A 57,671-nucleotide genomic window follows, 5' to 3' on the forward strand; every position below is an offset into this window, starting at 1 on the left:
GGCGATGGCCGCACCGCTGATCGCGTAGCTGCCGGCGTCCGAGGAGACGAGCCCCAGCCGCAGATCCAGTCCCAGAGGTCCCGGCCGAGGCTCCGGGGCCGGGCGCCCGCGCCTCGGTTCTTCCGCCGGCGGGCGTCCTGGCGGCCTGCTCCGCCTTGAGTTCCTCCCACTCCTCGGGCGTGGTGTGGTGGTCGTTCTGGTGCTCCGTGGCGCTCCCCTCTGTGGCCCTCCCGTTGCCCGACGACGGCCCGTCAGGCGGCGCTGGGGGCCTGCTCCTCTGCGGCCTCCAATGCCTCGGCCCAGCTGCCGAAGCGGGCCAGGACGGTGACCAGGTGCGGTGCCGACTTCCCCTGCTGCCACTCTGCGTAAGCGCTGGAGGAGGTGGAGCCGACCTCGGCGATGAACCGGCGGACCCAGTCCACGAGGTCCTGGTCCGAGTACCCGTTGTTGCGTCGGTGGTTCGCCTGGCCGCCGGCAGCCTCGACGAGGGCACCCCACCGCAGGCGCGTGCGGCGCATGAGGGTCAGCGCGCTGGGTGCGCGGTTCTCCTTGGCCCAGACCGTGTAGGCGTTGTTGGTGAGCTTCGGGCCGAGGTCGGCGATGGCGCCGCGAACCGGCTCCAGCGGGTCGTCGTCCCGGTGGGCGAGGGACTTCCAGTCACGCGACTCGAACACGTTGCCGGTGCAGACTCCGCGGTACACCTCGCCGGTGGCGAGCATGCGCACGGCGGCGTGGCGGAGCGTGGAGAAGGGCACCTGGAGGCGGTTGCGGATGAGGACGTCCGAGGGCATTCCCTCTCGCGCCTGCAGCCACTCGGAGAACTCACGGTAGGTGACCGGCGCCTCCGGAGACGCGAACGCGTCCATGGCCGCAGCCCAGAGATCGTCGTCCGTGAAGACGCTCTCCCGACGCACCGGCTCTGCACGTCGGATGCCGGCAGCGGTCAGCGCGTTGTTCCATCGGCCGAAGCGGGTCGCCACGGTCTGGTGGCCCGGCACGCCTTCCTGTTTCGCCCATGCGGTGTAGGCCGCTGCGGTGGTGGCGCCGGTCTCGGCATGGAACCGGCGCAGGTACTGCAGGAGCTGCTCGTCGCTGGCGCCGCTGCGGAAGGACTTCCGCATGGCGGAGGCCTCGTGGAAGCGGGCACGGCGGCCGAGGAGCTTCTTGAACTCGTCACGCTCCAGGCAGAACCGCCGGGCGCCCTCGTGCAGGTCGACACCGGGGTTCGCCTCCGACCAGGCCAGCACGCTGGCCTTCAGAAACTGCTTCTCCTCGGCGGCCTTGAGCCGACGGTGCTGGGCCAGCTCCGGGGCGGTGTACCCGGAGCCGGCATTGATGATCTGGCGCACGCGCTCGCGGGTCACTCCCCACCTGTCCCCGATCTGCTCCAGGGTGGCGCCATGGCCGTAAGCGTGGGCCATCTGCAGGGCCCGGTCGTCATGCTCGCCCACGGCACGCACGAGCATCGCCTCGATCTGACGACGGCGGGCCGGGGTCAGGGCGGTGGTCGAAGCGGACAGGGACGACGTCATGGCAACCTCACTGGTCTGGTTCCGGCGACCGGCGCCTTGTTGTCCGGTCACTGTGGAACCTACGACGCCGGGCGGACACGATAAGCGCACCGTTGCCTCCTCCCCCGCGGCGGCCTTCCAGTCTCCGGCAAGATGGTGCCCATGTCCTCCTTCACCTGGCTCGCCGTCGACCGCCGGCAGCACCGCCAGATGATGGAGCTCGTGGACCGCTTCCGGGACGAGTCCACCGTGGACGACCTGGGCTTCGGCCGGATAAGGGACGCCTGGGCGGACCGCCTCTTCCCGGGCACCTCCACCCTGCATACCCGCCTGCGCTATGCCCTCTTCGTCCCATGGCTGCTGCGCCGTGCGGAGCGGAAGCAGTCCGTGGAGGAGATCCTGGCGGACTTCCGCGAGGGCGAGTTCCAGCTCATGGGTGCGCTGCGCCGCGGCATGGGCGAGGGCGAGACCGGCATCATCGGCCGTGCCGCCGGTCGGGCCCTGCGTCGGGTGCCCTCGGTCGTCTACTGGGGCATGCTCAGCTCCTGGGGCATCGTCGCCGCCGGGCAGTCGGCACGGGACCACGCGCAGCTCATCCTCGTGGAGCGTGAGGCGGTCCGGAACATGCCGGTGGAAGAGCACGACGACGGCCCGCACCGCCGCCTGCCCGGTCACCTGGACCTGGGCCTTCCGGAGGCCCCGCACGACCTGCTACGGGAGACCACGTTCGACCTCACCGCCGAGGAGGCCGACTACCTGCGGACGATGATCAGTGCCCACGCGCCGTATTCGCTGCTCGGCCACCTCTGCCTGAACCGCCCCGAGGACTGGTCCGCGGACAACCCGCTCCCGGACACCTTCGAGGGCGTCCTCGCCCTGGACCTGCCCGCCGACCTGAAGGACGCCGTCCACGCGGCAGTCCGGTTCTCCCGCCTGGCCCACGTGGCGAACCTCCTCTACAACGTCCTGCTGGCCGAGGCCTCCGAGCGCACCACAGGTGACGGAGAGCCGCTCGCCGAGGTCCGCCGCAACGGCCTCGCAGAAGCCTGGGCGGCCTACCGGGTGGGTGAGCCGTTCACGGTCCAGGACCTGGAGCATCTGGCCGTGCCGGGGGCGCCGGCCCGTCCCATGCGTACGGCGGACCTCGAATTCCTGGAGCGCTGGGCCGGGCACGTCGCCGCCGCCGACTCTCCCGACTCCCTGGCCGACGATCCGGAAGCCCGCCGTCTGATCACCGACCGTGAGCACCGCAAGAAGCGGGGGCTCGCACGCCTGCAGAACCGTGCGCGCCTGGACCAGTGGAGCGGCGGCTCAGCACTGGGTCGTCTGCAGTTCCGCTGGCCTGAGGCCCGGGCAGACCTGGAGGACATCTACCGCGGACTGGAGGCCGGCTGATGCTCGATCCCGGAATCCAGACCGTGCTCGCCGACGCCCTGCGTCCGCCGGAGGGCACACGCGTGGACCAGGCGGTGGCGACCACCTACTCGCTGAACCTCACGGCCATGCTGCTGGCTCCGCTCACCTTCGCCCTGGCCGATCCGGACGGCGCCGAGGACCTGCACCGGGACCCGTTCGCCCTGCTGGACGCGGTGCAGCGGCACATCGGACACACCACGGTGTTCGTCCAGGCCGGCGGGATCGCGGTGCCCCGCAGCCACTCGCGGATCTTCACGTTCCTCGAGGACTCCGTGGTCCCCGTGGAGCCGCCGTCGGACCAGGGCGTGTTCCATCCCAAGGTCTGGGCGGTCCGGTTCGTCCACGACGACGGCACGCACCGTCACCGCCTCCTCATCGGTTCCCGGAACCTCACCTTGGACGACTCCTGGGACACCCTCCTCGTGCTGGACGAGGACCCTGACGGCCCGGTGGACGGAGGTCCGGCAGCCGACTTCGTCGCCGCCCTGCCCGGCATGGCGCTGGACGAGATGCCCGGCGAGCGTCGGAGCGCGGTGCTCGCTCTGGCCGATTCCCTGCGCCACGCACGGTTCGCCGTCCCGGCACCGTTCACGGACGGACGGCTCCTGCCTCTCGGCCTGGCCGGCGAGAACGGGCATGCCCTGGACGAGCTGCCTTCGGCACACCGGGTGAGACGCACCCTGGCGATCACACCGTTCGCCACCGCCGATGTGATCGTGCGCCTGCGCGGCGGCACCGAGCCGCTCCTCCTCTCCCGCCCGGAGCAGCTCGACCTGCTGGGGCCGGCCGGCTGCGAGGGCTGGGACACCCGGGTCCTGCATGACGACATGACGTCCGGCCTCGAGGACGCCCCGGCCGACGGGGTCCTCGAGGGCGAGACCGAGCAGTCTGAGGCCCCCGACAGCGAGTCCTCCCTGCGCAGCACCGGCCTGCATGCCAAGACGGTGGTGATGGACCTGCTCGGCCAGCGTGAGCGCTCGCTGGTGGTGACCGGCAGCGCCAACCTGTCCCGCCCGGCCTGGACCAGGAACGTGGAGTTCAACGCCGTCCTCCAGGGACCGACCCGCACCTGCGGCGTGGCCGCCGCCCTGGAGCCCCGCGACGGCGGCGTCGGCCTGGACCAGGTGATGACCCGCTACACCCCTGCCGAGGCGGACGCGGATCTGCGGGCACAGATCGCCGGCTCGCTGGAGCTCGAGCGTTTCCACCGGGCGGTGGCCGCCGCCAGCCCGACTCTGGTGGTCACAGCCCAGGGTGAGGACGAGGTGCGGGGCGAGCTGGCCGTCGTCGTGCCTCAGGCCCCGGAGGGGGCCGTGACCACGGCACGGCTGCTGACCCTGCCGGCAGATGCGGCCGTGCCGCTGGCGGACGGGACCGCGTGGACGGTGGCGCCGAAGAACGTGACGCCGTTCCTGGTGTTGGAGAGCCGGCTCGGGTCCGGTGAGGCGAAGGTGACCCGGCGCTGCCTGGTGACCCTGCGGCTGGAGGGCGACCTGACCGACCGTCGGCAGGCCTACCTGGAGGAGCTGCTGGACTCCGAAAGCGCTGTGCTGCGGTATCTCGCGCTCCTGTTGGGCATCGACGAGCACGCCCCGGGGGAGGACCTGGCGGCGGAAGCGGGGGCCCTCGAGCAGCTGGACGGGCTCGGTGAGGGCGGGCACGGCGGCGCGTGGACGGACGTGGTGCTGTTCGAGCCGCTGATGCGGGCGAGCGTCGGGGACGTGGACGCGTTGGCCGCGGTGGCCGGGCAGGTGGCGGCGCTGCGTCGGTCCGAGAAGGTGCGCGCCCTGATCCCTGCGGAGTTCGAGCAGATGTGGGACACGGTGCTGTCCGTGGTGGCACCGGACGTGCTGGCGCTGAGCCGGGAGGAGCGGCCATGAGCGCGCGACCGGACGTGGAGGCCATGCTCGGCACGCTCAAGCCGTTCCAGCGGGCCACCGTGGAGCACGCCTTCGGTCACCTCTGGGGCGAGGACGCGACCGACCGGTTCCTGGTGGCGGACGAAGTCGGGCTGGGCAAGACGCTGATCGCCAAGGGCGTGGCCGCGAAGACCATCGAGCGGCTGTGGGAACGGGACCCGGCCGAGGGGCCGATCACCCTGGTGTACATCTGCTCCAACGGGCAGATCGCCCGGCAGAACCTGGCACGGCTCAGAGATCTCACCGGCGGCGAGGTGCAGGACAACGCGGACCGTCTGACCCTGCTGCCGCTGGCCATGGGCCGGCAGGATGCCGCCGCGCGGGTGAAGATGCTGGCGTTCACGCCGGGAACCTCGCTACGACTCGGCGACACCACCGGCAAAGGCGAGGAGCGTCGGCTGGCACTGCTGATGCTCGAACAGGTGCTCGGCGAGCGCCTGGACACGGAAGGCTGGATCTCCTTCTTCCGCGCAGGCTCCTACGCGAAGAACTTCCGCGATGCCCTGGACTGGATGCGGACCGAGGCGCCGGAGCAGTTCCCGGACGAGGTGATGGCCCGGTTCCGTGAGGCGATCGAGAGACGTGACGGCGGCCGGGCGAGCCTCCTGGAGGACCTGCAGGAGGCGTACGGGAGATTCTGGCGGGACAGCGATCCGGAGGAGGACGTCTGGGGTGCCGAGCACTGGGTGCGGCGTGAGCTGATCGGCCGGCTGCGCATGGCGATGGCGGACGCGGCCGTGGACTCGCTGGCCCCGGACCTGGTGATCTTGGACGAGTTCCAGCGGTTCAAGGACCTGTTCGACGAGCAGGCCTCGGGACTGTCTGCGGAATCGCGACGACTGGCCCAGCGGGTGCTCTCCAGCCCACGGACGAAGTCCCTGGTGCTCAGCGCGACGCCGTACAAGATGTACACGCTCCCGGACGAGCCAGACGGCGAGGACCACTACCGGGACTTCACCTCCACCGTGCGGTTCCTGGCCGGTCCGGAGGAGGCAGAGAAGATCCAGGAGGACCTGGGCCGGGTGCGGCAGGGCATGCTGACGAGGACCCGTGAGGGGTTGGACGCGGCTGTGGCCGCAACGCAGGACGCCGGGGCACGGCTGCGGCGGGTCATGTGTCGCACGGAGCGGGTCAGCTTCACGGAGGGGCACGACGGCATGGTGGAGTCCCGGCCGCTCGGGGCCATGACGGTGGCGCCCGAGGACGTGGCGTCCTGGCGGCTGGCCGACGAGCTGAGCCGGGCCGTGGACGGCTACGACGTGTTCGAGCTGTGGCGGTCGGCGGCCTACCTGCCGAACCTCATGGACCGCACCGGGTACAAGGTGCAGAAGAACTTCCTGGAGTCCCTGGCCCCCGGCGCCGGGGGCGAGGGCGCGGTGGCGACGGAGGCCAGCGCCGCCAAGGCGGAGGCCGTGGTGCGCAGGGCCGGTGACGGCCTGCTGGACTGGGAGTCCGTGGAGCGGTTCGAGGAGCTCGGGCTGCCGAACGCGAAGCTGCGCGCCCTGGTGGAGGACCTGGACGCGCACCGTGCATGGGAGCTGGCCTGGATGCCGCCGGCGCTGCCGTACCTGCAGCCGCGTGGGGTGTTCGCGTCCGAGGGGGCGCAGGCGTTCACGAAGCGGCTGGTGTTCTCTTCCTGGTCGGTGGCGCCGAAGGCGCTGTCAGCGCTGGTGAGCTACGAGGCCGAGCGACGGATCGTGGCGGCGTCCCGGGCGCAGCGCGACGAGCGGCGCCGCTACTCGGACAAGCGCCGGCTCTCCACGCTGGCGTTCGGCATGGACCGCGCGAACGGGGTGCCGAGGAACCTGCCGAACCTGACGAACGTCTACCCCTCCCCCACGCTGGGGCGGCTCGGCGACCCCTTGGCGCTGGCCCGGGAGGCCGGTGGTGCTGTCGCCCCAGAGGAAGCCGTGCGGGTCGTGGCTGAGCGGGTGCGGTCGGCGCTGGCAGAGATCGGTGTTGTGCCCGCGGCTGCGGAGGCAGGTGACCGCCGCAGGCGCTGGTACGGCGTGGCACCGGTGCTGCTGGACCTGCGGAGCGGGGCCCTGCAGGTGAAGGACCTGCAGGGCATCGAGCGTGCCTTCGCGGAGCGCCGTGCCGAGCGTGGCGACGAGGAGGCGGACCTGTCCTCCGCGATGGCCGAGCACCTGCGCTGGGCGGTCGACGCCTCCGTGGAGGAGCTCGGCGACCCGCCGACGGATCTGCCGGAGGTGCTGGCGGAGATGGCCTTGGCCGGCGGTGGCGTCTGCGCGCTGCGTGCGCTGGCACGCTCGGCAGAGGCCGTGGAGCTCACGGACCGCCGGCTGCTGCGCCGTGCCGCGGAGACGGCGGTGCACGGGCTGCGCGCGCTGTTCCGAAGTCCGGAGGTCTCGGCGCTGGTGGGAGCGGCCGCCGGTGAGGCGACAGCAGGGGCCAGTGAGGACGCGTACTGGCGGCAGGTGCTGCACTACTCGATGGCCGGAAACCTGCAGTCCGTGCTGGACGAGTACGCGCACCTGCTGGTGGAATCCGAGGGTCTGAGGTCTGCCGCCCCGCCGGAGCGGTGGGAGGCGCTGGCGGCGAGGATCAGCGGCGTCGCCGGCCTGACCGCGGCCTCGGCCAGGGTGGAGGACATCCGTGCCGAGGACGACGGGGTGACGGTGGCGGAGCGGTCTCTGCGCACGCATGTGGCGGTGCGTTTCGGCGGCTCACGGTCCGGCACGGAGAAGGCGGAGCAGCGGGAGGGTTCGGCACGCGAGGCGTACACGTCCCCGTTCTGGCCGTTCGTGCTGGCGTCGACCTCCGTGGGGCAGGAGGGCCTGGACTTCCACACGTACTCGCATGCGGTGGTGCACTGGAACCTGCCGTCGAATCCGGTGGACCTGGAGCAGCGAGAGGGCCGCGTGCACCGGTACAAGGGCCACGCGGTGCGGAAGAACCTGGCGGCGCGTTTCGGCGCGGAGGCTCTGGCAGCTGCGGGATCCGATGTGTGGGCCGATCTGTTTGACGCCGCGGTGGCGGCGGAGCCGGAGGACTCCGTGGGGCTGTCCCCGTTCTGGATCTACCCGGGCGCGGCGAAGGTCTGGCGCTTCGTGCCGGCCATGCCACTGAGCCGCGAGAAGCGCCGGCTGGGCCGCTTGCAGCGCACGCTGGGCGCCTACCGCATGGTGCTGGGCCAGCCCCGCCAGGAGGAGCTCGTCAAGTACGCCGGCGAGGTGGACGTGGACCTGACGATTGACCTGCGGCCTGGCGGCCACTCCCATAGATAAGCTGTCCATCATGCCAGCGTCCTACGTGGAGCAATCAGAACTCGACAGGGTGGTTGAGGCCGTCCGCAGGGTGCCGGAAGAGCTCTTTCAACGCTACCGAGGTGCACGTCATGATCAGGTCGGTACGGCCTTGGTGGATGCGGTGTTCTCGATCCGTGCACGCTATGGCGGGGTGGCCGAGAGGCTCGAAGAGTTCGAAGCTCTGCATGCGGAGGCCGTGAACTCACTCGAGGCCCTCTCCCGACTGCCGGAGTCCACTCTGCGCGAGGTGATGGGCAATGGAGTCACAGCCGGCGTCACCAAGGCTTCGGCTGTGCTTGAGGCCGCCCAGGCATTCCGCTCCCTGGACATCGGCAGCTCGTCGCCCCTGGAGACCGCGAGCGATGTCAGGGATCTGGCCGGCCGCCAGACGAACGTCGATGGACGTCCCTGGGTCGACTGTCTGAAGGACGCCTACACCGGAGTCCGCGGGCTCGGGTGGGTCACCTTCAGATACTTCCTCATGCTGTTGGGTATCCAAGGTGTGAAAGCGGACACTATGATCCGCAGGTTCGTGGCCGAAGCACTGGGCGTCAAGACAGGACGAGTCTCTGCCGGGAAGGCACATGACCTTGTGGTCGCGGCCCACGGACAAGTTGCACCCGACCTGCACGGAGGCCCCGATCTGACGCAGTTCGACCACGGTCTCTGGCTCTACCAACGACGCCGCTGAACGCGCGTCACTCGAAGAAGTCCTCGTCGATCTGCAGTACGTGAAGGGTCTTCTTCACCTGCGCGCCGACCCGGTACTTGAGCATCAGTTGCGTGAGCTTCACGCCGTCGATCAGCACGATCCTGTTGGGGACGGCATCTGCGTACGCCTGGGCATGCTTGCTGAAGGAACTTGTCGTGATGAAGACGCCCTTCGTCGCGCCGTGCAGGTGCAGCGCACCGACGAACGCCTGGATCGGTTCCCGGCCGACTGTGTTCGCGTCGGCGTAGCGCTTTGCCTGGACGTAGACACGGTCGAGGCCGAGGGCATCGCCATCGATGACCCCATCGATGCCGCCATCGTGGGACTTGCCGGTCACGGCCGCCTTTCCCTGGGTCCCTCCGTAGCCCATGGCCATGAGCAACTGGACCACGGCTTCCTCGAAGAAGGCCGGCGTGGAGTTCTGCAGCCGCTCGAGCAGTTCCACACGGACGGTCTCATTGAGACTGGTGACGGCGTCCTGAGCCTGTTCTTCAGGGTCCACGATCGGGTCAGACGCAACAGCGGGCTGCACTTCAGTATGGACATAGTCCTGAACTGGCTTCTTGGCGGTGTCCTTGGACCAGAACGGATCGAAGAATGCGCTGGCGCCGGCGAAGTCGTTGAAGCCTTCCGGATTGTCCTTCAGCCAGGCCCGCCCAGCCTCCGTCAGCACGTAGATGCCCCGTGCGGGCCGCTCGATCAGTCCAGCCTTGGCGGAGTGCGCCAGCGCCCAGCCTCCGCGCCCTCGATACCGCGCTTCGCCGGACTCGACCGTCTCTGCCCTGGCCTCTTCACTGAGCCCAAGCTTGTCGGCTGCCGCCTCGATCACGTCGCGGCGCTTCATGCTCTCGTGCTCTGCGAGTACCTCAAGAGCAGGGCGGACGAAGCGAGGCCAGATGGGGACGGTATTCAGACCCCGAGGGCCTTCCATGTCTCTCACAGAGATTGCCCCTCAGTCCACGGATTCATCACGAAGTGCGCAGCGTGTTCCACAAGGTACTCCCGCAACTCCGGCGTGGAGAATGCCAGCCTGCCATTCGGCAGGACGTCGATCATGCCGGCTCGCTCGAGCCGCCCCTTGTAGACGGACACGTAATTGGTGTTCTTGCCGATGCGCTTGGCGATGTCGGTGCTGCGGCTCGGCCCGTCATCCTGCGCCATTGCAACGAGAATGGTCTTGTCCACGTCCGAGAGATCCTGGAGAGCCGGAGCGTGCACCAGCTGTCCGATCTTGCGCCGAGCGACTTCGATCCCCCGCTCAGCATGCTCGTGGGAGATCCGTTCGGCACCTGCCGCACGCCACGTGTGGTAGCCCACCAGTTGAATCATGAAGGGGTACCCTCGTGTTGCCTTCGCACACTGTGCGGCTACATCGGCAGACCATTCACGTTCAGCCCTTCTGGCCGTCTCGAGGAACGATTCGGCGACGTCTGCTTCATCGACTTTTCCGAGCACCATCATCTCGGCCCGGCGCAGGAAGGTACTTACGCGAGGGCGCTGTGCGTTGTCCGCGATCAGCTGGTCGACTGCCTGTGGGATACCTGCCATGACCAGGGCGATATTCCGCCCCTCTCGGATCAGGTGCTGTGTGATCGCGGCGAGCTGGTCCAGTTCGTCGGTGGCGATCGTGTGGATCTCGTCGACTGTGATCAGCAGGCCGCTGTCCGCCATGACCGGTGAGTCGAGAAGGCGGCCGATCTCGATGCGCAGGTCGTGCGGGTCGGCAGGAGGCAGGTCGAACTCCTTGCTGACGCTCCCGAGCGAGGCGACACCCACGGAGAAACTGCGGGTCCTCGGCTTGTCTTCGACCCCGGTGTCATGCCGCGCCGCACGCACCGAACGAGTCAGCCGGTCAATCAGCCCCCGTGTCGCGGTCTCATCGACGACTTCCCACCCTTCACCCCTGGCAATATCACCGAGCGTGGTCAGCATGACCGTCTTGCCCACACCTCGTGCCCCAGTAACGAAGGCCAGGCGCCCAGGCGCGCCGGGACCGTCACTGAGAGCGGCCGTAAAGTCATCGAGCACATCGTCACGCCCGACGAGAAGTGGAGGTGTCGAGCCAGCTGAGGGCTTAAACGGGTTGGCCATGGCGCTGTCCTGTTCCGTGGAGTAGTTGGGCCTCAACTCACGGGAGTAACGAGCCATGAGTTTGCCCGTTTTGCTAGTTTTGCGAGTTTTGCAGGTTTTGCCAACCCCCCCTCACCGTCGGCGCTGGCCCCCGTCGTCTCCGCCGGGGCAGATGGCGCCCGCTCCCCTTCGTACCTCACCGCACCGCGGCCTTCGGCATAGTCGGCACCGCCGGAGACGTCGCCGACGCCTTCACCCCGCACCTTCCAGTACAGGTACTCCCCGATGGCAGCGACGATCATCTTGGACGGGTCCCCGCCCCTGCCCACGATGTCCGTCATCTTCGCGAAGGCGTCCTCGTTCGCGTACACGGCGCCCATTGCTGACCGCTCGAGGTTCGGGCTCGCGAGGAACTGCTCCAGCGAGTTGGCCCCGGCCTGTCCCAGCAGTTTCTCGTCCTCCATGAGCGGCGCCACGAGGGCACTGACCCACGCTTCCTGCTGGGACGGGGAGGCGTCCACGCCCTCGCCGGCGAAGATCTCGTTGATCTTCTCGATCACTTCCTCGAGCGGCCCGCGCTGCTTCTCGCGCACCTGCCCGCCGCCCACGGCGGTCGTCCCCCTCAGCGCGGCCCCGCCGGTCAGCCCAATGTCGCCAGAGGACTTCTTCTTCTGCCGGATGCTCACCAACTGAACGTCCGAAAGATCGATCAGCTCCTCCCCGCCGGGCTGATCGCCCACCAGCTGCACCAGGTGCCGCAGGAACAGCGCCCGCTTGTAGTGGTCGGTGTCTCCGAACTCGTAGATCTGGGAGAGGAAGTCGTAGAGGCTGACGAAGGAACGCATGTCCTTGCGCATCAGCACGAGCTCGTTCACCCGCGTCTCGTCCTGGCTCACCCGCGCATCCGCCAGTTCCTTGCGGAACCGGTATGCCACGGGCTCCAGCGCAGCCTGCAGGCCTTCCTGCCCGCTGCCGGGCGTCCACGCCACCCACACGTCGGCGAAGGCGTCCACCTCGTCCCAGTCGTACACGCCCGCGGCGTCGAGCTTCGTCCCCAGGTCGTGAATCAGGTTCGGGTCCGTCACCGTCTCCAGCTTCGCACCGGTGTAGTACGGCTCGAAGGCGGCCTGGATATCGTCTTCGGAGTTCACGAAGTCCAGCACGTAGGTGGTGTCCTTGCCGGGCGCGGCACGGTTCAGCCGGGACAGCGTCTGCACGGCGAGCACGCCGGAGAGCTTCTTGTCCACGTAGAGGGCGCAGAGCTTGGGCTGGTCGAAGCCGGTCTGGTACTTGTTGGCCACGATCATCACCTGGTAGCCGTCGCCGTCGAACGCCTTCGCCAGGTCCCCGGTCGCCTCGGGGTTCATGGACCGCTCGGTGACCTTCTCGAGCCCGAACTCGTCGTCGGTGATCTCGCCGGAGAACGCCACCAGCGTGCCCACGTCCGTGTACCCCATGTCCTGGATGTACTTGTCCATCTGGCGCTTGTACCGGACGGCGGCGGCGCGGGAGTCGGTGACCACCATGGCCTTGGCCTGCCCATCGAGCAGCCCGGCCACGTTGGCGCGGAAATGCTCCACGATGATCGTGACCTTCTGCGCGATGTTCGTCGGGTGCAGCTTGACCCACCGCATGAGCTTCTTGCTCGCCTCGGTCTGGTCCACCTCGTTCGTCGGCTTCCCGACGGCGGCCCGGTCGCCTTCCGGACGGAACTCGCCCTTCTGTCCGGCCAGGGCCAGCTTGAAGGCGGTGTCGTAGTTGGTGAAGTTCTTCAGCACGTCGAGGATGAACTCCTCCTCGATGGCCTGCTGCATGGTGTACCGATGGAAGGAGGCCGGGATCTCCTGGCCCTTCTCGTCGTACTCGCCGGAGGGGCGGCCGAACATCTGCAGGGTCTTGTCCTTCGGGGTGGCGGTGAAGGCGAAGAAGCTGATGTTCTCCGGGCGCCCGGTGGCGGCGACCTCGGCGGCGAGAATGGACTCGGTGTCTGCTTCTCCCCCGTCTTCGAGGTCGGCCTGCTCGTCCGGGGTGAGCACGCGCTTGAGCTTCGCGGCGGCGGAACCGGTCTGGGAGGAGTGCGCCTCGTCCGCGATCACCGCGTAGGTGCGGCCGGCAAGCGTCGAATCGCCCTTGAGGAGCTCGAGCACGGCGGGGAAGGTCTGCAGCGTCACCACGATGATCCGGTTGCCCCGCAGCAGGGTCTGCTTGACCAGGGCGGACTTGCTGGTGGCCTCTCCCCCGAGGTTCTTGCGGTCCACGGCTACCACGGTGCCGGAGGTCCGCTCGATCTGCCGGACGGCCTCCTGAAGCTGATCGTCCAGCACGGTGCGGTCGGTGACCACGATGACCGAGTCGAACACCCGCTGCTCGTCCGCGCCGTAGGTGGAGAGCAGCCGGTGGGCGGTCCAGGCGATGGTGTTGGTCTTGCCGGAGCCGGCGGAGTGCTCGATCAGGTAGGTCTTGCCAGCACCCTCCTCACGGACGGCGGCGAGCATCTCGGTCACGGCCTCCCACTGGTGGTAGCGTGGGAAGATCAACGTGGACTTGCGGCGCGAGCGGCCGTGTTCGTCCTCCACGGTCTCCTTCTTGAGGAAGACGAACTTCTGCAGGATCTCCAGCCAGGTGTCCCGCTGCAGGATCCGTTCCCACAGGTAGGCGGTGGCAGAGCCGTTCGGGTTCGGCGGGTTGCCTGCGCGGCCGTTGTCGCCCTGGTTGAAGGGCAGGAAGAAGGTGTCCCGTCCGGCGAGCTTGGTGGTCATCCAGACCTCGCGGTTGGAGACGGCGAAGTGGACCACGGCGCGGGTGCCGAAGCCGAACAGCGGGGAGGCCTTCGGGTTGCGATCGCGATACTGCTTCTTGGCGTCGCCGATGGACTGGGTGGAGTCGGTCTTCAGCTCGACCGTTGCCACGGGCAGGCCGTTGACGAACAGCACCAGGTCCACGGAGTGGTTGGTCGCCGCGTTGAAGTGCACCTGGCGCATCACGCGCAGCCGCATCCGCTCGTAGGAGGCGACGGCGGCCGGGTTCAGTTTCGTGGCCGGCCGCGGCTCGGCCATGCGCAGGGTGGCTGAGGTGCCGACCTTGAAGCCCTTGCGGAGCACGTTGAGCGTGCCGCCGACTCCGGTGTCCTGCGGCTTGTTCAGCACGTCGATCAGGCGGGTGGTGATCTGGTCCCGCTGTGCCTGCTGCGCAGAGGCCGGGGCATCGGCCTTCACGATGCGCCCGTAGTCCTCCGGTTGGTTCTCGGCCAGCCAGGCGTGGACGTCCTCGGGGAAGATCGCGTTCTTGCGGTCGTAGCCATCATCGTCGGGCGAGTAGAGCCAGCCGTGCTGCTGCAGGTACTCGCAGATGTAGGTCTCGAGCTCGCTCTCGTTGTGGATGGCCATGTGCGGTCAGTCCTCCCTGGGGATCTCGATCTGGCCGGTGACGGCGGCAGTGATCAGCGCGGCCCGGCGCTCCTGCGCGAGCTCGATGAACCGCTCCGCCTTGGCGATGAGTGCATCGATCTTCGCGGTCTCGCGGTCGAGGTGGTCGGCGATCTCGCGCTGTTCGTCGAGTGGCGGGAGCACTACCGGCATCTTCCTCAACTGGTCGTTGTCAATCTCGGCCTGGCCCGGGCGTACGCCACGCGACAGCATGGCGAAACCGTGGCGGTACTGCGGAGACCGGAACAGCCAGTTCAGGAACTTATGGTTCTCACCGTGCAAAGGACGAAAGCAGAGATAGTGCCCGGAAGAGATCCCTCGGATAGAGCTCACTCCCACCGAACCCTGCCACGCCTTCATCCGGTTGACGACGAACCACCCCGGCTCAACCAGCTGATAGATCGACCGGTCCTCGGCTGTCTCATTCAGGTTCGCTCGATCGGCCTTGAACACCACACCAAAGTCACGGAAGACAGACACCATCGGTTCCTCGAGGAAGCCCGTCCGCTTCTCGCGCCGGTACATGGCCCACAGGGGAAAGGTCCGCCATGTCGAGGGGATGGACCCCATCCACGAAGGCCCCTCGACGAACGTCTCGTCTGCGGAGGTGGTGAATCCGCTGACGGCATGTTCGACCGCAGCGGAACGCCGCTCACGAAGCCCGCTGATCAAAGCGCGCTGTTTCTCGATCAGGGCGTCGATCGTAGCGGTCTCGCGGTCGAGGTAGTCCGCGATGCGTCGCTGCTCCTCCTGGCCAGTAGCAGGGACCAGCAGTGATCCCAGATCGCTCGCACTGATCTCCATGAAGGTCGTTCCACGTCCGAGAGCTTCTAAGATGGGTCTCGCAGCAACGAGGACGTATGCCAGGTACTTCTCGTCGACCTCTGGGGACGGCACAACGGCTTTGCACCCCTGGTTGAACGCAGAACGCCGACTCAGACGACCCACGTAGCCGATCGGTGCCCGACACGACACTGCGAGACCGAAGTCTGCGACAGTCGATCCGCTGGAAGCACCGAGCTCAGTCAATGACCGACTCGTCTCAAGGATCGACTCACCCTCGAGTCCGCGGAGGTCCGGAGGTGTGACGAACGGCAGGTCGCCGTTCCAGTTCATGTCGTCGGCTCGCGGCGTCCCGCCATTGAGCACCGTTGCAACGTGCGCCAGTTTGACGCCACCGTTGGGTGCAAGGGCTCCATGCAACGCTGTCACCGCTCTACCTCCTGCAGGAGTTCGATGATCTCAGCGGTGAGCTGCTTGAGTTCCGCGTCGATCTCCTCGAGTGGGCGCGGCGGCACGTACTTATAGAACAGCCGGGTGAACGGGATCTCGTAGCCGACCTTCGTCTTGGACTCGTCGATCCAGGCGCCGGGCACGTGCGGGGCCACCTCGGCCGCGAAGTACTCGTGGATGCCCCGACCGAAGGGCACCAGTTCGGTGTCGCGCAGCGCGGTGTCCGGCTCCGGCTCACCCTTCTTGTTCGTCACGATCTCGGCCTCGGGGTCGTGCACGCCGATGGCCCCGGTCAGGGCCTTCACCAGCGGGGCGCCGGCGGTCACGTCGTGATCCTGCAGCGCCTTCTTCAGGTCCAACACGAAGGTGGGCTGGTGATCCCAGACCCGGCCGCGCAGGGAGGCGAGGGCGGTCTCGAGAGCCGAGCGGCCGTCGTCGGGAAGCTTGGAGACCGGCTTGGTGGCGAGCGCCGCCGCGATGGTGGTGTCCTCCACCTCGAAGCGCAGCTGCAGGGGTCGCTCCACGGTGATCTCCCGGTAGCCGAAGTCCTGGGCGGTGAGGACCTTGGAGAACTCGGCGTTGTCCTCGGACTGGGCGTCGAAGTCCCGGTAGATGTCCAGCACGCGCTGGCGGTCCGCCTTGGACAGCTCCTTGTTCTTCGAGCCCACGTTGCGGCGCAGCTTGGTGAAGAAGGTGCGGGCGTCGATCAGCTGGACCATGCCGCGGCGGTCTGCCGGCTTGTTGTTGTCCAGCACCCACACGTAGGTGGCGATGCCGGTGTTGTAGAACATGTCCGTGGGCAGGGCGACGATCGCGTCCACCAGGTCCGACTCCAACAGCCAGCGGCGGATCTCGGACGGCCCCGAGCCCGCCCCGCCCGTGAACAGCGGGGAGCCGTTGAGGACGATGCCGGCCCGTCCCCCACCCTCCGAGACCGGGCGGAGCTTCGAGGCGACGAGCTGGAGAAAGAGCATCTGGCCGTCGCTGATGGCGGGGGTGCCGCCCGGGAAGCGGTTCGTGGCGCCACCGGCGGCGATCTCCTTCTCCACCGCGGTGCGGGAGGCCTTCCAGTCGCCGCCGTAGGGCGGGTTGGACAGGACGTAGTCGAAGCGCTCAGTCAGGTGCGCGTCGTTCCTCAGGGTGTCTCCGCGGGCGATGCCGTCCGCGTCCTGGCCCTTGCCGAGCAGCTCGGACTTGCAGATCGCATAGGACTGGTCATTGAGCTCCTGCCCGAACAGGCGGACCTCCGCGTTCGGGTTCATGCGGCGCAGGCGCTCGTCCAGCAGGGACAGCATGCCGCCGGTGCCGGCCGTGGGGTCATAGACGGTGCGGACCGGGTAGCCGGTGAGGACGGCATCATCCGGGGCGGTGAGCAGGTCTACCAGGAGCTTCACCGCGTCGCGCGGGGTGAAGTGCTCACCGGCGGTCTCATTGGAGGCGGCGGCGAAGCGGCGGATCAGGTCCTCGAAGAGGGTGCCCATGTCCGCGTTGGACACGGCGTCCGGGGAGAGGTCGATGGAGGCGAACTGCTGCAGGACCAGGAAGAGGCGGTCGTGCTCGTCCAGCTTGGCGACCGTCTTGTCGAACTCGTAATAGGTGAACAGGTCCGCCACGTTCTGGGAGAACCCGTCCACGTAGGCCAGCAGGTTCGTGCGGAGCAGGTCTGGCTCCTGCAGGATGCGGTCCAGGGTGAAGGGGCTGAGGTTGTAGAAGGTGAGACCGGTGCGGGACTCGACGAGGTTGTCGAGGACGAAGTCCGGATGGCCCTTAGCCGCCAGCTCCGCGAAGAACTCACGGTGCGGGGCCATGACCGCCTCCATGCGGCGCAGGATCGTCATGGGCAGGACGAGGGTGCCGTACTGGTTCGGCTTGAACACGCCACGCAGCTGATCCGCGATCCCCCACACGAAGTTCGAGAGGTTCTGGGGAGAGGGCATGGTGACGAGCCTTTCGGAGCACGGCGGTGTGGTCTGCTGGCCACATTCTCACACTGAGCCGGTTTGCGCGCGCGCTGCCTCAGACTGCGGCGCGCTTCTCTCACCCGCGATGTTCTTCGGCGCCGGAGAAGGTAGCGGGAGGCGGGCCAAGCAATCCGAGGAATTCTTCGGCTTGAAGGTCTTGTGACTCGACAATCGGCCCCAAGAGTCCCGTGTCCGAACTTTTCTTCGGATTGCTCCGCCTGCACGCCGCTATGGCAGTCGATCGCCGCCAGTTGCGAAGAATTCTTCGGAACTCGATAGCTTCTCTGCCACCATGGAGCCATGGCCACCACGCGCGCAGTCTCCTCCGCCGCGGCACTGACGAAGATCAGCGACCGCGTCCGCGCCATGCGCAAGGAGCTCCGGCTGACCCAGCAGCAGCTCGCAGACCTGGCGGGAGTCTCGGACGCAACCGTCCGTCAGATCGAGCGCGGCACCGGCAAGAGCACCCTGAAATCAGTGCTCGCCGTCATGGAAGTGCTCGGCCTCGAGCTCGAGGTGACCGGGTGACGACACCTGCGCTCGAAGACCTGAAACGCATCACCGCTGCGGACGTCTACAAGGCCGGCGTCCCGGCGGGGACGCTCACCCGCGATGAGCAGGGAACCATCACCTTCCGCTACCTGGCGGGATACGACGGCGATCCCGTGGCCTCCACGCTGCCCATCTCTCAGGACCCCGTCACCGCTGCCGGAGGCGGTCTCCCACCGTTCTTCTCAGGGCTCCTGCCCGAAGGGCACCGCCTCACCGTCCTGCGCACGGCAGCCAAGACCTCGGCTGACGACGAGCTGACCCTGCTCCTGGCCGTCGGCACAGACGCGCCCGGCGATGTGCAGGTCATCCCTGCCGGCGACCGACTGCGCACAGAGGCTCCCCTCGCCACGGACGATCCACAGACGCTGGACTTCGCCGCCCTTGCGGAAGTGCCGGACCGCAACGCCCTCCCCGGCATCCAGGCGAAGGCCTCGGCCTCCATGGTCAACGTGCCCGTACACCTTCAGGAGCACAGCGCCCTGCTGAAGCTGGATCCACCGAACCACCCCCACCTCGTGGTCAACGAGGCGCTCCATCTGCAGCATGCCGCGGCGCTCGGCATCCCTGTGTCCGAGCACACGATGGTCTACGACAGGCACGGGCTCCCAGGACTCCTCGTCCGCCGATTCGACCGCACTACGGCCCGCTCCGGTGAGACGAACCGGCTCGCGCTCGAGGACGCCGGACAAGCCCTCGGCATCTACCCGGCGCAGAAGTGCAACGTCACCACGGAAGAGGTCATCTCTGCCCTGGCCGACCTCACTCCCCACCGGCTCGCAGCCGTGCGCAACCTGTACCTGCAGTTCCTCTACGCATGGCTGACGGGCAACGGCGACCTCCACGCGAAGAACGCCTCGGTGTTGCAGTCCCCGAGCGGCCGATGGGGCATCGCCCCGATGTACGACGTGCCCTGCACAGCCCTCTACGAAGACATGACCATGGCCCTGTCCGTGGACGGGCGCACGAACAACCTGCGTCTGCGCCACTGGGACGGTCTCGCCGCGAGCATCGGCCTACCCCCGCGTGCCGCCCGGTCTGCCATGACGGTGGCGATGACAGCAACGGCGAAGGTGGACCTGTCTGTCTTGCCATTCACTGGTTCGCCGTTGACAGGCGCCCAGCGGGAGCTGCGCCACCGCCGCTACGAGCTGGAAGGCTGACCGATCTCCTCGACCGACCACGCGGCCAGGGCCTCACTCGACGCAGCCCCGCCAGTGACCCCACTACAGAGTGGGGACGGCATGGAGGTCACTTGAACATCTTGAGAACGTCGCCGAGGCCGACCGTGGTACGCCGGTAGACGGCGTTGTAGGCCGCGCGCTTCGGATCGCGCAACCAGCCCATCCCCTTGCGGCCGTAGCCGGGGATGACCTTGCGCTTGATCGCTCGCTTGGCGCGGCCCGTGGTGCGGGCGGAGATGGACTTCCTCGGGGACGGCTTGCGGATACCGATCTTCATGGTGCGAGCGTAACCGGTGGGGTGGACGGGATGAGGGGCCAGCGTCTCGCCAGGACCTGCCCCGAGCAGGGGCTGTCAGGTACTTCTGTCGTCCTCCCGGACGGTGCGCAGGAACCACTCCAGCGCGTCGAGGAACGCCTCCTGCGCTGCGGCCTGGCAGACCTGGGCGTCGGAGGCGAAGTGCGTCCGTCCGCTGGGAGGAAGCGCTGCCGGGCGTCCGCCGGGTCGTCCTGACACTGGCCATCCGACGTCACCGCGGGCTCGCCTGACTGCGCCGACGACTGGTCACAGGCTGGGGCGGACGCCCCTTGCTCCGGCGGCCCGGCCGAGGGCCGAGCCGCCTACGCGGAGAAGCGGCACCAGGACTTCACCTGGCGCCGCCACTGAACGCCCCTCTCAGAGCGTCGCGCCGCCGTAGCAGTGCAGCGCAGCGCCGTAGCCGAGCGGCAGCCCGTGGCCCTGCGCCCAGGAGGTCAGCACCTCGATCAGCTGCGCACGGTTGAGCAGCTGCTCGTCCTCGGCGGACGTGTTCGGCTGATTGCCCGCATGCTCCGCGTGGGCGCCGACGCCGATGCGCCAGTTGAACGCGCCGCCCTCGGGCTCCACCTTCGCGATCTCCAGCTGGAAGCGCCCCTCGCCCAGGTAGCACATCTGCGCGTACCGGGTGACCGGGTCGTCATCCTCGAGCGTGAGCCCGTCGATCTCCTCGCCGAGCGCGTTCACCAGGTCCGCGATCTGCCCCACGGACTCCAGCCGGTACCAGCCCTGCCCGAAGAACTCCCTCATGTGCTGCCACCACAGCTGCGAGGCCGGCTCCGGCAGCTCCATCAGTTCCACGCCCTCGCGCGGCGGCATGACCGTCACGTCCCCCGCCTGCGTCCTGCCGTCCATCGTGTCCTGTCCGCCCATCCGGGTCTCCTGTCTCTCGTCGAACATCGTGCGCCGAGGCTATGGACAGGGCCGGACAGGATAAGCGTCCGCCGCCGTCTTCCCAGGTCAGAGGCTCGACGACGGTTCTCCCGCCTTATCGTGTCCGGCCCCCTTCGTAGTGTCCTCACCGTCAGCTCGAGACGAGACGACCAGAGAACAGCCCCCTAGTGAAGGAGTCCCGATGACTGCACCGAAGCCCGCTCCCCCGACCTGCCGCTTGATGCCTGCGCTCGCCGCCGTCGCCGCGCGTTCCGGCATCACCGTCATGGCCCGCGTCGAGCGCGGCCAGATCCTGTGGGCCGTCGTGGAGTCGGAGGGCGCGGTCGCGCAGATGCCGGAGTCGGGGCGCGTGCGCCTGGCCGAGGCCGGCCGCACGGGCGGAATCTTCGTGGAGGTGCTGCACGAGGCGCTCCGGGCCCTGGACGCCCCGGAGGCCGAGGTGCACCTGATGGTGGAGCTTCCCCCGATGCTTCGTGACCTGGACGAGCGCCTGGCCGCTCTCGGCCACCGAGTCGTCGAGGCGTACGCGCCGGTCGCCGGACGCCAGGCCGCCGGTGCTGCCCTGAAGGAGCTGGCGGCCCAGCTGTACGCGCAGGTCCACGTAGCCACGGATGCCTCCCGCGCCAAGCGCGGGGAGCTCTCCGGCGCCGGATGGATCATCGACTTCGGCCTGGGGTCCACCCCGCGCCTGAAGCACCGCGTGTGCCCGCGCACCACCGTCCTGGAGGCCGAGCTGAAGGCCATCCACCTGGGCCTGTGGGAGGCCCTCCAGCGCATCCCGCACGAGCACCAGGCCGACACCCGGTTCGTGATCCGCTCGGACAGCCAGAACGCGGTGAAGCTGGTCCACGGCGAGATCGACCATGCCCGTGGACTCACCCTGAACGGCAACGGGACCGTGGACGCCATCCGCCGGCTGATGACCGGCCTGGACGTGGACCTCGGCTGGGTCCGGGGCCACGCCGGCGACGTCCACAACGAGCTCGCCGACCGCCTGGCCGTGATGGCCCGCCGCAACGCCGAGTTCGGCGTTCCGAAGGCCCGTGCCCGCCAGATGCTGGACGAGCTGCGCACCGAGGCCGCCGAGCAGCTGATCAGCTACTCGCTGGCCGCCTGACAGACCGCCTTCCTCCGGGGACCACCGACGGCCCGGAGGCTCAGCCCTCCGGGTTCAGATCCGCGTCGCCCACCCAGGGCTCGGCGAAGCCGTCGTAGGTGCCGTCCTCGAGCGCGACCATGAGCCACTGGTCCACGTAGTGCTTGAAGACGTCATCGCCCTGGGGAAGCATGTATCCCTGCACCGAGTAGTCGAAGGGCTCGTCCGGGTTCACGGCACACAGCTCGTCGTACTCGTGGTCCGTGTAGAGGACCTCCGCGCGGTCGGTGGTCATCACGTCGGCCTCGCCGGCGGCCAGGGCGTCGAAGATCGTCAGGTTGTCATGGGGGATGAGCTCGCCGTCCGGGTAGTGCTCCCGCGCGAACTCCTCATTCGTGCCGCCCTCTGGGAAGATCGAGCGGACGCCCGGCTGATTGATGTCCTCGATGCTCCGGTACTTGTCCACGTCCTCACAGCGGGCGATCGGCGTCTTCCCGTCCTCGAGGGTCTTCTCGGAGAAGTAGACCTTCTCGGCACGCTCCGGGTTCATGGAGATCCCACCGACGGCCACATCGCAGTCGGAGAGGAAGTCGTCCATGAGCTCGCCCCAGCTGGTGGTGACGAACTCGGCCTCCACCCCGATGGTCTCGGCCAGGTCCCTGGCCATGTCCACGTCGATGCCCTTGAGCTCCCCGTCCTCGGTCTCCTCCGTGAACGGCGGGTAGTCGCCGGTGGTGCAGACGCGCAACGTCCCCGCTGCACGGATCTGCTCGATCCTGCTCTTCTCCGGTACAGGCGACGGTTCGGCGCTCTCCGAGGCCGTGGGCGCGGAGACCGCGGCGGTCTCGAGGCCTTCGTCCGACCCTCCGGGGCCGGTACAACCGGCCACCAGAAGGGCCGCGGCCGCTCCCAGGGCGGTAACGGTGAGGCGTGGATGACGGGCGCACATGTGCTGCCCCTCTCGGTCAGGTGCGAATGACAAGTGAGTGACATAGGTCACTCTAGTCGGCCTGACCAGTCGCTGAACACCAGCGGCCCGCATGGCGAGACGCCGGTGCAGCGGCGGCCGGTTCAGCCTCGCATCCAGCGCAGCGCCTTGGTGGCGAGCCAGATGCTGATGAGGGCGAACACGGCGGTCATGCCGACGCCGATGGCCACGTCCCCGCTGTCTCCGGCGCCCAGGTCCTCGACCACCTGGCCGATGCCGGCAGCGGTCATCAGGACGCAGAACAGGGCGACGAGCATCATGACCACGCCGGCGATCTTCTTCGCCACCCGCACGCCCTCGTTCGGGCGGCCCTGCTGCTGCGAAGCCGGGGCATCGCCCCACTGGTGAGGTGCCGGCCCGCCGCCGTACGACGCCGGAGTTCTGGACCGCTTCGGCTCGGTCCGCTCCCACGGACGCGGGCCGTCGTCGTCGAAGCGGGACCGGCGCAGCGCGGACGGGGTGTAGGCCGAGCTCCCGTAGGTCCGCCCGGCACGGCCCCCATCATCCTCTCGGCGGTCATCCGCAGGCACCGGAGCGTCACCGGCCTCCGACGCGAGCGCGGCGGCCGAGGGCGCCTCCTCCGGCTGAACCTCAGTCGGTTCCACGCCCGGTGTCCGTCGACCGAGCAGCGAGACTCCGTCCTCCGGCTCCTGGCCGCCGAGCACCTCCATGAAGGCAGCGGCGGTCATCGCCCGGATGGGCTGCCCCGCGGCCGCATACTCGGTGGCTTTGCGCTCCTTGGTGGTCATGTTCACGGCCACGGCGGCATCGCCAGAGACGAGCCCTGCGAGGTCGTCCCTGTTCCCGGCGACCAGCACGGTGGTCTTCTTCGTGACGTTCTTCTGCGGGTGCCCGCCCACCTCGGCGATGCGTTCCCACAGCTTGTAGCGGTCACGCCCCTGGACAGGACCAGAGATGACCACATGCTCGCCGTGCAGCGGGTGGCTCGGGTCGGCTCCTGCGACGGCCTTCGGCATGTCCGCGGCCTTCGTCTTGGAGGCGCGGCTGAACCACTCCTGACGGCTCGGGTCGTCCTCTGCCGGCTCAGAGGTCGGAGTCGGTACAGACGGCCGCCGGCGCGCAGTCGCCGGCGTCCCCACCTGTCCGCCCTGCGGCCACAGCTCGCCGAGCCGCTGCACGCCCTGCTCCTTCGCGATCGCCACGAGGACCTCGGCGCACGCACGGGCGTCCTGCTCGGCATCGTGGTGGTTCTCCAGCGTCACGCCGTAGGCCTCGGCGAGCACCGGCAGCGTGTGCTGGCGGAAGTCCGGGCGCAGGCGGCGGGACAGCTCCAGCAGGTCCAGCCACTCCATGGGCTGGGCGGTGCGGCCGGCCTCGGCGCACGCGGCCTCGTAGGCACCGCGATCGAAGGCGGCGTTGTGCGCTACCAGCGGCAACTGGGAGCCGAGCACCTCGAGCTGGCCGGCCACCTCGTCCCAGGCCGGGGCGTCCTTCACGTCCTCGGCGCAGATGCCGTGGATGCCGCGGTTCAGGGCAGAGAACGAGTCCAGGCCGGTCGGGGGCTGCACCAGGATCTTCTCGGTGGCCACCACCTCGCCGGCGCGGACCAGCGCGATGCCCACCGCGCACACGGACGCCCGCTGCGCGTTGGCGGTCTCCATGTCCACGGCCACGAAGTCCAGGCCGCTGAAGCTGCTCACGTCTGCTGCCTCCTTGCGATCCGGCGCCCTTGCCGGTTAGGCGTCTTCCCTTCCCCCGATTCTAGGGAGCCGCCTCCACATCCTCAGGCCCATCCTCCCCACCAGCCTTCGAGGTCCGGCGCCTCGCCCACGGGCGCCCAGCCGAGCCGCTGCACTGGAAGCGTCAGCGTCCTTGCCGTCAGGCCCCGCGCTTCCCGACGGCGGCCCCGCACCCCCGTCAGCCGCCCCACCTCGCGGACGGGGCCGGCTCCGTCCGGCTCGCCGCCGGCGGTGAGCACCAGGGTCTCCACGCCGGCCCGTTCGAGGCGCAGGAGCAGCTCGCTCGCCGCGGCCGGGTCCGGGCGCCGCCCGGGCTCCGCCGGGCACAGGGGCTCGTGCACGAGCACGTCCCAGTCCGGGGCCTCCTCCAGTGCCGGCTCGGCAGGCGCCCCGCCCTCCGGCGACGCCACGCGCGCCACCCGCGGATCCTCCAGGCAGCCGCGGGCCGCGGCGCCGAGACCGCTCGCGTCCACCGCGACCCGTGCCGCCGGGAACAACTGCACAGCGGCGTCCACACTGAGCACCACGGCGGCCTCGTCCGCCGTCGTCGCCGCTCCCGCCGGCCTGCCACCGGCTCCACCCGCCCCGGCACCGTCCGCCCCGGCATCGCCAGCGGCCATCCGGACCCCCACACGTCGCGGCCCGTTCAGACCCAGCGCCCACCCGCGGGCGGTCGGCGCGGCGATCTTCCCGGCCAGCGTCAGGGCCTCGGCGTTCTTCACGCGCCGGGCCTGCACCGGATCCTCCCGGCCGCCGAAGTCCTCCCCCGGCTGCCAGGCGACCGCCTCACGCACGTGGCGCAGCCGCGCCCCGCAGCGCCACAGCCGCGACGCAAGCTCCCAGTCCTCACCGCCGTAACCCACGAAGGACGGGTCGAAGCCCCCGGCCTCCTCGTAGATCTGACGGGCCACCGTCAGCACGGCGGAGATGACGAACCGGTACGAGGTCGCATCGGCCCGCCGCAGGTCCTTCGTCTGCGCGTAGCCGTCGATCAGCCAGGCCGGCTCCTCCAGCTCGGCTCCGGCCGGCAGACCCGCCCCGGGGGCCCAGCCGGCCTCCGCCGCCCGCGGATCCACGTGCCGCCGCCGCCCGACCACCACCGCCTCCGGGTCCGCCAGCGGCAGCGCACAGGCGGCCTCGAGGTAGCCGGGTTCGGGAATCATGTCCCCGTCGAGGAAGGCCAGCACCCGCCCCGCAGCGGCCCGAGCGCCCAGGGCCCGGGCCGCCGACGCCCGGAACCCGAGGTCGGCCTGCCGCACCACCTGCACACCGAACGGCAGCCCGTCCGGGATCCGCGGCGGCCGCGAGGAGCCGTCGTCCGCGACGACCACCTCGAACCGCTGCGCCGGCATCGTCTGCCGCGCCAGCGCGGCCAGCAGCCGGTTCAGGCCCTCCTGGTCCTCGTAGTAGGGCACGACGACGGACACCTCAGTCATCCCGTCCGCCTCCCTCCACCGGGGCCGGCACGGGCCGGCGGCACTCGAGCGCCAGGGACCAGACCTCCGCGAGCGCCCGCACGGTGTCCTCGGGCGTGGGCGCCAGGGAGACGTCGGGCGCCAGCCTGGTCAGCGACGGGTCGGCCACCGCGGCGGCGAGCGCCCGGGTCAGGGCGGCGAGCACAGCATCCTCGCCCGCCGGCTGAGCCGCACGGTCGCCCGTCGGCTGAGCCGCACGGTCCCCGGCCTCGGGACCGGCACCGCCTGCCGGGCCCTCGTCGCCCTCCCCGGGCCGGGCCACGTGCAGGGTGCCGGGGCGCAGGGCGTCCATCTCCTCCACGTAGGCGCCCGCCGGGACGATGCACTGGCGGCCGTGGCCCATCCACGTCGCCAGGGAGCCGGAGGCGGACACGTTCCGGTGCGCCGCGAACGGCACCGCGGCCGCCGCGAGCGCGGCGGGCAGCTGCTCGTCCGGGACGAAGCCGGTCACCCGGAAGGCGAGTCCCTCGTCCGCGGCGGCTCGCTCCAGCTCGGCGACGAGGTCGTCGTGCCCGGCCGCCACCGGCCCGAGCGCGGTCACGCGGTCCGGGAACCCCTCCAGGGACACGCCCCGCGCCACGGCCTCACCGCGCACGGCGGCCAGAGCGGCGATCGCCTCGGCATGACCCTTGCCGGGGTACAGGTGGCCCAGCACCACCACGTCCCGGCCCAGCCCCTCGATCTCGGGTTCCCCGTCCTCCCCACCGACGTCGCCCCGCGCGTCCGGCACGGGCAGCGGGACCACGGCGATCGGTGCCGGCTCCCCCGTGCCCCGGTCGTGCGTCCCGTCGTCCCCGGTCGCCGGGTCGCGGGTTCCCCCACACGCTTCCCCGCCGAGGCCCTCGGCGTCCGCGCAGGCGGCACGCAGGAACCCTGCCTCGTGCTCGCTGGCCACCACCACGGCGGCGAAGGACCGTGCCAGCTCGGCGTAGGCCGCCGCCCGGGCCGCATAGCGCGCGGCGCCCTCGGCAGGCTGGGGCACATCGTGCAGTGCGATCGTCGCAGACGCGGGCAGCACCTGCCGCAGCACGGCGGCCGCCTCGGCCGGACCGTCCCCGAACAGCGCGTCGGTGACGTCCACATGGACGGCCCCGCCCGCCGCCGCGGCCGCCCCCAGCCGCTGCCCCGCCGCACGGAACGCGTCCGCATCCGGGCAGCGCACCAGCTCCACGTCCCAGGTGCCGGCCAACGTCTGCTGGGCGCGTGCCGCGGTCTGCAGGGCGTGACGGGTCACCCCGTGCTCGGCCGGCCCGACCGCTACCAAGTGCACCCGGCGTGCTCGGCCGGTCACGGCAGCATCCTCAGCAACCGGATGCGGGCGGCGAAGCGTTCCATGCCGGCGGCCACGCAGGCGGGGTTGGACAGGTACCAGTCCAGATGCGTCTGCCGCACCACCGCGTCCGGAACTGTCTCCCCGCCGATGGTCCACTCCGGCCGCGGTTCGCAGTCCAGCCCGAGAGCCTCGACCACCTGTTCCTCCACCGGTGTGCGGATCCCGCCCAGCAGGGTGCGACCGTCCGCCGGAAGGGCCGCCTCCGGGCACAGTCCGGTCCGCCGCCCGATCTCCTCGGCCACCCGCTGCGCCGCCGCCAGCAGCAGCGGGTTGTCCGGGTGGTTCACGGCGTGGAAGCCCACGCCCCGCTCGGCGGCCACCAGGTCCGAGACCGGCAGCAGTCCCCTGACCTTCTCGCGGTGCGCGAGCAGGCCCACGGACTCCTCGGCCGCCTCCTGCAGTGAGGCGGGATCCACGGGAAGGCGGGTGCCGGCGCCGCAGGCGGCCACGGCACGCACGGCGACCTCCGCACCGGTGAGGCGGCCGTGTGCCTCCACCAGGGTCCGCAGGTCGTGATACGGCACCAGTGGCGGGTCCTCGCCGGGACGCTCGGCGGCGCCGGGGGCGGCCTTCCAGTGCCGCAGCGTGGTCTGCCACGGGAAGCGCGAGGTGCAGTAGAGCACCGGCACGCGCACCAGCTCGGCGCCCTCCGGCAACAGCGCGGCCAGCTGGCCCGTCCCCACCGGCATGCCGCGGTAGTCGTCCGGGATCGGCTGGGAGACCAGCACCCGGGCCCGGGCCACCAGACGGTGCAGCAGCGGGACCTCGTCCGCGGTCAGCTCGAACGCCGGCGGGACGCGGACGGAGGCCAGCTCGCCGTTGGCCAGCGCGGTGCCCGGCTCCTCCCCGAGCAGCAGCCGGAAGGACTCCCCCTGGCAGTTGCCCCACACCAGCAGCAGCGGCTGCTCGGGCAGGGGCGTGAGCCCGTAGAAGTGCCCATAGTGGCGGCGGCGTCCCTCCACTTCAGGGTCGGGTGAAGGCGACTGGGCTGTGGTCACGGCACCTCCCGGGGTGGTGGAATGGCGGGCGCGCTCCGACCGGGGGCGCCCGCCCACACTAGGGGCGGCCCGCCCGCAGGAGAAGCGCTGGGCGTCGCCGCCGTCAGGAGTATGCATGCCGCTCATCGTCCAGCCCGTTCCCGCGGACCACCCGTATGTACGGCACCTGCTCCCCCTCCCGGACTCCTCTCCCGGCGGCGAGCGTGACGCCGCTGCGGGCCCGTCCGGCCCCCACGGAGCCGGGTCCGGGGGTGATGCGACGGCCACGTCAGTGGAGCACCTGCCCGACCCGAAGGCCCCCGGAGCGGAACCGGGCGTGTGGTGGCCGCCGTCCGCCCTGACCCCGGAGTGGATCCGCGAGCACCGCCCGGACGTGCTGCACGTGCACTTCGGCTTCGAGCACTTCACCCCGGCTCAGCTGCAGGCGGCCATGGATGCCGCCGATGACGTCGGCACAGCCGTGCTGGTCACCGTCCATGACCTGGAGAACCCCCACCTGCCGGAGGCCGAGCAGCCCGCGCACCGGGTTCGGCTGGCCGTGCTGCTGGCCGCCGCGGACGAGGTGGTGACGCTCTCCACCGGGGCCGCGGAGGCTGTGCGGAAGGACTACGGGCGTGAAGCCATCGTGATCCCGCACCCGCACGTGCTGCCGCTGGACCGGGAGGACGAGGACGCCGCGGGCGAGGGTCCCGGTCCCGGCGAGGAGCTCCTGGTGCTGGTGCATGCCAAGGACCTGCGCGCCTCCGTGGACCCGGAGCCGCTGCTGCCTGCCGTCGCGGAGGGGGTGCGACGGCTGCGGGCGCAGGGCCGTCCGGCACAGGCGGTGTTGGAGATGCAGGAGACCACCCAGGACCCGGTGCGGGCAGACCGGCTGCGGGCCTCGGCGGAGGAGCTTGGGATCCGGGTGTGGGAGCACCCGCGACTGGACGACGCCTCCCTCCACGCCCTGCTGCGGCGGGCCGCCGTGTCCGTGTTGCCCTACGTGCGGGGCACGCACTCGGGCTGGGTGGAGATGTGCCGGGACCTGGGGACGCCGGTGGTGGTGACGGACGTCGGTGCGATCGCCTCCCAGGTGGCGGACACGCCCCTGCCGGGCGAACAGGCGTCGGAGGCGGGCCGCCCCGGGGAGGGGGTGGCCGTCGTCGGGATGCAGGACCCGGCCGCCGCAGCGGAGGCGATCCGGCGCATGGCTCTGAGCCCCCGGAAGCCGGCACCGCCGCTGTGGCGCCGGACGCAGCGGGCCCAGGTGGCGGCCGCCCACGCCGCAGCCTGTGCGCGGGCGGTCCGCACTGCGCGGCGGCAGCACGCGGAGCGTGTGGCCGTCCTGGTGATCACCGGGGACCGGGACACCCACCTGGCCCGGGTACTGCAGGCACTGGAACGGCAGACGCGCCGGCCGGATGAGGTTGTGGTGGTGTTCATGGGCCAGCCTGACGGGCAGGTGCCGGAGACGGATCTGCCGGTGACTGTGGGGCACGTGGCCGCCGACGGGCACCTGCCGCTGGCCGCCGCACGCAACCGTGCAGCCGTGCTCGCATCGGCTGAGATCCTCGTGTTCCTGGATGTGGACTGCCTCCCCGCGGACGGCACCGTGGAGCAGCTGGCCGCGGAGGTGGCCGACCACCCGCACGCGATGGTGATGGGCACGCCGCGGTACCTGCTGCCGGACTGGCGCGAGCGGACCGGTCTCGCGGAGGCCGTCCTGCCCGAGGACGCGGCCCTGCGCGCGGCGTCCGTGCCGCACGGCGCCCGGGCACACCTGCCGGCCGGAGGCTCCGAACAGTGGCACATGGTGTGGACGCTCGTGCTGGCGATGCGGCGCAGCCTCCTGCAGGCGATCGGCGGCCTGGACGAGGGCTACGTCGGCTATGGCGCCGAGGACACGGACCTGGCCTTCCGCGCCCGTGACGCCGGGATGGGCCTGCGCTTCCATCCGGCCGAGGTGTTCCACCAGCACCACGGCGTGCACCGTCCTCCGCTGAACCACCTCGAGGACATCCTGGTCAACGCCCGGCGTTTCCGTGCCGTGCACGGCCTCTGGCCCATGGAGGGCTGGCTGCGCGAGTTCGCCGCGGCCGGGCTCGTCGACTGGGACGAGGACGGCGGGCGGCTCGAGCTGCGGCGCCGTCCGACCGAACAGGAGCTCGCCGCCGCGAAGGTGGCGGACGCCGCCTACTGACGCGGAGGCCGGAGGTCAGCGCGGCCGCCGCCCGGCGGTCAGCGCGGCTGCCGCCCGGCGATCGTGCGCTCCACGGCCCGTTCCCACAGGTCGGCGTACTCGTCCGGCGGGGTGAGCAGGGCGGCAGCCAGACGGTCCGCGGAGCCCGGGTCCTCGGCCGCGGCCTGCACAGCGCCGGCCCAGTCGGTCACCGGGTCCTCCCAGACGGCCCAGGGCACCCCGGCGCAGCGGCGGGCGGCCTCGGCGAATCGGTGCTGTTCCGCGAAGGGGCGCGGTTCCGGGGCCATCACCACGGGTCGTCCGGAGGCGACCGCCTCCACGGTGCCGCCGTGGCCTGCGGAGACCACCACGAGGTCTGCGGCGGCGAGGACCCCGGGGACGTCCTCGGCCCACCCGTGGAGCACGAGGTTCGCGGGAAGTCCGCCCTCCCCCGCACGCGCCGGGGCGGTCCCGTCGGTGGCCCTGTGGGCGCTCGCATTCCTCTCCGTCTTCCTCTCCGTCGCCCCGGCGGAGAGGGAGGCGGGGGCCTCCTGCTGTCCCTGTCCGCGCACCGGCCCGTGCACGTGCCAGACCGCCTGCGGGACCGCCTCCGCCGCACGTCGGAGCGCGTCCACGGCCACGCCCCCGCCTCCGGTGGCGGTGAGCACGGCGATGTGCGCTCCCCGGAGGCCGGCCGGGGGCGTCGAGGCCCTCCGCTCGAGCCGCCCCGTCAGATCCGCCGAGCCGAGGAAGGTCGTCCGGTCCCCGTGCTCGGCCCGCCACCGCGGGTCCTCGAGTTCGGCACGGTAGTGGGCGAACAGGTGGTCGGCCTCGGCGTAGACGATCCGGTGGGCCGCGTCCGTCCGGTCCCCGTGCATGCGGCGGTGTGCCACGGGGTAGCCGGCCAGGCGCAGGAACAGCGCGGCCTCCACGGACACGTCCACCACGGCGGCCTCGGCGCCGGTCCTGCGGGCGGCGTCGAAGAGCGCGGCGAACCGGTCTCGGATCGCCGGGCCGGTGGGTGTGTGGTGCAGCGGCGACCCGGTGGGCTGGACGTGACCGTCCACGAGGTCCGAGGGCAGGGGCAGCACGGCCGGGCGGGGCACCCGCGCGGTGGCAGCGGCCCGGCCGACCACCTCCGCCGCGCGCGCGTGCGCCGAGACCACGGTGAGGTCGAACCGTCCCGTGCCGGCTGCCGCGGCTGCATGCTGCAGGTGTCCGGAACCGTGCTGGTGCGCGTAGTAGAGGACGCGCCTCACACCGTGCCCCACGGACGCTCTGGGCTGCAGCGGTGCGCCTGTCCTGTCCGGTTCGACGTCGGGCCGTTCGGCCCCGGCCCCAGGCCCGGCCCCGGCCCCGGCCCCGGCCCACGGTCCGCCGAAGACGTGCTGCGCTGGATCGCCTGACGGAGCAGGGCGTCGTAGGACTCGGCCATGGCGGCGGCGCTGAAGGTCTGTCCCCATGCCCGGGTGGCGGTGCGGCTGCGTGTCCGGGCGGTGTGCACGGCGGCGGTGAGGGCGGCGGCGGTGTGGTGCTCGGCCAGCGCCCCGGCCTGCGGCGCCACCACCTCGGCCATGGCGCCGGTCAGCACGGCCGCCACCGGGGTGCCGACGGCCATGGCTTCCACGGCGGTCAGCCCGAACGGCTCGGCCCACAGCGGGGTGACGAGGCAGACCTCGCCCTCCCCCATCAGCGCGGCGACCTCCGCGTGGTCCAGGTGCCCGCGGTGCACCGTGTCCTCCCCGAGCAGCGGCAAGACCATGCGCTCCACGTAGTCGTGGTCTGCGATCGGCCCGGCGAAGTGCAGCTCCATCCCGGCCCCGCGCGCGGCCTCGATGGCCATGTGCAGGCCCTTCTCCTCGGTGATGCGGCCGACCCACACGGCGCGGCCGGGGACCGGTTCGGAGCCGGACTGCCACAGCTCGGTCTCGATGCCGTTGTGGACCACGTCGATCCCCGGGATCCAGTGGGACCAGGTGGCGGCGTTCGCCGCGGACACCGAGGCCCAGCGGTGGAGCGGAGACGGCCGCCAGCCCGGGCGGCCCAGGACTGCCAGCACCCGGGGCAGAGTCGCCGGGGTGTGGAGGACCGTCAGCATCGGCAGTTCCTCCAGGAGCTGCAGCGGCACCGGGGAGAGCGAGTTGTTCAGCACGGCGTCGAATCCGCCGCCGAGGACCTGCTGGCAGGCGGCGGTCAGCGCGGCGTCCATGACGTCGTCCGACGGCGGCGTCCACGGCTCGGCAGACCACCAGCGCGTGCCGTTCACCGGGGTCTGGCACTGCTCCTGCACGCCGTCCGCCTCAGGCGCCGGCCGCGGACCGGGCAGGACAGGCAACGTCGGTACCACGGTCACCGACCCTGCCCGAGGCCCGACGTCCCGGGCCTCCAGATCGCTGCCTTCCCGGGCGAAGACCGTGACATCGTGACCGAGCCGCGCCAGGTGGCGGACCGTGAGCGCGGTATGTGCCTCCAGCCCACCGTCGAACGGGGGACGCAGGGGATGGCGCGGATGCGCGAGCAGTGCAAGACGCACGGTGCCTCCTCAGGAAGGGCGATTCGCCGCACACCGGGTGGGCCTGCATGACGCAGCGGGTCCAGGGGTGCACCTGGACTGCCCCCGACGGGAACGGCGAAGCGCGGATAGAACCTGACTGTATGCCATGGGGCGCCTTCGACCGTTTGAGTCCCTCTGCCACGCCTGTGAGCAGTCCTGCGCACAGCCCGTCACCCTGCACCGATGCGTCCTGCGCACAGAAGAAAAAGGGCCAGAATCTCAACGATTCCGGCCCTTATCCAGCTGTGGAGCTAAGGGGAATTGAACCCCTGACCTCGTCATTGCGAACGACGCGCTCTACCAACTGAGCTATAGCCCCGTGCTCACTTGCCTTGCGAGAGGCACCCGTGAAGCATACTCCCGTTCGCGCCCGGCCACCAATCCGCGCTGCAGCCGGCGTCCGACGGCCACGGCGAGCACCACGCCCACCACGTCCGAGACGATGTCCCAGAGGTCTCCCGAGCGCTGCCGCACGAACGTCGCCTGCGCCCACTCGCTGACCGGGGCGTGCACCAGGAACGGCACGGACCACCAGGCGCTGCGTCCCAACACCACGGCCGCCAGCGTCGGCGCCGCGAACACCGCCACGTGGATGAGCTTGTCCAGGAAGGGGATCTCGAACCCTTGCGCGGGCAGGTCCTCCCCCGGCAGATAGAGGACCACCAGGTGCGCCGCCACGGCGAGCACGAGCAGCACGGCCCACGCCCAGGCCGGCAGCAGGGGGCGTCGTCCGTGCGGCCCGCCGCCGTCTGCCGTCGGCCGGGCACGACGGCGGCCACCTCCTGCTCGTTCCGGGTGCGCTCCAGGCATGCAGACCAGCATACGAAGCCCCGTACCCCACCACCGCCAGGTGAACGCTCCCTGACTTCCTGGTGGAAACTCACAGTCGATCCATGACATGGTCATCTGCGGACCCGGCACGTGCGTGCGCCCCTGACGCACGCTGCCCCGGGTCCGTTGTCCTGTGTCCACACTGACGAAAGGAACCTGCATGCCGCCCGCTTCGGACGGAGCAACACTGACCACCCTCGGCGTCGTCGGCGTCGTCGTCCTCCTGCTCGTCTTCTACGGCGGCACCATGTGGATGTCGGTCGCGATCTCCCGGCGCAAGGAGAACGCAGACTCCTACATGACCGCCGGCAACAAGATCGGCTTCGGCATCTCCGCCGCCTCCATGACCGCCACCTGGATCTGGGCGTCCTCCATGTACGCCTCCGCCTCGGCCGGCTACACCTACGGCATCTCCGGCCCCATCCACTACGGCCTGTGGGGCGCGCTGATGATCCTGTTCATCTACCCGTTCGGCAAGCGCATCCGCACCGTCGCACCGCGCGCCCACACCCTGGCCGAGGTCATGTACGCCCGCCACGGCCGCTCCTCCCAGCTGATGCTCGCCGGCTCCAACGTGCTCGGCTCGGTCATCTCCCTGACCTCGAACTTCATCGCCGGCGGTGCGCTGATCGCCATCCTGTCCCCGCTGCCGTTCGGCGCGGGCATCCTGATCGTGGCGGCCGGCGTCCTGCTCTACACCCTGTGGTCCGGCTTCCGCGCCTCCGTGCTGACGGACTTCGCACAGGTCATGGCGATGCTCGGGGCCTGCGTGGTCATCATCCCGGCCGTGTTCTTCGCCGCCGGCGGACCGGCCATGTTCGAGGCCGGCGTCGCCGCAGGCAACGTGACCGCCGAGCAGCAGGACTTCTTCTCCTCCGAGGCGTTCATGAAGCAGGGCGCGCCGTACATCGCCGCCGTGCTCGCCTACGCGATCGGCAACCAGACCATCGCCCAGCGCCTCTTCGCCGTGCGCGAGGACCTGATCAAGCCGACCTTCGTCACCGCCACCATCGGCTACGGCGGCTCGGTGATCGGCATCGGCATGCTCGGCGTCATGGCGCTCTACCTCGGCATCACCCCCATGGACGGGGACGTGAACAACCTCATCCCGCAGATCGTCGCCGAGTACCTGCCGCTGGCCGTCGTCGCCCTGGCGTTCCTGATGATCATCGGCTCGTTGTCCTCCACCGCGGACTCGGACCTGTCCGCCCTGTCGTCGATCGTCATGGCGGACATCTACGGGCAGTCCAAGGGACGCGGCAACGCGGACCCGAAGACCATGCTGCTGATCGGCCGCATCACCATGATCGTGGCCACCGCGGCCGCCCTGTACTTCGCCACGGCGAAGTTCAACATCCTGGACCTGCTGGTGTTCGTCGGCGCCCTCTGGGGCTGCCTGGTGTTCCCGGTGATCGCCTCCTTCTACTGGAAGAAGGTCACCAACGCCGCGTTCACCGTCTCCGTGCTGGCGGCCCTCGCCGTGTTCCTGCCGGTCCGCTTCGGCTGGTTCCCGGTGGACGGGCTGTGGGGCATCGTGGTGGAGGCGCTCTGCGTGATCGGCGTGGGCGTGGTCCTGGGCATCATGGCGTTCGGCTTCTTCGGCCCGACCGCCGGCAAGCTCGTGGGCATCGCCGCCTCCGTGGCCATGTGCTTCGTGGCCTTCGGGTTCCTGCGTGACTACCTCGAGCTCTCCGGCGCCCTGGTGGCGTACGCGGTGTCCTTCCTGGTCTGCTACCTGATGTCCTTCCGCTCCACGCAGGAGTTCGACTTCGATCGCATCAAGCAGGTCACCGGCGACTTCGACGACCGCGACCTTGCGGCCACCGCCGACGAGAAGCAGACCGCCGCCGCCCGCTGAGCACACCGACCGACAACAGAGAGGCAGCTGACATGACCGTCGCCCTGACCGTGTACGTCCTGATGTGGCCCGTGATCGTCTTCGGCGTGCTCGCCGTGATCGCCGGCAACTTCTTCAAGGAGATGCGCGAGGCCCGCAGGCAGGGCCGCCCGATGATCTGACCGGTTCCGGACGGACCGTCCTCCGCGCACCCTGCGCACACAGCACGGCGGGGACGAGGCACAATCGCCTCGTCCCCGCCGTCGTGTCTGCCTCGGCGCCTCAGCGCCTCAACCGAGCAGGATCACATCCAGCCGGCGCGGCCCGTGCACGCCCTCCACACGCTCCAGCTCGATGTCACTGGTGGCGGAGGGACCGGAGATCATCGTGATCGGCGCGGTCGGCTCGAGCCGCTCCAACGCCTCCGGGATCAGCTCCACCACGGACTCCAGCGGCACCACGCAGATGTGGTGGTCCGGCACCAGGGAGATCGCCCGGCGGCCCTCGTCGGGTCGGCCGGAGAGGAAGATCGTGCCGGTCTCGGAGCAGGAGACGGTTGAGCTCGTCACCACGGCGGAGACCTCGTTGAGCTCCCGCGTGCTCAGCACGCGCCGCTCCTCACCGGCGTCTGCGGACCCGACCGCCGGCTCGGTGAGCCGGCGGGCCTCGGGTGCGCCGCCGTCGTCGGGAAGCCAGGAGGCCTCCAGCCCGGAGGGGACCACGTAGGAGGAGGCGTCGGTCAGCAGCTCGCTCACGCGGGTGGCGACGGTCTCGGCGGTCTCCCGGTAGACGTTGGCCCGGTAGTCCTCGAGGCGGTCCACGAGCTGCTCGACCACCTGCTCACGGCTCGCCTCGGAGACGCGGCGGTAGTCACGCTCCACCGTATCCGGCTGCGGCCGGTCCGCCAGTGCGGTGCGGATGCGGCCGAGGATCTCGTCCTTCGCGGTGCTCATGCCTGCTCCTCCTCGGAGGTCGTGGTCTGCTCGGCATCCTGCTGACCGCTCCCGCTACGGTTCCTCTTCCACCAGTGGCGGAAGGACTCCTGGGGCGGGGCGGGCACGTCGCGCTGGTCCGTCCAGCCGCCGGCAATGCCCGGCAGCCAGCCGAGCTTCGCGTCCTTGCCGGCGAGCAGGCGTCCCACCGGCAGGCCCCGCTCGGCCAGGCTCATCAGGGAGCCGGAGGACATGACCGTGGAGGCGCCCTTCATCATCAGATCCATCTGGGACGGCACCGGGACCTTCTTCTCCGCCTTCTTCCGGGCGTGGGTGGCCTGGACGTCCTGGTCGCGCAGGTGCACCAGGATAGACGGGATGTCGATGGCCACCGGGCAGACGTCGTAGCAGGCGCCGCAGAGGCTGGACGCGTAGGGCAGGGTGCCGTTGGCCCCGTCCTCCACGCCGGTGAGCTGCGGGGAGAGGATCGCGCCGATCGGGCCCGGATACACGGAGCCGTAGGCGTGGCCGCCGGTCTGCTCGTACACCGGGCACACGTTCATGCAGGCCGAGCAGCGGATGCAGTGCAGGGCCGAGCGGCCGGCCGGGTCGGAGAGCACCGCAGAACGGCCGTTGTCCAGCAGCACCAGGTGGAACTCCTGCGGGCCGTCGCCGGGCGTGACGCCCGTCCACATGGAGGTGTACGGGTTCATGCGCTCGCCCGTGGAGGAGCGCGGCAGCAGCTGCAGGAAGACCTCGAGGTCCTGGAAGGTCGGCACCAGCTTCTCGATGCCCATCACCGTGATCAGCGTCTCCGGCAGGGTCAGGCACATGCGGCCGTTGCCCTCGGACTCCACCACGGACAGCGTGCCGGTCTCGGCCACGCCGAAGTTCGCGCCGGAGATCGCCACGGATGAGCGCAGGAACCGCTCGCGCAGATGCCGCCGGGCGGCCTCGGCCAGATCCTTCGGCTCGGAGGTCAGGGACTCGTCCGTCTCCTCCATCTCCCGCACGAAGATGTCCCGGATCTCGTTCCTGTTCTTGTGGATGGCCGGGACGAGGATGTGCGAGGGCTTGTCATGCCCCAGCTGGACGATCAGCTCCGCGAGGTCCGTCTCGGTGGCGGCGATGCCCTCGGCGTTCAGCGCCTCCTCGAGCCCGATCTCCTGGGTGGCCATGGACTTGACCTTGATGACCTCGTCCACGCCCTTGGCCTTGACCAGCTCGGTGACGATCCGGTTGGCCTCCTCGGCGTCCCGGGCCCAGTGGACCACGCCGCCGCGGGCGGTGACATTGGCCTCCAGCTGCTCGAGCAGCGCGGGCAGGTCCGCCATCACCTGCTGCTTCAGCGCCGACCCGGCGGCACGCAGCCGCTGCCAGTCCGGCAGCTCGTCCACCACTCTGGCCCGCTTGGCACGGATGGAGTGGGTGGCGTGGCGGATGTTCTTGCGCATCTGGGCGTTGCCCAGCTGCGTGCGGGCCGAGTCCGGGAAGGGCTCGTCCAGGGTGATGTGGCCGTGGCCGTATGCGGGACGGACGGTCGGCATGCCCAGGTCGGTGCGGCTCATCGGGAGACCTCCTCGGTGGTCGGCTGGGAGGCGGGCTGAGTGGCGGAGGCCGGTGCCGTCGTCGCGGTGTCAGCGGATTCCCGACGACGGACGGTCGCCTTCCCGCCCGGAATGGACAGTTCCAGCGGGCCGGAGACGTCCAGGGGCTCCTCACGGGTGGAGGCGAGGATCTCGGCCAGGTGGACGGTGCGCAGCGGGGTGCCGTCCGCGCCGGTGGAGCCCCGGCGGGACATGGCCCCGCCCAGGTGCATGAGGCAGGAGGCGTCCCCGCCGGAGCAGAGCGAGGCCCCGGAGGCGGTGACGTTGGCGATCTTCGCCTCGGCCATGGCGCCGGAGACGTCCGCGTTCTTCAGGGCGAAGGTGCCGCCGAAGCCGCAGCACTCCTCCGCGTCCGGCAGCTCGTGGAAGTCGATGCCCCCGACGCTGCGCAGCAGGTCCTTCTGCCGGTCGCCGAGGCGCAGCAGGCGCATGCCGTGGCAGGAGGGGTGGTAGGTGACGGCGTGCGGGAACCAGGAGCCGAGCTGGGCGGCGGAGTCGGTCACGCCGAGCACGTCCGTGAGCAGCTGGGCGAGCTCGTAGGTGCGGGAGGCGACGGCCTCGGCGTCCTTGGCCAGGCCCTCGTCCCCGCCGCGGCGGGCGACCATCGGCTGCTGGTGGCCGAGCGAGGCGACGCAGGAGCCGGAGGGGGCCACGGCGAGGTCGTAGTCCGCCTCGGTGAAGGTCTTCACGTGGTTGCGGACCACCGGCAGGGCGTCGGCCATGTAGCCGGAGTTCACGTGCATCTGGGCGCAGCACCCCTGGCCTGCAGGGAAGACGACCTCGTGGCCGAGGCGCTCCAGGATCTGCACGGTGGCGTGCGCGACCCGCGGGTACATCGCATCCACGATGCACGTGGCGAACAGGGCGATCTTCATGACGCTCCTCCATGGAGGCTGATGTGCGGGTTCGGTTCTCACGCGGAGGCCGGGCACGGCGGCGTGGCCGTTCCCCGGACCGTCCGGGCGCCCGGGGCGGCCCGCGGGCCAGGGACCGACGACACCACCCCGATGTGGTCAGACCATAGCGCGCGGTGACACGGGGCACAACACCTGAGGGGCAGGGCGGCGGAATCCCCCGCCCGGGACGAAGTGACGTCCGGACGTATCGTCCCGTGTGACGTCCGGCCGGATCATCCCGCGCTTGCCAACTGTGACCCGGGCCATATACATTCTGCGGTCAGACCACAGTGGTCAGTCCACAGCTGTCCCGCCTGCCCGCACACCACCAGGAGTCACCGTGTCCACGTTCACCGCCACCACCGACGCCGTCGGCGGAAGCCTCGGGCTCTCGGCGCTGCTCGGCGCCGTCCCGCTGCTGACGTTCTTCCTGCTGCTGATCATCGTGAAGGCCAAGGCCTGGCAGGCCGGCATCGCCGCCCTCGTGGCCGCGCTCGCCGTCGCGATCCTCGGCTACGGCATGCCGGCGCCCCTGGCGCTGCTCTCCGCAAGCCAGGGCGCCGTGTTCGGCCTGTTCCCGATCGTCTGGATCGTGGTCATGGCGCTGTGGTTCTACCAGGTGACGGTGCTCTCCGGCCGCTTCGAGGACATGCGCGCGATCTTCGACTCGATCGGCGGCGGGGACATCCGCATCCAGGCCGTGCTGATCGCCTTCTGCTTCGGCGGCATGCTCGAGGCCCTCGCCGGCTTCGGCGCCCCCGTGGCCATCACCGCCACCATGATCCTGGCGCTCGGCCTGCCTCCGCTGAAGGCCGCCACCGTGGTGCTGATCGCCAACACCGCGCCCGTGGCTTTCGGCGCCGTCGGCACCCCCATCACCACCGCCGGCCAGCTCACCGGCATCGACGCCGCGCACATCGGCGCGATCGTCGGCCACCAGGCCCCGTTCGTGGCGATCTTCGTGCCCTTCCTGCTGGTCGCGCTGATCGACGGCCTGCGGGGCGTGAAGGACACCTGGCCCGCCCTGCTGGTGATCGGCGGCGTGTTCGCGGCGGGCATCTGGTGGTCCTCCGCGCACTTCTCCTACGAGCTCACCGACGTGGTCGCCTCCCTGGCCGCCATGGCCGCCGCCGTGGTGCTGCTCCGCTTCTGGCGTCCGAAGGGCGCGGCCGAGGCCTCCGCCCGCCTCGGCATCGAGCCGAGCAAGACCTCCGCCCAGGAGCTCACCGGCCGCCGCATCTGGATGGCCGTGTTCCCGTACCTCGCTGTGGTGACCGTGTTCGGCATCGCCAAGCTCTGGACGCTGGGCGTGGACGTCCCCGCGTTCCTCAAGTCCACCGACGCGACCATCCCGTGGCCCGGCCTGGACGGGCACCTGCTGGACGCGGCCGGCGAGCCGATCGGCGGCACCGTCTACTCCCTGCAGTGGCTGTCCTCCCCGGGCACCCTGCTGCTGATCACCGGGCTGATCGTGGCCGTGGTCTACACCGTGTGGAACGACGGCGGCTCCCGCCCCCTGTCCTTCGGCGACGCCCTCGCCGAGATCGGACGCTGCTTCTGGCGCATGCGCTTCTCCGCCCTGACGATCGTGCTCGTGCTGTCCCTGGCCTACGTCATGAACTTCTCCGGCCAGACCCTGGCCATGGGCACCGCGATCGCCGGCGTCGGCGCCGCCTTCGCCTTCCTCTCCCCCGTGCTCGGCTGGCTCGGCACGGCGGTCACCGGCTCGGACACCTCCGCGAACGCCCTGTTCGCCACCCTGCAGCAGACCGCCGCCCACAATGCCGGCCTGGACCCGGCACTCATGGTGGCCGCGAACACCTCCGGCGGCGTGGTCGGCAAGATGATCTCCCCGCAGTCCCTGGCGATCGCCGCCACCGCCGTGGGCATGGAGGGCCAGGAGTCCGCCGTGTTCCGCAAGGTGGTCGGCTGGTCGCTGCTGCTGCTGCTGGCCGTCTGCACCCTGGTGTTCCTGCAGTCGAACGTCCTGCACTGGCTGGTGCCGGCACCGTGACCGGCTCTCCCACGGGCCGCACCTCCGCCGTCGTCCTGGAGTGGCTCGAACAGGAGCTGCGCGCCGGCTCGATCAAGGTCGGGGACAAGCTCCCCGGCGAGCGCGTCCTGGCCGAGCAGTTCGGCATCTCACGGCCCTCCGTCCGCGAGGCCGTGCGCGTCCTGGACGCCATGGGCCTGGTCCGCACCGCCGCCGGGTCCGGGCCGAGATCCGGCGCGATCGTGATCTCCGAGCCGTCCGCCGCGCTGACGTGGGCGCTGCGCATGCACGTGGCCACCCAGGCGCTGCCCGTGGCGGACATCGTCTCCACCCGCCTGCTGCTGGAGACCGGCGCCGCCCGCCGCGCCCGCGGTCCGCACGGCAAGTCCGGCGAGGAGGCTCAACAGATCCTGCGCCGGGCCTGCGAACTGCTGGACCGCATGGACTCCCCGGACCTGCCGGCCGAGGAGTTCCACCATCTCGACGCCGAGTTCCACGTGCTGCTGTCCACACTCGGCGGCAACGTGGTGGTGGAGACGATGATGAAGTCCCTGCGCGAGGCCACGGTCGGCTACGTGCAGGAGACCGTGGCCGGCCGCCGGGACTGGGACGACGTCCGGGCCCGCCTGCAGCAGCAGCACCGGCAGATCCTGGCCGCCTACACCGCCGCGGACACCGAGACGACCGTGGCCGCCCTGCGTGAGCACATCCTGTGGTTCTCCTCCCTGGCGCTGGACGAGCAGGAGCAGGACGCGATCGTGGAATGACCCCCGGCACGGCCCCTCGGACCTGCGGCCCCTCCGCTCCTGCGAAGCCCTGAGGCGAGGGCGCACGGCTGAGGCGAGCGGCCGTCGTCGGGAAACGGGCGCGGAGGCGGCCAGCCGTCAGAGCGCACGTTCACAGCGAACGGAGCCTGTCCTCTCGTGTCCCCGGCTCAGCACCGGCCATGCCCGTCCAGTCGACCGTGTATCCGAGGGCACGGAGGGACCGTACTGCGGTCTGCGGGTCGTCCCGGACCGCACTGCCGAGTTGCCGTTTCCTCCATCGTGCCCGTCCCTCATCCCAGCGGGCGAAGGCGTCCGGGTGACGGTCCAATCCGAACTCGTCGGCCAGCATCGTCAGCACGTCCTCCAGGCACGGCCTGAACCGGTGTCCACCAAGGGGGAAGTGGAGGTCCTGGATCGTGGGCAGGTATCCCGGCTCTGTACGCTTTCGTCCGGTCCTCGACGCACTGCCCGACTTCACCATGAGGTAGGTCATCGAATCGCGATGGGCATGGATGTGGAAGTGCGCAGACGGTGTCCGATTCGCCGACCTCTCATACTCGAACCGGAACAGCGGGTGCTTTTTCGACACTGCTGCCGAGACGTGGAAGTGTGAGCGCTCCACAGCCAGGAACCGCCCCTCGTGGTCGAACGCGCAGTCGAAGCGCACCTTCAGGAGGATCAACTTCTCGCCGCCGACGAGAAGGTCGATCCCAGTGTCCGGGGACTGCGCGACAACGACCCTGTCACGTCCTTCCACGCCCATGGCACGAAAGGGGACGCACTCGGGGTTCGCCCATTGCACGGTCCGTGTGAGCTCGTCCGCGAAGTCCGCTGCCGCCTGCTGAAGATCGTCGGTTCCCGGGTCAGGCGCCAAGGAGGTACTCCAGCGTCGAGAGGCGGTCGAAGAGAGCCTGCTCGTTCTCATCGAGCCGGTAGGCCTCCGCCTCACGGCGAAAGGCCTCGACACTGCCGTAGCGGCGTTCAAGCCTTGCCTTCAGTGTGGCCAACTGCTGGGTTGCCTCCTCGACAGAGAGCATTTCCGGCATGACTGCACCCATCGTGCTGTTCACCTCCTGTGCGGACCTCGGATCGGATCCGACTCCACACCCACTCGACATGCTGGGCGTCAGGCTACGGACTGGTTCGGACAGGATAAGGCGCCTCATACGTCCGAGGCGAGCGGCCGTCGTCGGGAAACGGACGCGGAGGCGGCCGCTCAGGCGAAGAAGTGCACGAGCGCGCCGAGGGTGACCATGGACGCGGCCAGGCAGGCGCAGGCGAACTCGATGAGCATGCCCAGGCCCATCGCCTTCAACGCCCCCACGGAAGAGGACAGCGCGGCACGGACGTCCCTGCGGCGGGCCCACTCAGCGCCGAACAGGCCCGCGGCGAAGCCGACGAACAGGCCGACCACCGGGATCACGACCATGCCGATGACGCCGGCGACGATGCCGACGAGGATCGGGCCGCGCGGCACCCGCTCGCGGTACAGACGGCGCCCGGTGAGGACCGCCGAGGCGGAGGCCCCGGCGATCGCGAAGCCTGCGGCGATCAGGCCGAACGTCCACGAGGCGGTCGAACCGAGGACCCACGCCCAGGCCACCGCAGTGACCGCGGTCAGCACCGAGCCGGGCAGGATCGGGTAGACGGTGCCGAACGCCCCCACGGCGAGCAGCACGAGGGCGACGACGGTGGCGACGACGGCGAGCTCCATGGGGATCAGTATGCGCCAGCCACGGCGGATCCGGTGACCGGGGCGGCAGGGGCCTGCTGCGCCGACGGCTGCGCCGGAAGGGGCCTGCTGCCCGGCTGCGCGTTACTCCGGCGGCCAGCGCCCCTCCTGGGTCTGCAGGAACTCGAACACCTGGACCTCCTCCACCCCCGGGAACGCGCCGCTGGGCATCGCCGCGAGCAGGTGCGCGTTGGCCCGGGCGGCCGGCCAGGCCTGTCCTCCCCACGCCGCCTCCAGCTCCGGCGAGGGCATCCGGCAGCATTCGGGGTCCGGGCACCGGCTCGTGGTGCGCGCGGAGGTGTCGTGTCCGCGCATCCACTTGGCCCCGTCGAACGGGACGCCGACGGACAACGAGTAGAAGCCCGTGGACGTCGGCTCCACCACGGCAGCGCTCCAGAACGTGCCGGCCGGGGTGTCCATGTACTGCGGAAACGCGCCGATGTGGTCGGCCACGTCGAAGACCTTCCGGCTCACCCAATGACGGCACGCCGTCTGCCCCTCGATCGCCCCAATGTGGTCCGTGGGAAACGGGATGCCGTCGTTCTCATAGGCCTTGTGGAACACCCCTGACTCGTGGACCTTCGCAAAGTGGCAGGTCAGCCCCAGATGCTCGGTGGCGAGGTTCGTGAAGCGGTGGGCCGCGGACTCCCATGAGACGCCGAAGCGGTCCCGGAGGTCGTCCACGGACATGTCCCGGCGCTCCTTCGCCTCCAGCAGCAGGCGCACCGCGGCGCGCTCCGGCATCATCATCGCCGCGGCCAGGTAGTTCGTGTAGACGCGCTGCCGCAGGAAGTCCGCATAGTCCTCCGGCTCCCCCAGGCCGAGCACGGAGGAGCACACGGCCTGCAGCAGGACGGCGCGGGGATCGTGATCAGGGCGCCGAGACCGGGCCAGGTAGATCCTGTGGTTCTTCAGGTCCGTGACCGATCGCGTGGAGTGCGGCAGGTCCGGCACGAAGCGCACGGCGAAGCCCAGGTGCGCGGCCAGGGCGGAGACCTGGTGGTGGGTCAGCGGACCGTCCGCCGCGTCCACCACCTCACGCAGCTGCTGAGCTGTGCGCTCCAGGTCCGGGTAGTGGTTCCCGCACGCACGCATCTCCTCCCGGAGCGCGCTGTTCGCCCGGCGCGCCTCCTCCGGTGTGGAGACCCGCTCTGCCATCTGCCGGTCGAGTTCCGCCTGGAGTCCGGCGATCACCTCGAGGACCTCGTCCGGCGTGCGCGGGCCGATCTTCAGGGCCGGCAGGCCCAGCCGCTGGAACAGCGGGCCGCGCTGGGCCCGCTCCACGGCCACCTCCAGGGCTGCACGCCGGCTCGGAGCCTCCGGGCGCAGCAGATCCTCCACGGCCACGCCGTACACCTCGGCGAGCTCGGACAGCAGGCTCAGCCGCGGCTCACGATGCCCGTTCTCGACGAGCGAGAGGTGAGAGGCGGTCACCCCCACCCGGTCCGCGACGTCCGAGAGCGTCCTGCCCGCGCCGCGGCGCAGATGGCGCAGGCGGCGCCCCAGCACGAGCGAGTCGGCACGCGGGGCGGTGTCCGTGGGTTCCGGGGCGGAAGTCATGGCGACGAGAGTAACCGCGGTCACACGCCGACGCGAGGGCAATCTGTCACATTTCACGGTGCTTTCTCCGATGGGGAGTCGGATGCCTGCAGTTCTCGCGTTCGTGCGTGAACTCCGGCATTTCTTGACAGACCGGGAATCGGGGCGGAAATTTCCTGCGCCGATCGCCGCCAGGCGCCTCCGCCCGGGTCCAGGGTGGTGTCCACACCCCGGGAGGCGACGCCGCAGACCGCAGCCGAGCAGCCCGCCCTTGACCCAGAAAGGACCAGGACGATGACCGACCTGAACACCACCGCCCCCACCGCCGAGCAGCTGCAGCAGAGCTGGGACACCGACTCCCGCTGGGCCACCGTCGAGCGCACCTACACCGCCGAGGACGTGGTCCGCCTCCGGGGCCGCGTCCAGGAGGAGCACACCCTCGCCCGCCGCGGCTCCGAGAAGCTCTGGGAGCAGCTCACCGCCGAGCACGCCGAGGGCAGGTTCACCAACGCCCTCGGCGCCCTCACCGGCAACCAGGCCGTCCAGCAGGTCAAGGCCGGCCTGCGCGCCGTCTACCTCTCCGGCTGGCAGGTGGCGGCCGACGCCAACCTCTCCGGCCACACCTACCCGGACCAGTCCCTGTACCCGGCCAACTCCGTGCCGCAGGTGGTGCGCCGCATCAACAACGCCCTGCTGCGGGCGGACCAGATCGAGCACTCCGAGGGCATCCAGTCCGTCGAGGACTGGCTCGTGCCGATCGTCGCCGACGCCGAGGCCGGCTTCGGCGGCCCGCTCAACGCCTACGAGCTCATGAAGTCCATGATCACCGCCGGCGCCTCCGGCGTGCACTGGGAGGACCAGCTGGCCTCGGAGAAGAAGTGCGGCCACCTCGGCGGCAAGGTGCTCATCCCCACCGGCCAGCACATCCGCACGCTCAACGCCGCCCGCCTGGCCGCGGACGTCGCCGGCGTCCCCTCGGTGATCGTGGCCCGCACGGACGCCGAGGCCGCCACCCTGATCACCTCGGACGTGGACGAGCGCGATGCCGAGTTCATCACCGGCGAGCGCACCGCCGAGGGCTTCTACAAGGTGCGCAACGGGATCGAGCCCTGCATCGCCCGCGCCAAGGCCTACGCCCCCTACTCCGACCTGATCTGGATGGAGACCGGCACCCCGGACCTCGAGCTGGCGAAGTCCTTCGCCGAGGCCGTCAAGGCCGAGTTCCCGGACCAGATGCTGGCCTACAACTGCTCGCCCTCGTTCAACTGGAAGAAGAACCTGGACGACGACACCATCGCGAAGTTCCAGCGCGAGCTCGGGGCCATGGGCTTCACCTTCCAGTTCATCACCCTGGCCGGCTTCCATGCCCTGAACCACTCCATGTTCGACCTGGCCAAGGGCTACAACGAGCGCCAGATGTCCGCCTACGTGGAGCTGCAGGAGCGCGAGTTCGCCGACGAGGCCCGCGGCTACACCGCCACCAAGCACCAGCGCGAGGTTGGCACCGGCTACTTCGACGCCATCTCCACCGCCATCAACCCCGAGTCCTCCACCGTGGCCCTGAAGGAGTCCACCGAGGCCGGTCAGTTCCACTGAGCCGCAGGCCCACCGGCTGAGCCGCAGGCCCAGCCGGACCTGCAGAGATCGAAAGGGATCCCCTCATGATGACCTTGCAGACCACCCACTCCGACACCACCGTCAACGGCGTGCGCGTGCTCGGCGCCCCCGTGCCCGGCCAGGACCGCGTCCTGACCCGTGACGCGCTGGAGTTCCTCGCCACCCTCCACCGCGCCATGGAGCCGCGGCGCCAGGAGCTCATGGAGCTGCGCACGGAGCGCCGGCGCGCCATCGCCGAGGGCGAGCCCCTCGACTTCCGTCCCGCCACCCGGACTGTGCGTGAGGACGCCTCCTGGAGAGTCGCACCCCTGGCACCCGGCCTGCGCGACCGCCGGGTGGAGATCACCGGTCCGGTGGACCGCAAGATGACCATCAACGCGATGAACTCCGGGGCGAAGTGCTGGCTCGCCGACTTCGAGGACTCCTCCACCCCCTCCTGGGAGAACGTGATCGCCGGACAGGTCAACCTGCACGACGCCATCCGCCGGACCATCTCCCTGACCACGGCCGAGGGCAAGGAGTACAAGCTGGGCGGCGTCCAGCTCGTGGACCGCCCCACCATCATCGTCCGGCCCCGCGGCCTGCACCTGATGGAGGACCGCATCCTGGTGGACGGCGCCCCCGTCTCCGGAGCCCTGGCGGACTTCGCGCTGTACTTCTTCCACAATGCGCGGGAGCTGCTGCGCCGCGGCCGCGGCCCCTACTTCTACCTGCCGAAGACGGAGTCGCACCTGGAGGCGCGGTGGTGGAACTGCGTGTTCGTCCGGGCCCAGGACCTCCTGGAGATCCCGCAGGGCACCATCCGCGCGACGGTGCTGATCGAGACGATCACCGCGGCGTTCGAGATGGACGAGATCCTCTACCAGCTGCGCAACCACGCCGCCGGGCTCAACGCCGGCCGCTGGGACTACATCTTCAGCATCATCAAGACCTTCCGCGAGCGGGGCGAGGACTTCGTCCTCCCGGACCGGTCCGAGGTCACCATGACCCAGCCGATGATGCGCGCCTACACCGAGCTGCTGGTGCACACCTGCCACCGGCGCGGCGCTTCCGCCATCGGCGGCATGGCCGCCCAGATCCCCAACCGCAGGGACCCGGAGGCCAACGCCGCCGCGCTGGACAAGGTGCGCGCGGACAAGACCCGGGAGGCCGAAGACGGCTTCGACGGCTCGTGGGTGGCCCACCCGGACCTGGTGCCCGTGGCCATGGAGGTGTTCGACGACGTCCTGAAGGACGCCCAGAACCAGATCCGTTCCCGCAAGCGGGACGACGTGGTGCCGGACGCCGCCGCGCTGGTGGACGTCAAGGCCACCACCGGGTCCATCACGGAGCAGGGGCTGCGCATGAACATCGAGGTCGGCATCCGCTACGTGGAGTCCTGGCTGCGGGGCAACGGCGCCGCCGCCATCCACAACCTGATGGAGGACGCGGCCACCGCCGAGATCTCCCGCTCCCAGATCTGGCAGTGGATCCATGCCGGGTCCTCCGCGCGGCTGGCCGACGGCGGCGAACGCACGGTGACCCGGGAGTGGGTGGAGCAGCTCACCGAGGAGGAGTTCGGCCGGATCGAGCGCTCTGAGGGCGATCGGTTCGACGACGCCCGGGAGATCTTCACCGAGGTCGCGCTGGCCGAGGAGTTCCCGGACTTCCTCACCCTCCCGGCCTACGAGCGGTTCCTGTCCGCCGCCGCACGCCGGCGCGCAGGGTCCTTCGCCGACGCCGCCTGACCCGGCGTTCCGGCCTCACGCGGGGGTCGGTGTTCCTCAGCTGCGGAACACCGGCCCCCGCGCCGCGCGAACGCACGCGAAGGCAGCGCGCGAACGCACGCGCAGGCCTCGGCTCACCAGCCCCGCTCGGCCAGGCGGTGCGGGGCGGGCAGGTCCGCCACGTTGATGCCCACCATGGCCTCGCCCAGGCCTCGGGAGACCTCGGCGATGGCGTGCGGGTCGTCGAACTGGGCGGTGGCCTTCACGATCGCCGCGGCACGCTCGGCCGGGTTGCCGGACTTGAAGATGCCGGAGCCCACGAACACGCCGTCCGCGCCCATCTGCATCATCAGGGCGGCGTCCGCCGGGGTGGCCACGCCGCCGGCGGTGAACAAGACCACCGGCAGGGTGCCGGTCTCGGCCACCTCGCGCACCAGCTCATAGGGGGCCTGCAGCTCTTTCGCCGCCACGTACAGCTCGTCCTCCGCCAGCCCCTTCAGCTGGGCGATCTCCTTGCGGATGGTGCGGATGTGCTTGACGGCCTCGGAGACGTCGCCGGTGCCCGCCTCGCCCTTGGAGCGGATCATGGCCGCGCCCTCGGTGATCCGGCGCAGCGCCTCGCCCAGGTTGGTGGCGCCGCAGACGAACGGGACGTCGAAGTCCCACTTGTCGATGTGGTTCACGTAGTCCGCCGGGGAGAGCACCTCGGACTCGTCGATGAAGTCCACCTTGAGGGCCTGCAGCACCTGTGCCTCCACGAAGTGGCCGATCCGCGCCTTCGCCATCACGGGGATGGACACGGCGTCCACGATCCCGTCGATGAGGTCCGGATCGGACATGCGAGCCACCCCGCCCTGCGCGCGGATGTCCGCCGGGACGCGCTCGAGCGCCATGACGGCCACGGCGCCGGCGTCCTCGGCGATCCGCGCCTGCTCCGGGGTGACCACGTCCATGATCACGCCGCCCTTGAGCGTGTCCGCCAGACCGCGCTTGACCCGGGTGGTGCCGGTGCCGCGGGCGCCGTCGTCGGCAGAGCCGGCGGTGGAGGGCGAGAAGGAGGTGGTGTTCTGGCTCATGCGGATGCTTCTCCGATCTGCTCGGGCGGGAGGGCGTCTTCGCCCTGCTGCCGCCGATGTCTCACGGGCCTCGCGTCGGGCCCGCGCCAAGAGACCATCGTGCCACCGCGTGACGGCGCGCGCCGCCACCGCCGGGCGGGCTCCGGCCGGCGGGCACGTCCGCGCGTCATACAGGACCGTCCGACCGTCCCCGCGCACACGGCGCGCCGATCCGTGGATGCTGTCCTTTCCGGCCCGCTCCGCCCTACTCTGTCCGCATGCTGATCGGAGTGCCTGCAGAGATCAAGGACAACGAGCGCCGCGTTGCGCTCACCGCCGCCGGAGTGACCGAGCTGGTCCGGGACGGCCACACGGTGGTCGTGGAGGCCGGGGCCGGCGTCGGCTCATCCGTCACGGACGACGCCTATGCGGACGCCGGCGCGGAGCTCGTGGAGACCGCGGACGAGGTGTGGGAGCGCGCGGACCTGGTGCTGAAGGTGAAGGAGCCGGTGGGCCCGGAGCTGAAGCGCATGCGCCGGGAGCAGGTGGTGTTCACCTACCTCCACCTGGCCGCCTGCCCGGACACCGCCAAGGCCCTGCTGGAGGCGGGCACCACGTCCATCGCCTATGAGATGGTCACCCGCCGCGGTGCCGCCGGCACCACCCTGCCCCTGCTGGCCCCGATGTCCCAGGTCGCCGGCCGTCTGGCGCCCATCGAGGGCGCCCACCACCTGCTGCAGGCCCAGGGCGGCTCCGGCGTGCTCCTGCCCGGCGTCCCCGGCACCCGCCGTGCGAAGGTCGTGGTGGTCGGCGGCGGCGTGGCCGGCGAGAACGCGGCCATGGTGGCCGCCGGCATGGGCGCGGACGTCACCGTGCTGGACGTGAACCTCGAGCGCCTCGCCCAGCTGGAGCTGGTGCACCAGGGCCGCTTCCGCACCCTCGCCTCGAACCACCACACCCTCGCCGAGCAGATCACCGATGCAGACCTGGTGGTGGGCTCCGTGCTCATCCCGGGCGCCGCCGCCCCGAAGCTGGTCACCGAGCAGATGATCGAGTCCATGCGCCCCGGCTCGGTGCTCGTGGACATCGCGATCGACCAGGGCGGCTGCTTCGCCGGCTCAAGGCCCACCACCCACACCGACCCGACGTTCCTCCAGGGGGACAAGGTCATGTACTGCGTGGCCAACATGCCCGGCGCGGTGCCGCAGACCTCCACCGCGGCCCTGACCAATGCCACGCTCCCCTACGTGAAGAAGCTCGCCGCGAAGGGCTGGCAGGCAGCACTCGCCTCGGACCCGGGCTTCGCCGCGGGCCTGTCCACCGTCGACGGCACCCTGCAGCACCAGTCCGTGTTCGATGCCCTCGCCGAGCCCCTCGGCCTGTCCCAGGACACGCTCCGCCCGGTCCACGACGTCTTGCGCGTCACCGACTGAGCAGAGGCCGGCCCACGACGGCGGCCGCCCACCTCGCGGAGGTGGGCGGCCGCCGTCGTGGGTGAAAGGGGTGCGGGCGCCGAAACTCGACGGTCTCCCGAACGAAAACGCCCGGGAACTCGACGGTCTCCCGAACGAAAGCGTCCGGGGACTCGACCGTTTCCCGAACGAAAGCGCCTGGGGTCAGGCGTTCCAGAGGCCGTAGGAGTCGGCCAGGTCGGCGATCTTCCGGGCGCGCAGCAGGCGCGGCAGGTAGGAGCCGTCGCCCACGGCCGCGCCGGCGGCGTGCTGGTCCAGCAGGTCGTGGGCCCACTTGACCTCGTCCTCGGACGGGGAGAGCGCCTTGTTGACCCAGTCCACCTGGTCGCGGGAGAGCACCAGGCGGCCGGTCATGCCCATCGTGTTGGTCAGGCCTGAGGTCTCGGCCACGGCGTCCTCGCCGTCGGTGTTGCCGGGCGGCCCGTCGATCGCGCCGGGCAGGCCGCCCACGCGCGAGGCGATGACCAGGCGGGAGCGGGCGTAGGCCATGGCGATCGGGTCGTCGCCGACGCCCACGTCCTTGCGGAAGTCGTTGGTGCCGAAGGCCAGGCGGAAGGTGCCCGGCGCCCTCGCCACGGCCGTGGCGTTCTCCACGCCGAGGGCGGACTCGAGCAGGGCGATCACCGGGGTGCCCGCGCGCAGGCGCATGGCGGTGAAGGTGACCTGCTCCGGCTCCTCCGTCTCGGCCAGGATCACCCCGCGCACACCTTCCAGGTCCTTGAGGGCCTCGAGGTCCTCCGCCCAGTGGTCCGTGGTCGTCGCGGAGATGCGCACCCACGCGGTCATGCCGCTGGAGAGGGCGTCCACCACGTTCGCGCGGGCCTGCTCCTTGTGCTCCTCCGGCACGGCGGCCTCGAGGTCGAAGATCACGGAGTCGGCCTCGGAGGCCAGTCCCGGAGCGAAGTCCTCCGGTTTGGCGGCGTTGACCAGCAGCCAGGAGCGGCTGAGCTTGGCGGGCAAGGCGGCGGCACGTCGATTGCGCAGAGGCATGCCCGTCAGCCTACTGGCTCGGGCCCGCGCCGGACACGGCCCCGAGGTCCGTGCTCGCCTGCCGGACGGCGGTGGCGGCGGTAGCATGGGCCCACGACGACGGCCCCGCACCTCCGCCACGCACGCGCCCGCCTTCGTCCCCCTTCCGTCCCGCACGTCCGCCGTCACATCCCGCCAGGAGTAAGCGCCCATGCACCGCACCGGCCGCCGCCCCGCCGCCCGCGCGCTCGCTTGGGCCGGCTCCCTGGCCCTCGGCACGGCGGCCCTGGCCGGATGCACCCCCGCGGACGAGGAACCGACCGGAGATGGCAGCGGCTCTCCGAGCGCCGGAGAGCAGACCGGCATCCCCCAGGTGGACCGGGACGGCTACCAGCCGCTGACCGTCCATCTCGTGGCGCCCGTGTGGTCCGCCCCGCCGGGCACCTCCGGTGTGCGCGTCGGCTGCCAGGACCAAGACCTGCTGGTGGCCGTGCAGACCGCGCCGACCAAGGCCGAGGACCCTGCGGACATGGCCATGGACTTCCTGCTGCAGGACACCACCGGCACCCACGGGGACCCGGCGCTGACCAACGCCGTGGCCGCCTCCGCGAAGACCCTCACCTACACCGGCCACCACCGCGACGGCGACACCGAGGTGTTCGAGTTCGCCGGCACCGTGACCGTGGAGGACGCCTGCGACGCCGAGCGCGTCCGCGCCCAGCTGGAGGCCACCGCCGCCGCGAACACGGACGCGGGCGAGGTCCGCGTGACCGTGGACGGCGAGGACATCGCCGACGTGCTCGGCCTGCTCCCCTACGAGCCGGGCGACGAGTACACCGCTCCCCCGGAACCGGAGGAGCCGTCCGAGACGCCCGCCCCCGGCGAGGGTGCTTCCAGCGAGAGTGCCCCCGGCGGGGGTGCTCCCGGCGGGGGTGCCCCCAGCGAGAGCGCCCCCGGGTGGACGGCCCCCAGCGAGGGGACGCCCAGCGAGAGTGCCCCCGGCGAGGGCCAGCCGAGCCTGCCGGGAGCCTCCCCCTCGTACGGTGTTCAGACCCATCCGGTCGTCCCGCCCAACGGCCCCTGAGCATCGCGCGCGCATACGCCGGCTGTCACAGCGGAAAGGGAACAGGGGCATCGCGCGCGCATGCGTCGGCTGTTAGCCTTCTGTGCCGTGTCCCAGAGTCGTGACTTCCTCTCCCAGCGCGCCCTCGGCGTGAAGCAGTCCGCGGTCCGTGATGTCTTCGACATCGCCATGGACCCCAATCTCGTCTCCCTCGCCGGCGGCAACCCGTGGCTTTCGGGCCTGCCCCTGGACGAGCTCGGCAAGACGGCCGGCGAGCTCGTCTCGCGGCACGGGACCGAGTCGCTCCAGTACGGTCCCGGCCAGGGCCTGGAGCCGATGCGCCAGGCGGCGTGCACCGTGATGGCCGGCGACGGCATCCCGGACGCCGATCCCGAGCTCGTCGTCATCACCCCCGGCTCCCAGGCCGCCATCGACACCGCCTGCCGCGCCTTCGCCAACCCGGGCGACGTCGTCGTGGTGGAGGACCCCACCTTCGTGGGCGCCCTGACCAGCTTCAACACGTGGGAGCTGGACGCCGTGGCCGCCGGCACGGACGAACACGGCCTCATCCCGGCCGAGCTCGACGCCACCCTCGAGCTGATGGAGGCCGAGGGCCGCCGCGTGGCCTTCCTCTACACCATCCCGTCCTTCGCCAACCCGTCCGGCGCCCTGCTGCCGGAGGACCGCCGCGACGAGATCGCCCGGATCTGCGCCAAGCACGGGGTGCTCATCGTGGAGGACAACCCGTACGGCCAGATCGCCTTCGACGGCCGGCCACTGGCCCCGATCGCCGCGAAGCACCGCGACCAGGTGGTCTACCTGGGCACCATGTCCAAGATCTTCTCCCCCGGTGTGCGCATCGGCTGGGCCCTCGTTCCCGCCGCCCTGAAGCGCGAGTTCTACCTGTCCGCGGAGTCCGCGTTCATCCACGCCTCCACCCACGGCCAGATGCTGTCCACCGCGTTCGTGGACCACTTCGACTGGCAGGGCCACGTCCGCGAGGTCTCCGGCCTCTACAAGGAGCGCGCCGAGGCGCTGTGGGACGCGGTGAAGGAGCACTGGGACCCCGCAGTGGAGTTCATCCGTCCGCAGGGCGGCTTCTTCCTCTGGGGCTCGCTGCCGGAGGGCGCGGACACCCTCGAGCTGATGACCGAGGGCATCAAGGCCGGCGCCGTCTTCGTGCCGGGTGCCGCGTTCACCCCGGTCGAGGGCACCCACTCCACCCTGCGCCTGGCGTTCTCCTTCGTGGAGGCCGAGAAGCTGGTGGAGGGCGTGAAGCGCCTGGCGCCCGTGGTCAACGAGGCGGTCGCGCGCACCCGCTGACCCCTTCGGCAGGCCCCTTCGGGCGGCCACCGGCCGACGGCCGCCTCCCTGCGTGGGGAGGCGGCCGTCGTCGTTATGCTGATGCCCGACGACGGCCCTCGCCTCCGGTGCCCGACCGCCCCTGCCGTGCCCCGCCGGCCGACCCCCTTCCGGCGACGGCGAACACCCCTTCCCCGGTACGGGCGGATCGTATATGATCCGAGCCATGACGCAGAGCACAGGCCAGAACACCGCCACGCCGACTGTCACGGAGCACGACTTCACCCGCCGCGAGAACCGCCCGGGCAAGGTCCTCGCGCTGCACCTGAACTATCCCTCGCGCATCGCCCAGCGCGGCCGCTCCCCCCAGTTCCCCGGCTACTTCATCAAGGCCGGCACCTCGATCGCCCGCTCGGGCGACACCATCGAGCGCCCCGCTGACACCGAGCTGCTCGCCTACGAGGGCGAGATCGCGCTGATCATCGGCACCCCGGCCCGCCGCGTCTCACCGGAGGACGGCTGGAGCCACGTCGCCGGCATCACCGCCGCCAACGACTGGGGCCTGTACGACCTGCGCCACGCGGACAAGGGCTCCAACGTGAAGAACAAGTCCGGCGACGGCTACACGCCGCTCGGCCCGGCCGTGATCTCCGCCGAGGGCCTGGACCCGAAGGCGCTGCGCGTGCGCACCTGGGTCAACGGCGAGATCGTCCAGGACGACACCACCGAGGACCTCGTCTTCCCGTTCGGCCAGCTCGTGGCCGACCTGTCCCAGCTGATGACCCTCGAGGAGGGCGACGTCATCCTCACCGGCACCCCGGCCGGCTCGTCCGTGGCCCAGCCGGGCGACGTCGTCGAGGTCGAGGTGGACGCTCCCACCGCCCCGGACGCCCCGACCACCGGCCGCCTGGTGACCGAGGTCGTGGCCTCCGACCGCCCGATGGCACCCTTCGGCCACGGCCCGAAGGTGGACGACACCCAGCGCGAGGAGGCCTGGGGGTCCCGCCAGGCCGCAGGGCTGCCGCCGGTGGACACGGAGGCCGCCGGCCCCGTGCCGTCCAGCACTGAGGACGCCGGCCCGGCAGCGCAGGCCGCGGCGCCGTCGTCGTCCGCGGTGGACGAGAACGGCCACTGGGTGCCGAACGCCCCGCAGCCGGACCGCTCCCTGCTGACCCCTCAGCTGCGCGCCACGATCAACGCCACCGCGGTCGCCACCATCACGGCCCAGCTGCAGAAGCGCGGCATCCAGAACGCGACCATCGACGGCCCGCGCCCGGTCCACCGAGGCCGGCGCGTCCTCGGCTACGCGAAGACCCTGCGCTACGTCCCCAAGCGCGAGGACCTGGCCAAGGAGTTCGGCGGCGGCTTCAACGCACAGAAGCGGGCCATCGACTCGGTGCAGCCGGACGACGTGGTGGTCATGGAGGCCCGCGGCGAGCACGGCACCGGCACCCTCGGGGACGTCCTGGCCCTTCGCGCCCAGGTCAACGGCGCCAACGCGGTGATCACCGACGGCGGCGTGCGCGACTCCGCCGCCGTGGCCGAGGTCGGCATCCAGGTGTACGCCGGCGCGACGCACCCGGCCGTGCTGGGCCGTCGCCACATCCCGTGGGAGGTCGGCGGCACCATCGCCTGCGGCGGCACCACCGTGCAGCCCGGCGACATCATCATCGGAGACGACGACGGTGTGGTGGTCGTCCCGCCGGCGCTGCTCGAGGAGGTCGTCCACGACGCCTACGAGCAGGAGCTGCAGGACGCCTGGGTCTTCGAGCAGGTCAAGGACGGCCACCCGGTGGACGGCCTGTTCCCGCCGAACGCCCAGTGGAAGGCCGCGTTCGCCGAGTACCGCAAGACCCTGCCGGACGCCCCGGTTCCGGAGGGCGACGCCTGAGCATGGGCGGCACGGACATGCCCCGCGGCGAGGCCGCGCCGAGGCGAGGGTCGGACGGGACGGGACAGGCCGCCGTCGGGACCGGCGCCTCGAAGGCGGACCGCGCCTACCAGGCGATCCTCGAGGGGATCCGGGACCAGCGCCACGAGCCGGGCGACCGGCTGGTGCTGTCCCAGATCGCCGCGGAGCTTCAGATGTCCGTGGTGCCCGTGCGGGAGGCGATCCGCCGCCTGCAGTCCGAGAACCTGGTGGCCTACGAGCGGAACGTGGGCGCCACCGTGGTGGGCATCGACCCGGTGGAGTACCGCCACACCATGGAGACGCTGGCGCTGGTGGAGGGCTTCTCCACCGCCCAGTGCGCCCCGCACGTGACCGCCGAGGACATCGCGTCGGCCCGTGAGGTGAACGCGGCCATGCGCGCGATGACCGCCTCGGAGCAGGCGTGGGACCCGGTGGCGTTCACCGAGCTCAACCGCCGTTTCCACTCGATCCTGTTCGAGCACCGCCAGAACGAGCACGTGCACGACCTGGTGCACCGCGGCTGGAACCGCCTGGCCGCGCTGCGCTCCTCCACGTTCGCGTACGTCCCCGGCCGGGCGGACGCCTCCGTGGACGAGCACGAGCAGCTGCTGCGCCTGATCGAGGACGGGGCGCCCTTCGAGCGGATCGAGGCCGCGGCCCGCGCCCACCGTCTGAACACCCTGCACGCCTACCTGGAGCACAGCGCCGCGCAGTCCACGTGACCGCCCGGCGGCAGACGGCGCCGAGGCCGGCTCCAGGAGCCGAGAAGAGCATCCGCCCCTTCCGACCCATCCGACCCATCCGACCCTTCCGACCCACCCGAAGCACCCGAAGCACCGAAGCGAAGGAGACACCATGACCGAGAAGACCAGCATCGAGGCCCGCAAGCCCGAGGGCCTGCCGGACGTCCTGCGCCACTACATCGACGGCGAGTTCGTGGACTCGCTCGACGGCGACACCTTCGACGTGCTCGACCCGGTGACCAACGAGCCGTACCTGAAGGCCGCCTCCGGCAAGGCCGCGGACATCGACCGCGCCGTGGCCGCCGCGAAGAAGGCCTTCGAGTCCGGCGAGTGGTCCCAGGCCCTGCCGCGCCAGCGCTCGCGCGTGCTGCACCGGATCGCGGACATCATGGAGACCCGTGGCGAGCAGCTGGCCGCCATGGAGTGCTTCGACACCGGCCTGCCGATCAAGCAGGCGAAGGGCCAGGCCGCCCGCGCCGCCGAGAACTTCCGCTTCTTCGCGGACCTGATCGTGGCCCAGCACGACGACGCCTTCAAGGTGCCCGGCCGCCAGGCGAACTACGTCAACCGCAAGCCGATCGGCGTGGCCGGCCTGATCACCCCGTGGAACACCCCGTTCATGCTGGAGTCCTGGAAGCTGGCCCCGGCCATCGCCACCGGCAACTCCGTGGTGCTCAAGCCGGCCGAGTTCACCCCGCTCTCGGCCTCCCTGTGGGCGGGCATCTTCGAGGAGGCGGGCCTGCCGAAGGGCGTGTTCAACATGGTGAACGGCTTCGGCGAGGAGGGCTACGCCGGCGACCCGCTGGTCAAGCACCCGGACGTGCCGCTGATCTCCTTCACCGGCGAGTCCCGCACCGGCCAGATCATCTTCGCCAACGCCGCCCCGCACCTGAAGGGCCTGTCCATGGAGCTCGGCGGCAAGTCCCCGGCCGTGGTCTTC

At 70.7% G+C, this 57,671-nt stretch carries 45 protein-coding genes and 1 tRNA gene (1 of these 46 running past the window's edge); 20 read left to right on the forward strand and 26 right to left on the reverse strand.

What is annotated here, in order from left to right; all coding sequences use genetic code 11:
- Positions 1-251: 251 nt before the first annotated feature.
- Entirely contained in the window at positions 252-1,532 is a 1,281-nt protein-coding gene (locus FM125_RS09585) for a homing endonuclease associated repeat-containing protein (protein ID WP_102214996.1), read from the reverse strand.
- Between the two features lie 141 nt (positions 1,533-1,673).
- On the opposite strand from FM125_RS09585, the gene FM125_RS09590 reads away from it, so the two are divergent.
- From FM125_RS09590 to FM125_RS09605, 4 genes are read left to right on the forward strand one after another with little or no spacing between them, the layout of a single operon-like run.
- Entirely contained in the window at positions 1,674-2,906 is a 1,233-nt protein-coding gene (locus FM125_RS09590) for a DUF6361 family protein (RefSeq protein ID WP_102214997.1), read from the forward strand.
- A complete protein-coding gene (locus FM125_RS09595) occupies positions 2,906-4,807 on the forward strand; it encodes a phospholipase D-like domain-containing protein (protein ID WP_087134444.1) in 1,902 nt (633 codons plus the stop codon). Before FM125_RS09590 ends, FM125_RS09595 begins: the two co-directional genes overlap by 1 nt.
- Positions 4,804-8,094, forward strand: coding sequence for a helicase-related protein (locus FM125_RS09600; protein ID WP_087134445.1), 3,291 nt, complete (start codon positions 4,804-4,806; stop codon positions 8,092-8,094). The genes FM125_RS09595 and FM125_RS09600 overlap by 4 nt, the downstream gene beginning before the upstream one ends.
- A gap of 10 nt (positions 8,095-8,104) precedes the next feature.
- Positions 8,105-8,806, forward strand: coding sequence for a hypothetical protein (locus tag FM125_RS09605; protein ID WP_143745332.1), 702 nt, complete (start codon positions 8,105-8,107; stop codon positions 8,804-8,806).
- 7 nt (positions 8,807-8,813) lie between these two features.
- Here FM125_RS09605 and FM125_RS09610 read toward each other — a convergent pair whose 3' ends face one another.
- From FM125_RS09610 to FM125_RS09630, 5 genes are read right to left on the reverse strand one after another with little or no spacing between them, the layout of a single operon-like run.
- Positions 8,814-9,758 (reverse strand): restriction endonuclease, encoded by a 945-nt coding sequence (locus FM125_RS09610; protein ID WP_087134447.1) that lies wholly within the window; start codon positions 9,756-9,758, stop codon positions 8,814-8,816.
- 5 nt (positions 9,759-9,763) lie between these two features.
- The gene (locus tag FM125_RS09615; protein ID WP_087134448.1) at positions 9,764-10,918 is read right to left on the reverse strand and encodes an ATP-binding protein; all 1,155 of its coding nucleotides are present in this window, start codon (positions 10,916-10,918) and stop codon (positions 9,764-9,766) included.
- A 32-nt stretch (positions 10,919-10,950) separates the two neighbouring features.
- Positions 10,951-14,283: a type I restriction endonuclease subunit R gene (locus FM125_RS09620; RefSeq protein ID WP_245829951.1), complete on the reverse strand. Its 3,333-nt coding sequence runs from the start codon at positions 14,281-14,283 to the stop codon at positions 10,951-10,953.
- Positions 14,284-14,289: 6 nt separating this feature from the next.
- Complete coding sequence (locus tag FM125_RS09625; protein WP_087134449.1) at positions 14,290-15,534, reverse strand: restriction endonuclease subunit S; 1,245 nt, start codon at positions 15,532-15,534, stop codon at positions 14,290-14,292.
- Positions 15,531-17,492: a type I restriction-modification system subunit M gene (locus FM125_RS09630; protein ID WP_087134450.1), complete on the reverse strand. Its 1,962-nt coding sequence runs from the start codon at positions 17,490-17,492 to the stop codon at positions 15,531-15,533. The genes FM125_RS09625 and FM125_RS09630 overlap by 4 nt, the downstream gene beginning before the upstream one ends.
- A 324-nt stretch (positions 17,493-17,816) precedes the next feature.
- Between FM125_RS09630 and FM125_RS09635 the strand changes: the two genes are divergently transcribed.
- Both FM125_RS09635 and FM125_RS09640 read left to right on the forward strand, forming a co-directional pair.
- Positions 17,817-18,044 (forward strand): helix-turn-helix domain-containing protein, encoded by a 228-nt coding sequence (locus tag FM125_RS09635; RefSeq protein WP_087134451.1) that lies wholly within the window; start codon positions 17,817-17,819, stop codon positions 18,042-18,044.
- On the forward strand, positions 18,041-19,228 hold the full coding sequence (locus tag FM125_RS09640; protein ID WP_087134452.1) for a type II toxin-antitoxin system HipA family toxin: 1,188 nt from the start codon (positions 18,041-18,043) through the stop codon (positions 19,226-19,228). Before FM125_RS09635 ends, FM125_RS09640 begins: the two co-directional genes overlap by 4 nt.
- 88 nt (positions 19,229-19,316) lie before the next feature.
- Here the strand turns inward: FM125_RS09640 and FM125_RS09645 are convergent, their stop codons facing one another.
- Positions 19,317-19,526, reverse strand: coding sequence for a hypothetical protein (locus FM125_RS09645; protein ID WP_087134453.1), 210 nt, complete (start codon positions 19,524-19,526; stop codon positions 19,317-19,319).
- Between the two features lie 396 nt (positions 19,527-19,922).
- Positions 19,923-20,462, reverse strand: a complete 540-nt coding sequence (locus tag FM125_RS12025) for a hypothetical protein (protein ID WP_180525479.1) — start codon at positions 20,460-20,462, stop codon at positions 19,923-19,925.
- A gap of 175 nt (positions 20,463-20,637) precedes the next feature.
- Between FM125_RS12025 and FM125_RS09655 the strand changes: the two genes are divergently transcribed.
- On the forward strand, positions 20,638-21,573 hold the full coding sequence (locus FM125_RS09655; protein ID WP_087134455.1) for a ribonuclease HI: 936 nt from the start codon (positions 20,638-20,640) through the stop codon (positions 21,571-21,573).
- Between the two features lie 40 nt (positions 21,574-21,613).
- Here the strand turns inward: FM125_RS09655 and FM125_RS09660 are convergent, their stop codons facing one another.
- The 5 genes from FM125_RS09660 to FM125_RS09680 all read right to left on the reverse strand — a co-directional run bounded on the left by FM125_RS09660 (position 21,614) and on the right by FM125_RS09680 (position 28,046).
- A complete protein-coding gene (locus FM125_RS09660) occupies positions 21,614-22,501 on the reverse strand; it encodes a transporter substrate-binding domain-containing protein (RefSeq protein ID WP_087134456.1) in 888 nt (295 codons plus the stop codon).
- A gap of 122 nt (positions 22,502-22,623) precedes the next feature.
- Positions 22,624-24,201 (reverse strand): 3'-5' exonuclease, encoded by a 1,578-nt coding sequence (locus tag FM125_RS09665; RefSeq protein ID WP_087134457.1) that lies wholly within the window; start codon positions 24,199-24,201, stop codon positions 22,624-22,626.
- An 83-nt stretch (positions 24,202-24,284) separates the two neighbouring features.
- Complete coding sequence (locus FM125_RS12420; protein WP_087134458.1) at positions 24,285-25,676, reverse strand: glycosyltransferase; 1,392 nt, start codon at positions 25,674-25,676, stop codon at positions 24,285-24,287.
- The gene (locus FM125_RS09675; protein WP_143745334.1) at positions 25,669-27,006 is read right to left on the reverse strand and encodes a hypothetical protein; all 1,338 of its coding nucleotides are present in this window, start codon (positions 27,004-27,006) and stop codon (positions 25,669-25,671) included. The genes FM125_RS12420 and FM125_RS09675 overlap by 8 nt, the downstream gene beginning before the upstream one ends.
- On the reverse strand, positions 27,003-28,046 hold the full coding sequence (locus FM125_RS09680; RefSeq protein ID WP_087134459.1) for a WcbI family polysaccharide biosynthesis putative acetyltransferase: 1,044 nt from the start codon (positions 28,044-28,046) through the stop codon (positions 27,003-27,005). The genes FM125_RS09675 and FM125_RS09680 overlap by 4 nt, the downstream gene beginning before the upstream one ends.
- A 115-nt stretch (positions 28,047-28,161) precedes the next feature.
- On the opposite strand from FM125_RS09680, the gene FM125_RS09685 reads away from it, so the two are divergent.
- Entirely contained in the window at positions 28,162-30,225 is a 2,064-nt protein-coding gene (locus FM125_RS09685; RefSeq protein ID WP_087134460.1) for a glycosyltransferase, read from the forward strand.
- A 38-nt stretch (positions 30,226-30,263) separates the two neighbouring features.
- Here FM125_RS09685 and FM125_RS09690 read toward each other — a convergent pair whose 3' ends face one another.
- From FM125_RS09690 to FM125_RS09705, 4 genes are all read right to left on the reverse strand, one after another.
- Positions 30,264-31,463: a glycosyl transferase gene (locus tag FM125_RS09690; RefSeq protein ID WP_245232147.1), complete on the reverse strand. Its 1,200-nt coding sequence runs from the start codon at positions 31,461-31,463 to the stop codon at positions 30,264-30,266.
- Positions 31,460-32,737, reverse strand: a complete 1,278-nt coding sequence (locus tag FM125_RS09695; protein WP_082739657.1) for a glycosyltransferase — start codon at positions 32,735-32,737, stop codon at positions 31,460-31,462. Before FM125_RS09695 ends, FM125_RS09690 begins: the two co-directional genes overlap by 4 nt.
- A 267-nt stretch (positions 32,738-33,004) precedes the next feature.
- Positions 33,005-33,077 (reverse strand) — tRNA-Ala (locus tag FM125_RS09700).
- Positions 33,068-33,568 (reverse strand): VanZ family protein, encoded by a 501-nt coding sequence (locus tag FM125_RS09705; RefSeq protein WP_143745335.1) that lies wholly within the window; start codon positions 33,566-33,568, stop codon positions 33,068-33,070. Before FM125_RS09705 ends, FM125_RS09700 begins: the two co-directional genes overlap by 10 nt.
- Before the next feature lie 181 nt (positions 33,569-33,749).
- Here FM125_RS09705 and FM125_RS09710 point away from each other — a divergent pair, with 181 nt between their 5' ends.
- On the forward strand, positions 33,750-35,447 hold the full coding sequence (locus FM125_RS09710; RefSeq protein WP_087134462.1) for a sodium:solute symporter family protein: 1,698 nt from the start codon (positions 33,750-33,752) through the stop codon (positions 35,445-35,447).
- A gap of 32 nt (positions 35,448-35,479) precedes the next feature.
- Positions 35,480-35,608: a putative transporter small subunit gene (locus FM125_RS12150; protein WP_209279948.1), complete on the forward strand. Its 129-nt coding sequence runs from the start codon at positions 35,480-35,482 to the stop codon at positions 35,606-35,608.
- 108 nt (positions 35,609-35,716) lie between these two features.
- Here the strand turns inward: FM125_RS12150 and FM125_RS09715 are convergent, their stop codons facing one another.
- The 3 genes from FM125_RS09715 to FM125_RS09725 are packed head-to-tail and all read right to left on the reverse strand — an operon-like array spanning position 35,717 to position 38,840.
- Positions 35,717-36,379 carry a LutC/YkgG family protein gene (locus tag FM125_RS09715; protein WP_087134463.1) on the reverse strand — a complete coding sequence of 221 codons (663 nt, stop codon included), beginning with the start codon at positions 36,377-36,379 and terminating at the stop codon, positions 35,717-35,719.
- Positions 36,376-37,926, reverse strand: coding sequence for a LutB/LldF family L-lactate oxidation iron-sulfur protein (locus FM125_RS09720; RefSeq protein ID WP_067189545.1), 1,551 nt, complete (start codon positions 37,924-37,926; stop codon positions 36,376-36,378). The genes FM125_RS09715 and FM125_RS09720 overlap by 4 nt, the downstream gene beginning before the upstream one ends.
- Positions 37,923-38,840, reverse strand: a complete 918-nt coding sequence (locus FM125_RS09725; protein ID WP_087134464.1) for a (Fe-S)-binding protein — start codon at positions 38,838-38,840, stop codon at positions 37,923-37,925. The genes FM125_RS09720 and FM125_RS09725 overlap by 4 nt, the downstream gene beginning before the upstream one ends.
- 361 nt (positions 38,841-39,201) lie before the next feature.
- Between FM125_RS09725 and FM125_RS09730 the strand changes: the two genes are divergently transcribed.
- On the forward strand, positions 39,202-40,875 hold the full coding sequence (locus FM125_RS09730) for an L-lactate permease (protein WP_087134465.1): 1,674 nt from the start codon (positions 39,202-39,204) through the stop codon (positions 40,873-40,875).
- Complete coding sequence (locus FM125_RS09735; RefSeq protein WP_180525485.1) at positions 40,872-41,621, forward strand: FadR/GntR family transcriptional regulator; 750 nt, start codon at positions 40,872-40,874, stop codon at positions 41,619-41,621. The genes FM125_RS09730 and FM125_RS09735 overlap by 4 nt, the downstream gene beginning before the upstream one ends.
- 130 nt (positions 41,622-41,751) lie before the next feature.
- Here the strand turns inward: FM125_RS09735 and FM125_RS09740 are convergent, their stop codons facing one another.
- The 4 genes from FM125_RS09740 to FM125_RS09755 form a co-directional block, all read right to left on the reverse strand.
- Entirely contained in the window at positions 41,752-42,495 is a 744-nt protein-coding gene (locus FM125_RS09740) for a hypothetical protein (protein WP_087134466.1), read from the reverse strand.
- Entirely contained in the window at positions 42,485-42,691 is a 207-nt protein-coding gene (locus FM125_RS09745; RefSeq protein ID WP_070639951.1) for a hypothetical protein, read from the reverse strand. Before FM125_RS09745 ends, FM125_RS09740 begins: the two co-directional genes overlap by 11 nt.
- A 146-nt stretch (positions 42,692-42,837) precedes the next feature.
- A complete protein-coding gene (locus FM125_RS09750) occupies positions 42,838-43,335 on the reverse strand; it encodes a DUF456 domain-containing protein (RefSeq protein ID WP_087134468.1) in 498 nt (165 codons plus the stop codon).
- 102 nt (positions 43,336-43,437) lie between these two features.
- Entirely contained in the window at positions 43,438-44,913 is a 1,476-nt protein-coding gene (locus FM125_RS09755; protein ID WP_087134469.1) for a helix-turn-helix transcriptional regulator, read from the reverse strand.
- Positions 44,914-45,186: 273 nt separating this feature from the next.
- On the opposite strand from FM125_RS09755, the gene aceA reads away from it, so the two are divergent.
- Together aceA and aceB are read left to right on the forward strand one after the other, a co-directional pair.
- On the forward strand, positions 45,187-46,488 hold the full coding sequence (gene aceA / locus FM125_RS09760; RefSeq protein WP_067189559.1) for an isocitrate lyase: 1,302 nt from the start codon (positions 45,187-45,189) through the stop codon (positions 46,486-46,488).
- Positions 46,489-46,556: 68 nt separating this feature from the next.
- Positions 46,557-48,236: a malate synthase A gene (gene aceB, locus FM125_RS09765; protein ID WP_067189586.1), complete on the forward strand. Its 1,680-nt coding sequence runs from the start codon at positions 46,557-46,559 to the stop codon at positions 48,234-48,236.
- Between the two features lie 113 nt (positions 48,237-48,349).
- On the opposite strand, the gene pdxS is transcribed toward aceB, so the two are convergent.
- Positions 48,350-49,291, reverse strand: a complete 942-nt coding sequence (gene pdxS, locus FM125_RS09770) for a pyridoxal 5'-phosphate synthase lyase subunit PdxS (RefSeq protein ID WP_087134470.1) — start codon at positions 49,289-49,291, stop codon at positions 48,350-48,352.
- Between the two features lie 257 nt (positions 49,292-49,548).
- Here pdxS and ald point away from each other — a divergent pair, with 257 nt between their 5' ends.
- Positions 49,549-50,703 carry an alanine dehydrogenase gene (gene ald, locus FM125_RS09775; RefSeq protein ID WP_067189563.1) on the forward strand — a complete coding sequence of 385 codons (1,155 nt, stop codon included), beginning with the start codon at positions 49,549-49,551 and terminating at the stop codon, positions 50,701-50,703.
- A gap of 183 nt (positions 50,704-50,886) precedes the next feature.
- On the opposite strand, the gene FM125_RS09780 is transcribed toward ald, so the two are convergent.
- Positions 50,887-51,732 carry an HpcH/HpaI aldolase/citrate lyase family protein gene (locus tag FM125_RS09780; protein WP_067189565.1) on the reverse strand — a complete coding sequence of 282 codons (846 nt, stop codon included), beginning with the start codon at positions 51,730-51,732 and terminating at the stop codon, positions 50,887-50,889.
- A gap of 190 nt (positions 51,733-51,922) precedes the next feature.
- Between FM125_RS09780 and FM125_RS09785 the strand changes: the two genes are divergently transcribed.
- The 5 genes from FM125_RS09785 to hpaE all read left to right on the forward strand — a co-directional run.
- Entirely contained in the window at positions 51,923-52,795 is an 873-nt protein-coding gene (locus FM125_RS09785) for a ubiquitin family protein (protein WP_070637195.1), read from the forward strand.
- A gap of 87 nt (positions 52,796-52,882) precedes the next feature.
- Positions 52,883-54,097 carry an aminotransferase-like domain-containing protein gene (locus FM125_RS09790; protein ID WP_087134478.1) on the forward strand — a complete coding sequence of 405 codons (1,215 nt, stop codon included), beginning with the start codon at positions 52,883-52,885 and terminating at the stop codon, positions 54,095-54,097.
- A gap of 205 nt (positions 54,098-54,302) precedes the next feature.
- Positions 54,303-55,967, forward strand: a complete 1,665-nt coding sequence (locus FM125_RS09795) for a fumarylacetoacetate hydrolase family protein (protein WP_087134471.1) — start codon at positions 54,303-54,305, stop codon at positions 55,965-55,967.
- A 17-nt stretch (positions 55,968-55,984) separates the two neighbouring features.
- The gene (locus FM125_RS09800; RefSeq protein ID WP_087134479.1) at positions 55,985-56,710 is read left to right on the forward strand and encodes a GntR family transcriptional regulator; all 726 of its coding nucleotides are present in this window, start codon (positions 55,985-55,987) and stop codon (positions 56,708-56,710) included.
- Positions 56,711-56,843: 133 nt separating this feature from the next.
- A protein-coding gene (gene hpaE, locus FM125_RS09805; protein ID WP_067189572.1) for a 5-carboxymethyl-2-hydroxymuconate semialdehyde dehydrogenase crosses the window boundary here: on the forward strand, positions 56,844-57,671 show its 5' portion. The gene runs 696 nt beyond the window's last position; 828 of the gene's 1,524 nt are visible here — the first part of the coding sequence; it begins with the start codon at positions 56,844-56,846; its stop codon lies beyond the right edge, outside the window.

Origin of the sequence: Micrococcus lylae (assembly GCF_900163825.1) — a bacterium.
Classification (GTDB): domain Bacteria; phylum Actinomycetota; class Actinomycetes; order Actinomycetales; family Micrococcaceae; genus Micrococcus; species Micrococcus lylae.

Bases quoted from the DNA above. Each gene is read 5' to 3' on its own strand.
- FM125_RS09585 (WP_102214996.1), bottom strand. From the start codon at position 1,532: ATGACGTCGTCCCTGTCCGCTTCGACCACCGCCCTGACCCCGGCCCGC.
- FM125_RS09590 (WP_102214997.1), top strand. From the start codon at position 1,674: ATGTCCTCCTTCACCTGGCTCGCCGTCGACCGCCGGCAGCACCGCCAG.
- FM125_RS09595 (WP_087134444.1), top strand. From the start codon at position 2,906: ATGCTCGATCCCGGAATCCAGACCGTGCTCGCCGACGCCCTGCGTCCG.
- FM125_RS09600 (WP_087134445.1), top strand. From the start codon at position 4,804: ATGAGCGCGCGACCGGACGTGGAGGCCATGCTCGGCACGCTCAAGCCG.
- FM125_RS09605 (WP_143745332.1), top strand. From the start codon at position 8,105: ATGCCAGCGTCCTACGTGGAGCAATCAGAACTCGACAGGGTGGTTGAG.
- FM125_RS09610 (WP_087134447.1), bottom strand. From the start codon at position 9,758: ATGGAAGGCCCTCGGGGTCTGAATACCGTCCCCATCTGGCCTCGCTTC.
- FM125_RS09615 (WP_087134448.1), bottom strand. From the start codon at position 10,918: ATGGCCAACCCGTTTAAGCCCTCAGCTGGCTCGACACCTCCACTTCTC.
- FM125_RS09620 (WP_245829951.1), bottom strand. From the start codon at position 14,283: ATGGCCATCCACAACGAGAGCGAGCTCGAGACCTACATCTGCGAGTAC.
- FM125_RS09630 (WP_087134450.1), bottom strand. From the start codon at position 17,492: ATGCCCTCTCCCCAGAACCTCTCGAACTTCGTGTGGGGGATCGCGGAT.
- FM125_RS09635 (WP_087134451.1), top strand. From the start codon at position 17,817: ATGGCCACCACGCGCGCAGTCTCCTCCGCCGCGGCACTGACGAAGATC.
- FM125_RS09645 (WP_087134453.1), bottom strand. From the start codon at position 19,526: ATGAAGATCGGTATCCGCAAGCCGTCCCCGAGGAAGTCCATCTCCGCC.
- FM125_RS12025 (WP_180525479.1), bottom strand. From the start codon at position 20,462: ATGTTCGACGAGAGACAGGAGACCCGGATGGGCGGACAGGACACGATG.
- FM125_RS09655 (WP_087134455.1), top strand. From the start codon at position 20,638: ATGACTGCACCGAAGCCCGCTCCCCCGACCTGCCGCTTGATGCCTGCG.
- FM125_RS09660 (WP_087134456.1), bottom strand. From the start codon at position 22,501: ATGTGCGCCCGTCATCCACGCCTCACCGTTACCGCCCTGGGAGCGGCC.
- FM125_RS12420 (WP_087134458.1), bottom strand. From the start codon at position 25,676: ATGACTGAGGTGTCCGTCGTCGTGCCCTACTACGAGGACCAGGAGGGC.
- FM125_RS09685 (WP_087134460.1), top strand. From the start codon at position 28,162: ATGCCGCTCATCGTCCAGCCCGTTCCCGCGGACCACCCGTATGTACGG.
- FM125_RS09705 (WP_143745335.1), bottom strand. From the start codon at position 33,568: ATGCCTGGAGCGCACCCGGAACGAGCAGGAGGTGGCCGCCGTCGTGCC.
- FM125_RS09710 (WP_087134462.1), top strand. From the start codon at position 33,750: ATGCCGCCCGCTTCGGACGGAGCAACACTGACCACCCTCGGCGTCGTC.
- FM125_RS12150 (WP_209279948.1), top strand. From the start codon at position 35,480: ATGACCGTCGCCCTGACCGTGTACGTCCTGATGTGGCCCGTGATCGTC.
- FM125_RS09715 (WP_087134463.1), bottom strand. From the start codon at position 36,379: ATGAGCACCGCGAAGGACGAGATCCTCGGCCGCATCCGCACCGCACTG.
- FM125_RS09720 (WP_067189545.1), bottom strand. From the start codon at position 37,926: ATGAGCCGCACCGACCTGGGCATGCCGACCGTCCGTCCCGCATACGGC.
- FM125_RS09725 (WP_087134464.1), bottom strand. From the start codon at position 38,840: ATGAAGATCGCCCTGTTCGCCACGTGCATCGTGGATGCGATGTACCCG.
- FM125_RS09750 (WP_087134468.1), bottom strand. From the start codon at position 43,335: ATGGAGCTCGCCGTCGTCGCCACCGTCGTCGCCCTCGTGCTGCTCGCC.
- FM125_RS09755 (WP_087134469.1), bottom strand. From the start codon at position 44,913: ATGACTTCCGCCCCGGAACCCACGGACACCGCCCCGCGTGCCGACTCG.
- aceA (WP_067189559.1), top strand. From the start codon at position 45,187: ATGACCGACCTGAACACCACCGCCCCCACCGCCGAGCAGCTGCAGCAG.
- aceB (WP_067189586.1), top strand. From the start codon at position 46,557: ATGACCTTGCAGACCACCCACTCCGACACCACCGTCAACGGCGTGCGC.
- pdxS (WP_087134470.1), bottom strand. From the start codon at position 49,291: ATGAGCCAGAACACCACCTCCTTCTCGCCCTCCACCGCCGGCTCTGCC.
- ald (WP_067189563.1), top strand. From the start codon at position 49,549: ATGCTGATCGGAGTGCCTGCAGAGATCAAGGACAACGAGCGCCGCGTT.
- FM125_RS09780 (WP_067189565.1), bottom strand. From the start codon at position 51,732: ATGCCTCTGCGCAATCGACGTGCCGCCGCCTTGCCCGCCAAGCTCAGC.
- FM125_RS09785 (WP_070637195.1), top strand. From the start codon at position 51,923: ATGCACCGCACCGGCCGCCGCCCCGCCGCCCGCGCGCTCGCTTGGGCC.
- FM125_RS09795 (WP_087134471.1), top strand. From the start codon at position 54,303: ATGACGCAGAGCACAGGCCAGAACACCGCCACGCCGACTGTCACGGAG.
- FM125_RS09800 (WP_087134479.1), top strand. From the start codon at position 55,985: ATGCCCCGCGGCGAGGCCGCGCCGAGGCGAGGGTCGGACGGGACGGGA.